General features: G+C 50.8%; 62 protein-coding genes and 2 tRNA genes (2 of these 64 running past the window's edge). 51 read left to right on the forward strand and 13 right to left on the reverse strand.

Annotation, left to right across the window (positions count from 1 at the left end; all coding sequences use genetic code 11):
- Positions 1-614, forward strand: partial view of a L,D-transpeptidase gene (locus tag AC0LWF_RS02340; RefSeq protein WP_474649956.1) — the end only. Its footprint begins 856 nt before the window's first position; 614 of the gene's 1470 nt are visible here — the last part of the coding sequence; its start codon lies off the left edge, out of view; it ends in the stop codon at positions 612-614.
- Positions 615-625: 11 nt separating this feature from the next.
- On the opposite strand, the gene AC0LWF_RS02345 is transcribed toward AC0LWF_RS02340, so the two are convergent.
- Positions 626-766 (reverse strand): hypothetical protein, encoded by a 141-nt coding sequence (locus AC0LWF_RS02345; RefSeq protein ID WP_474649957.1) that lies wholly within the window; start codon positions 764-766, stop codon positions 626-628.
- 194 nt (positions 767-960) lie between these two features.
- Here AC0LWF_RS02345 and AC0LWF_RS02350 point away from each other — a divergent pair, with 194 nt between their 5' ends.
- The 5 genes from AC0LWF_RS02350 to AC0LWF_RS02370 all read left to right on the forward strand — a co-directional run bounded on the left by AC0LWF_RS02350 (position 961) and on the right by AC0LWF_RS02370 (position 5059).
- On the forward strand, positions 961-2061 hold the full coding sequence (locus AC0LWF_RS02350) for a quinone-dependent dihydroorotate dehydrogenase (protein WP_474649958.1): 1101 nt from the start codon (positions 961-963) through the stop codon (positions 2059-2061).
- Between the two features lie 16 nt (positions 2062-2077).
- Positions 2078-2881, forward strand: a complete 804-nt coding sequence (gene yjbM, locus AC0LWF_RS02355; RefSeq protein WP_474649959.1) for a GTP diphosphokinase — start codon at positions 2078-2080, stop codon at positions 2879-2881.
- Positions 2882-3322, forward strand: coding sequence for a DUF309 domain-containing protein (locus AC0LWF_RS02360; protein WP_474649960.1), 441 nt, complete (start codon positions 2882-2884; stop codon positions 3320-3322). It begins immediately after the preceding gene.
- Between the two features lie 129 nt (positions 3323-3451).
- Complete coding sequence (locus AC0LWF_RS02365; protein ID WP_474649961.1) at positions 3452-4195, forward strand: pseudouridine synthase; 744 nt, start codon at positions 3452-3454, stop codon at positions 4193-4195.
- Positions 4196-4255: 60 nt separating this feature from the next.
- Positions 4256-5059 carry a Cof-type HAD-IIB family hydrolase gene (locus AC0LWF_RS02370; RefSeq protein ID WP_474649962.1) on the forward strand — a complete coding sequence of 268 codons (804 nt, stop codon included), beginning with the start codon at positions 4256-4258 and terminating at the stop codon, positions 5057-5059.
- 70 nt (positions 5060-5129) lie between these two features.
- Here the strand turns inward: AC0LWF_RS02370 and AC0LWF_RS02375 are convergent, their stop codons facing one another.
- Positions 5130-5222 (reverse strand): dihydroorotate dehydrogenase, encoded by a 93-nt coding sequence (locus AC0LWF_RS02375; RefSeq protein WP_090572937.1) that lies wholly within the window; start codon positions 5220-5222, stop codon positions 5130-5132.
- Between the two features lie 334 nt (positions 5223-5556).
- On the opposite strand from AC0LWF_RS02375, the gene AC0LWF_RS02380 reads away from it, so the two are divergent.
- The 19 genes from AC0LWF_RS02380 to fdhA all read left to right on the forward strand — a co-directional run bounded on the left by AC0LWF_RS02380 (position 5557) and on the right by fdhA (position 22079).
- Positions 5557-6081 carry a GNAT family N-acetyltransferase gene (locus AC0LWF_RS02380; protein WP_474649963.1) on the forward strand — a complete coding sequence of 175 codons (525 nt, stop codon included), beginning with the start codon at positions 5557-5559 and terminating at the stop codon, positions 6079-6081.
- 22 nt (positions 6082-6103) lie between these two features.
- Positions 6104-6559, forward strand: a complete 456-nt coding sequence (locus AC0LWF_RS02385; RefSeq protein ID WP_474649964.1) for an SRPBCC family protein — start codon at positions 6104-6106, stop codon at positions 6557-6559.
- A gap of 18 nt (positions 6560-6577) precedes the next feature.
- Entirely contained in the window at positions 6578-6751 is a 174-nt protein-coding gene (locus AC0LWF_RS02390) for a hypothetical protein (protein WP_474649965.1), read from the forward strand.
- Between the two features lie 298 nt (positions 6752-7049).
- Complete coding sequence (locus AC0LWF_RS02395) at positions 7050-7613, forward strand: pyridoxamine 5'-phosphate oxidase family protein (protein ID WP_474649966.1); 564 nt, start codon at positions 7050-7052, stop codon at positions 7611-7613.
- Between the two features lie 43 nt (positions 7614-7656).
- Positions 7657-8223 (forward strand): nucleotidyltransferase family protein, encoded by a 567-nt coding sequence (locus AC0LWF_RS02400; protein WP_474649967.1) that lies wholly within the window; start codon positions 7657-7659, stop codon positions 8221-8223.
- Between the two features lie 103 nt (positions 8224-8326).
- Entirely contained in the window at positions 8327-8929 is a 603-nt protein-coding gene (locus tag AC0LWF_RS02405; RefSeq protein ID WP_474649968.1) for a LysE family translocator, read from the forward strand.
- Between the two features lie 21 nt (positions 8930-8950).
- Entirely contained in the window at positions 8951-9532 is a 582-nt protein-coding gene (locus tag AC0LWF_RS02410) for a GNAT family N-acetyltransferase (protein WP_474649969.1), read from the forward strand.
- A 110-nt stretch (positions 9533-9642) separates the two neighbouring features.
- Positions 9643-10134 carry a GNAT family N-acetyltransferase gene (locus AC0LWF_RS02415; RefSeq protein WP_474649970.1) on the forward strand — a complete coding sequence of 164 codons (492 nt, stop codon included), beginning with the start codon at positions 9643-9645 and terminating at the stop codon, positions 10132-10134.
- A gap of 18 nt (positions 10135-10152) precedes the next feature.
- Complete coding sequence (locus AC0LWF_RS02420) at positions 10153-10629, forward strand: TcaA NTF2-like domain-containing protein (protein ID WP_474649971.1); 477 nt, start codon at positions 10153-10155, stop codon at positions 10627-10629.
- Positions 10630-10673: 44 nt separating this feature from the next.
- Positions 10674-11171, forward strand: a complete 498-nt coding sequence (locus AC0LWF_RS02425; protein WP_474649972.1) for a GNAT family N-acetyltransferase — start codon at positions 10674-10676, stop codon at positions 11169-11171.
- 38 nt (positions 11172-11209) lie between these two features.
- On the forward strand, positions 11210-11590 hold the full coding sequence (locus tag AC0LWF_RS02430; protein WP_474649973.1) for a hypothetical protein: 381 nt from the start codon (positions 11210-11212) through the stop codon (positions 11588-11590).
- Positions 11591-11736: 146 nt separating this feature from the next.
- Positions 11737-12150 (forward strand): VanZ family protein, encoded by a 414-nt coding sequence (locus tag AC0LWF_RS02435; RefSeq protein WP_474649974.1) that lies wholly within the window; start codon positions 11737-11739, stop codon positions 12148-12150.
- A 32-nt stretch (positions 12151-12182) separates the two neighbouring features.
- Positions 12183-12947: a phosphoribosylformimino-5-aminoimidazole carboxamide ribotide isomerase gene (gene hisA, locus AC0LWF_RS02440; protein ID WP_474649975.1), complete on the forward strand. Its 765-nt coding sequence runs from the start codon at positions 12183-12185 to the stop codon at positions 12945-12947.
- 270 nt (positions 12948-13217) lie between these two features.
- Positions 13218-13655 (forward strand): hypothetical protein, encoded by a 438-nt coding sequence (locus tag AC0LWF_RS02445; protein ID WP_474649976.1) that lies wholly within the window; start codon positions 13218-13220, stop codon positions 13653-13655.
- Between the two features lie 34 nt (positions 13656-13689).
- Positions 13690-14115 (forward strand): chemotaxis protein CheW, encoded by a 426-nt coding sequence (locus tag AC0LWF_RS02450; RefSeq protein WP_474649977.1) that lies wholly within the window; start codon positions 13690-13692, stop codon positions 14113-14115.
- On the forward strand, positions 14115-16709 hold the full coding sequence (locus AC0LWF_RS02455; RefSeq protein WP_474649978.1) for a chemotaxis protein CheW: 2595 nt from the start codon (positions 14115-14117) through the stop codon (positions 16707-16709). Before AC0LWF_RS02450 ends, AC0LWF_RS02455 begins: the two co-directional genes overlap by 1 nt.
- Positions 16702-18891, forward strand: a complete 2190-nt coding sequence (locus AC0LWF_RS02460; RefSeq protein WP_474649979.1) for an EAL domain-containing protein — start codon at positions 16702-16704, stop codon at positions 18889-18891. The genes AC0LWF_RS02455 and AC0LWF_RS02460 overlap by 8 nt, the downstream gene beginning before the upstream one ends.
- Positions 18892-19003: 112 nt before the next feature.
- Entirely contained in the window at positions 19004-20695 is a 1692-nt protein-coding gene (locus tag AC0LWF_RS02465; protein WP_474649980.1) for a methyl-accepting chemotaxis protein, read from the forward strand.
- 166 nt (positions 20696-20861) lie between these two features.
- Complete coding sequence (gene fdhA, locus AC0LWF_RS02470; protein WP_474649981.1) at positions 20862-22079, forward strand: formaldehyde dehydrogenase, glutathione-independent; 1218 nt, start codon at positions 20862-20864, stop codon at positions 22077-22079.
- A 60-nt stretch (positions 22080-22139) separates the two neighbouring features.
- Here fdhA and AC0LWF_RS02475 read toward each other — a convergent pair whose 3' ends face one another.
- Positions 22140-22697, reverse strand: a complete 558-nt coding sequence (locus tag AC0LWF_RS02475; RefSeq protein ID WP_474649982.1) for a GNAT family N-acetyltransferase — start codon at positions 22695-22697, stop codon at positions 22140-22142.
- A 179-nt stretch (positions 22698-22876) separates the two neighbouring features.
- On the opposite strand from AC0LWF_RS02475, the gene AC0LWF_RS02480 reads away from it, so the two are divergent.
- The 6 genes from AC0LWF_RS02480 to queC all read left to right on the forward strand — a co-directional run bounded on the left by AC0LWF_RS02480 (position 22877) and on the right by queC (position 27141).
- On the forward strand, positions 22877-23329 hold the full coding sequence (locus tag AC0LWF_RS02480) for a GyrI-like domain-containing protein (RefSeq protein ID WP_474649983.1): 453 nt from the start codon (positions 22877-22879) through the stop codon (positions 23327-23329).
- 52 nt (positions 23330-23381) lie between these two features.
- Entirely contained in the window at positions 23382-24329 is a 948-nt protein-coding gene (locus AC0LWF_RS02485) for a DMT family transporter (RefSeq protein WP_474649984.1), read from the forward strand.
- Positions 24330-24398: 69 nt separating this feature from the next.
- On the forward strand, positions 24399-25208 hold the full coding sequence (locus AC0LWF_RS02490) for a PhzF family phenazine biosynthesis protein (RefSeq protein WP_474649985.1): 810 nt from the start codon (positions 24399-24401) through the stop codon (positions 25206-25208).
- A gap of 56 nt (positions 25209-25264) precedes the next feature.
- Positions 25265-25747 carry a 6-carboxytetrahydropterin synthase QueD gene (gene queD / locus AC0LWF_RS02495; RefSeq protein WP_090572959.1) on the forward strand — a complete coding sequence of 161 codons (483 nt, stop codon included), beginning with the start codon at positions 25265-25267 and terminating at the stop codon, positions 25745-25747.
- Positions 25731-26447, forward strand: coding sequence for a 7-carboxy-7-deazaguanine synthase QueE (locus AC0LWF_RS02500; protein WP_474649986.1), 717 nt, complete (start codon positions 25731-25733; stop codon positions 26445-26447). The genes queD and AC0LWF_RS02500 overlap by 17 nt, the downstream gene beginning before the upstream one ends.
- Positions 26448-26451: 4 nt before the next feature.
- On the forward strand, positions 26452-27141 hold the full coding sequence (gene queC, locus AC0LWF_RS02505) for a 7-cyano-7-deazaguanine synthase QueC (protein WP_474649987.1): 690 nt from the start codon (positions 26452-26454) through the stop codon (positions 27139-27141).
- Between the two features lie 391 nt (positions 27142-27532).
- On the opposite strand, the gene AC0LWF_RS02510 is transcribed toward queC, so the two are convergent.
- Positions 27533-28732 (reverse strand): GGDEF domain-containing protein, encoded by a 1200-nt coding sequence (locus AC0LWF_RS02510; protein ID WP_474649988.1) that lies wholly within the window; start codon positions 28730-28732, stop codon positions 27533-27535.
- A gap of 156 nt (positions 28733-28888) precedes the next feature.
- Here AC0LWF_RS02510 and AC0LWF_RS02515 point away from each other — a divergent pair, with 156 nt between their 5' ends.
- From AC0LWF_RS02515 to AC0LWF_RS02525, 3 genes are read left to right on the forward strand one after another with little or no spacing between them, the layout of a single operon-like run.
- Positions 28889-30031 carry a glycosyltransferase family 4 protein gene (locus tag AC0LWF_RS02515; RefSeq protein WP_474649989.1) on the forward strand — a complete coding sequence of 381 codons (1143 nt, stop codon included), beginning with the start codon at positions 28889-28891 and terminating at the stop codon, positions 30029-30031.
- Positions 30032-30046: 15 nt separating this feature from the next.
- Positions 30047-31399: a metallophosphoesterase family protein gene (locus AC0LWF_RS02520; protein WP_474649990.1), complete on the forward strand. Its 1353-nt coding sequence runs from the start codon at positions 30047-30049 to the stop codon at positions 31397-31399.
- Positions 31396-34713: an AAA family ATPase gene (locus tag AC0LWF_RS02525; RefSeq protein ID WP_474649991.1), complete on the forward strand. Its 3318-nt coding sequence runs from the start codon at positions 31396-31398 to the stop codon at positions 34711-34713. The genes AC0LWF_RS02520 and AC0LWF_RS02525 overlap by 4 nt, the downstream gene beginning before the upstream one ends.
- A gap of 111 nt (positions 34714-34824) precedes the next feature.
- Here AC0LWF_RS02525 and AC0LWF_RS02530 read toward each other — a convergent pair whose 3' ends face one another.
- Positions 34825-35865, reverse strand: coding sequence for a YkvI family membrane protein (locus AC0LWF_RS02530; protein ID WP_474650451.1), 1041 nt, complete (start codon positions 35863-35865; stop codon positions 34825-34827).
- 108 nt (positions 35866-35973) lie between these two features.
- Between AC0LWF_RS02530 and AC0LWF_RS02535 the strand changes: the two genes are divergently transcribed.
- Positions 35974-37260, forward strand: a complete 1287-nt coding sequence (locus tag AC0LWF_RS02535) for an ArsB/NhaD family transporter (protein WP_474649992.1) — start codon at positions 35974-35976, stop codon at positions 37258-37260.
- Here AC0LWF_RS02535 and AC0LWF_RS02540 read toward each other — a convergent pair.
- Positions 37246-37914, reverse strand: coding sequence for a hypothetical protein (locus AC0LWF_RS02540; protein ID WP_474649993.1), 669 nt, complete (start codon positions 37912-37914; stop codon positions 37246-37248). The genes AC0LWF_RS02535 and AC0LWF_RS02540 overlap by 15 nt on opposite strands.
- A gap of 257 nt (positions 37915-38171) precedes the next feature.
- Between AC0LWF_RS02540 and AC0LWF_RS02545 the strand changes: the two genes are divergently transcribed.
- The 4 genes from AC0LWF_RS02545 (at position 38172) to AC0LWF_RS02560 (ending at position 39760) form a co-directional block, all read left to right on the forward strand.
- A complete protein-coding gene (locus AC0LWF_RS02545; RefSeq protein ID WP_474649994.1) occupies positions 38172-38741 on the forward strand; it encodes a xanthine phosphoribosyltransferase in 570 nt (189 codons plus the stop codon).
- Between the two features lie 77 nt (positions 38742-38818).
- Complete coding sequence (locus tag AC0LWF_RS02550; RefSeq protein WP_474649995.1) at positions 38819-39139, forward strand: hypothetical protein; 321 nt, start codon at positions 38819-38821, stop codon at positions 39137-39139.
- A 95-nt stretch (positions 39140-39234) separates the two neighbouring features.
- Positions 39235-39444 (forward strand): hypothetical protein, encoded by a 210-nt coding sequence (locus AC0LWF_RS02555; RefSeq protein ID WP_474649996.1) that lies wholly within the window; start codon positions 39235-39237, stop codon positions 39442-39444.
- A 229-nt stretch (positions 39445-39673) separates the two neighbouring features.
- A tRNA-Leu gene (locus AC0LWF_RS02560) sits at positions 39674-39760 on the forward strand.
- Between the two features lie 386 nt (positions 39761-40146).
- Here the strand turns inward: AC0LWF_RS02560 and AC0LWF_RS02565 are convergent.
- Both AC0LWF_RS02565 and AC0LWF_RS02570 read right to left on the reverse strand, forming a co-directional pair.
- Positions 40147-40470 carry a hypothetical protein gene (locus AC0LWF_RS02565; RefSeq protein WP_474649997.1) on the reverse strand — a complete coding sequence of 108 codons (324 nt, stop codon included), beginning with the start codon at positions 40468-40470 and terminating at the stop codon, positions 40147-40149.
- A gap of 90 nt (positions 40471-40560) precedes the next feature.
- Positions 40561-40956: a winged helix-turn-helix transcriptional regulator gene (locus AC0LWF_RS02570; RefSeq protein WP_474649998.1), complete on the reverse strand. Its 396-nt coding sequence runs from the start codon at positions 40954-40956 to the stop codon at positions 40561-40563.
- A 159-nt stretch (positions 40957-41115) separates the two neighbouring features.
- Between AC0LWF_RS02570 and AC0LWF_RS02575 the strand changes: the two genes are divergently transcribed.
- From AC0LWF_RS02575 to AC0LWF_RS02600, 6 genes are all read left to right on the forward strand, one after another.
- Positions 41116-41469, forward strand: coding sequence for a DoxX family protein (locus tag AC0LWF_RS02575; RefSeq protein ID WP_474649999.1), 354 nt, complete (start codon positions 41116-41118; stop codon positions 41467-41469).
- Positions 41470-41481: 12 nt separating this feature from the next.
- Positions 41482-42249, forward strand: a complete 768-nt coding sequence (locus AC0LWF_RS02580; RefSeq protein WP_474650000.1) for a DODA-type extradiol aromatic ring-opening family dioxygenase — start codon at positions 41482-41484, stop codon at positions 42247-42249.
- A gap of 108 nt (positions 42250-42357) precedes the next feature.
- Positions 42358-42441, forward strand: a tRNA-Leu gene (locus AC0LWF_RS02585).
- A 145-nt stretch (positions 42442-42586) separates the two neighbouring features.
- Positions 42587-43507, forward strand: coding sequence for a glycoside hydrolase family 43 protein (locus tag AC0LWF_RS02590; RefSeq protein WP_474650452.1), 921 nt, complete (start codon positions 42587-42589; stop codon positions 43505-43507).
- A gap of 91 nt (positions 43508-43598) precedes the next feature.
- Positions 43599-44012, forward strand: a complete 414-nt coding sequence (locus AC0LWF_RS02595; RefSeq protein ID WP_474650001.1) for an exosporium protein C — start codon at positions 43599-43601, stop codon at positions 44010-44012.
- A gap of 153 nt (positions 44013-44165) precedes the next feature.
- Complete coding sequence (locus AC0LWF_RS02600; RefSeq protein WP_474650002.1) at positions 44166-44984, forward strand: divergent polysaccharide deacetylase family protein; 819 nt, start codon at positions 44166-44168, stop codon at positions 44982-44984.
- Here the strand turns inward: AC0LWF_RS02600 and AC0LWF_RS02605 are convergent.
- Positions 44952-45707 (reverse strand): N-acetylmuramoyl-L-alanine amidase family protein, encoded by a 756-nt coding sequence (locus AC0LWF_RS02605; protein WP_474650003.1) that lies wholly within the window; start codon positions 45705-45707, stop codon positions 44952-44954. The two genes, AC0LWF_RS02600 and AC0LWF_RS02605, sit on opposite strands and share 33 nt — an antisense overlap.
- A 138-nt stretch (positions 45708-45845) precedes the next feature.
- Between AC0LWF_RS02605 and AC0LWF_RS02610 the strand changes: the two genes are divergently transcribed.
- The gene (locus AC0LWF_RS02610) at positions 45846-46109 is read left to right on the forward strand and encodes a YqzE family protein (RefSeq protein WP_474650004.1); all 264 of its coding nucleotides are present in this window, start codon (positions 45846-45848) and stop codon (positions 46107-46109) included.
- On the opposite strand, the gene AC0LWF_RS02615 is transcribed toward AC0LWF_RS02610, so the two are convergent.
- The 4 genes from AC0LWF_RS02615 to AC0LWF_RS02630 form a co-directional block, all read right to left on the reverse strand.
- Positions 46089-47009 (reverse strand): hypothetical protein, encoded by a 921-nt coding sequence (locus tag AC0LWF_RS02615; protein WP_474650005.1) that lies wholly within the window; start codon positions 47007-47009, stop codon positions 46089-46091. The genes AC0LWF_RS02610 and AC0LWF_RS02615 overlap by 21 nt on opposite strands.
- A 191-nt stretch (positions 47010-47200) precedes the next feature.
- Complete coding sequence (locus AC0LWF_RS02620; RefSeq protein WP_474650006.1) at positions 47201-48205, reverse strand: YqhG family protein; 1005 nt, start codon at positions 48203-48205, stop codon at positions 47201-47203.
- Complete coding sequence (locus tag AC0LWF_RS02625; RefSeq protein ID WP_474650007.1) at positions 48202-50001, reverse strand: DEAD/DEAH box helicase; 1800 nt, start codon at positions 49999-50001, stop codon at positions 48202-48204. Before AC0LWF_RS02625 ends, AC0LWF_RS02620 begins: the two co-directional genes overlap by 4 nt.
- Positions 50002-50156: 155 nt before the next feature.
- On the reverse strand, positions 50157-50933 hold the full coding sequence (locus AC0LWF_RS02630) for a hypothetical protein (RefSeq protein ID WP_474650008.1): 777 nt from the start codon (positions 50931-50933) through the stop codon (positions 50157-50159).
- 138 nt (positions 50934-51071) lie between these two features.
- Between AC0LWF_RS02630 and AC0LWF_RS02635 the strand changes: the two genes are divergently transcribed.
- The 5 genes from AC0LWF_RS02635 to AC0LWF_RS02655 form a co-directional block, all read left to right on the forward strand.
- Positions 51072-51824: a GNAT family N-acetyltransferase gene (locus AC0LWF_RS02635; protein ID WP_474650453.1), complete on the forward strand. Its 753-nt coding sequence runs from the start codon at positions 51072-51074 to the stop codon at positions 51822-51824.
- A 35-nt stretch (positions 51825-51859) separates the two neighbouring features.
- Positions 51860-52276 (forward strand): DUF1284 domain-containing protein, encoded by a 417-nt coding sequence (locus AC0LWF_RS02640; RefSeq protein ID WP_474650009.1) that lies wholly within the window; start codon positions 51860-51862, stop codon positions 52274-52276.
- Positions 52277-52491: 215 nt separating this feature from the next.
- Complete coding sequence (locus AC0LWF_RS02645; RefSeq protein WP_474650010.1) at positions 52492-53385, forward strand: cation diffusion facilitator family transporter; 894 nt, start codon at positions 52492-52494, stop codon at positions 53383-53385.
- A gap of 162 nt (positions 53386-53547) precedes the next feature.
- Complete coding sequence (locus tag AC0LWF_RS02650) at positions 53548-54684, forward strand: stalk domain-containing protein (RefSeq protein ID WP_474650011.1); 1137 nt, start codon at positions 53548-53550, stop codon at positions 54682-54684.
- A gap of 163 nt (positions 54685-54847) precedes the next feature.
- On the forward strand, positions 54848-56057 hold the 5' portion of the coding sequence (locus AC0LWF_RS02655) for a hypothetical protein (protein ID WP_474650012.1). Its footprint extends 470 nt past the window's final position; only the first 1210 of its 1680 coding nucleotides appear in the window; its start codon is at positions 54848-54850; the stop codon falls past the right edge of the window.

The raw sequence follows: 56057 nt of genomic DNA on the forward strand, positions 1-56057 counted from the left end.
CGAAGCTGCTTAGAGAGCTGAAAGCTGGGGCGAGTTCGGATGCGGCAGGAGGCAATAAAGAAGATATGCCGTCATCTGGAAGAGGTGCTGCAGCGGGAAGTGAGAGTGACTCATCCGGTGCTGGAACGAAGAGCGAAGAAACCTCGCGAGAAGCGGATACGAAGCTGCCGACAGAGCCTCTCTCGATTATCATTGATAAAGAGAATCACCAGCTCGCCGTAATCAGCGGAGATGTCATCGTGCGCAGCTATACCGTAGGATTAGGTGGCGAGAAGACGCCAACAGGAAGCTTTTCGATTAGTGAGAAGGTCCGTCACCCGAACGGGAGGGATGATAGCGAATTCGGCAGCAGAGGAATGACATTGTCGAAGACGTTGTACGCCATTCACGGAACGAATGATCCAGATAGTATCGGGAAGGATGAGTCGCACGGCTGTGTGCGGATGAATCAGAAGGATCTCGATGAACTGTACGATCTGGTGCCGCTGGGCACGAAGGTGACAATAAAAAGCGGCGTTCTCCCCGCCGGAGCACCAGCGGCTTCCGAGCGTTTCCGCTTGAAGCCGGTGCAGGACGAGACGAACACCGCTGTCGTTTATAAGTGGCTAAGTTAGAAGCGCAGTTGTTACTTATCAATCACAATTAGTACGGCCATAATGATAACGATGACGACAAAAATAGATCCGATCCATATGAGCGCCTTCTTGTTGATTTGTTCCTTCTGCTGCTTCTTCATAATCGGTGGCTTCTTCTTCGCTTGACTCATGTGGATCAACCTTTCTCTCACAATGAATGGGTTTGTACCTATATTGTAATCGTTTTCTTATGCGGGCACAACTGGACAGCCTTGCGAAAATGTTAAGCCCGCCCCCGATGAAAGCAAGGGCAGGCTCTTTCTTTTTCCTCCCTAACACGTTAAACTGTTCGATAGAGCTAACACGAAGAACGGAGTGAACGTAAGTGTTGTATACGAAATTGGCAAAGCCTTATTTCTTCCGAATGGATGCTGAGAAGGCCCACCACATGGTAATTGATGGTTTACATACGGCAAGCGGGGTCCCAGGCATCCCCGCGCTCATGCGCGCGATGTATGGTGTTGAGGAAGCGAAGGAACTGGCCATTGACCTGTTTGGCCTCCATTTTGCCCATCCGATCGGACTGGCGGCAGGCCTGGATAAAAACGCGAAAGCGGTAGACATGTTTGCGAATATCGGCTTTGGATTCGCCGAAGTTGGAACGGTAACACCGAAGGGACAAGCAGGCAATGATTTGCCTCGCCTATTCAGGCTTCCTTCTGATGAAGCGCTCATTAACCGCATGGGCTTCAATAATGATGGAGCCGACGCGATGGCAGAGCGGCTTGCCAAGGATACGAAGCGCCGTATTCCAATCGCGGTTAACATCGGCAAGAACAAAACGACTCCGAATGAGCTTGCGCATGAAGACTATCGCGCTTGTTTGCAGAAACTGTATACCTATGGCGATTTCTTCGTCGTCAACATTAGCTCACCGAATACGCCGGATCTTCGAGCGCTCCAGCATGGCGATGAGCTGCGGCTGCTGCTCCAAACGGTCATGGATGAAATGAACGTCCAGGCGAAGCGGGCAGGCTCAGCACGAAAGCCGGTACTGGTTAAGATCGCACCGGACATGTCGAATGAACAGCTTGCGTATACTGTCGATACGATTGTAGCAAGCGGAGTGAACGGCATTATTGCTACGAATACGACGATCAGCCGAGACGGGCTGCAGCATCCGAACGCGAAGGAAACCGGCGGTCTGAGCGGCAAGCCGGTGAAGGAACGTTCGACACAAGTTATCCGCGAGGTGTACCGCCAAACAGGCGGCAAATTGCCCATTATTGGTTCAGGCGGCATCTTTACGGCTGCTGATGCATACGATAAAATTCGCGCAGGCGCAAGTCTTGTAGAAATCTACACAGCACTCATCTACAAAGGGCCGGAGCTGCTGCGCGAAATTGCGGGTGGCCTGAAAGACGCACTCCGCAAAGATGGATTTAAATCAATTTCAGAAGCAATAGGAGCAGATCATCGGTCTTAAGATAGGAGGCGGCCGGATGGACGGAAGAGACTGGGGACTATTTTTACAGCCATATGAGCAAGCAGTAGAAGAATTGAAGGTCAAGCTGAAGACGTTGCGCACAGAACTGAAGAATCGAGAAGCATATTCGCCGATGGAGTTCGTAACCGGACGGGTAAAGCGTATTTCTTCTATATTGGAGAAAGCGAAGCGTTTGTCCGTACCGATGGAGAAGATTGATACGGGAATTGAGGACATTGCGGGCATCCGCATAATGTGTCAATTCGTCGATGACATTCACCGCGTCGCAGGGTTCATTCGTATGCGTAAAGATTTGAAGCTCGTATATGAAAAGGACTATATTACGAATTTCAAAGAAAGCGGCTATCGCAGCTACCATATGATTGTCGAATATCCGGTTCAGACGGCGATTGGACAAAAGCATGTGCTGGCAGAAATTCAAATTCGCACGCTTGCGATGAATTTCTGGGCGACAATCGAACATTCGCTGAACTACAAATATAAAGAAAGCTTGCCCGACGTCGTGCGCGCCCGATTGAAGAAGGCAGCAGAAGCAGCATCCGTGCTTGATGCGGAGATGTCGAGCATTCGCAACGAAATATTGGATGCGCAGCGGGAATTTGAAGAGAAATCGAATATGTTCTCAAGCGTATTGAGTGATATTCAAGAGCTGTATTTCTTCCATCGCGTACGCGAGGCGGTACAGTTCCAGCTGCGATTCAACGAGCTCTGGGAGAAAGAAGATACATTCGGTATCCGCATGCTGTCAGATGAAATCAGATCGTCCCTTTACAGAGCGAAGAAGGGCGGAACGACATAAATGGCAGTGCATGGAGAGCGTTCATATGATGAGCGGTTTGTCCATTTTGTCGTGCTGTTTAACGTGGATCTCATTTACTTTGAATGCCATGAGGTGATGGAGGAGCTGTGGCTTGAAGAAGGCCGCAATCTCCTTTATCAAGGGCTGCTGCAGGCTGCAGTTGGCCTTCATCATTGGCGCAATGACAATTTCTCGGGAGCCGTTAAGCTATTTAACCAAGCGCTGCAGAAGCTGGAGCATTATCCTAATGTCCAGATGGGCCTTGATCTACGGCAGCTACGCATGGATGTGGCGAGAAGTCTGACGGTGCTAGGCAGCGGTACGGATGCTCGTCCAGCCTTCGTTCCATTCGAGGTTATCGTAGTGGATGATCGGCTGCGTCTGCTGGCGAAAGCGCTTGCGGAAATTCCGCTGGAATTGCGTCTTCATGAACAAGATTAGTTCCCTTGTCCCGAATCCGGGGCAGGGGATTTTTTGTTCCCATGAGACGTTAGCTTTGGTTGGTCAATAGAACGGACTTATTATACAATAGGATGAAGTGCGTAAAGACGTCTGGAGGAAATGAATGACATGGCAAAACGGATGCGACTGGATAAGTTGCTGTCAAATATGGGCTTTGGAACGCGCAGCGAGATTCGCAAGGTCGTTAAGCAAGGACGGGTTACCGTCGATGGCGTGGTTGTAAAAGATTTCGGGTTGTTGCTGGATCCGGAAGCTCAAACGGTTATGTTCGATGAAGAAACGGTTATATACAAGGATACGATCTATGTCATGCTGAATAAGCCGCAGGGAGTCATATCCGCGACAGAGGACAAGCGTGATCGGACAGTGCTTGATCTGCTCGACCCGGAGGATCAGGTGCTGCAGCCATTCCCTGTCGGCAGGCTCGACAAGGATACCGAAGGTCTGCTGCTTCTTACGAATGACGGGAAGCTTGCCCATGAGCTGCTGTCGCCGAAGAAGCATGTGCCGAAGACGTATGAAGCGCTTGTGCACGGTGATGTGGATGCGAGTGATATGGATGCTTTTGCACAAGGTGTTACGCTAGAGGATGGTTACGAGACGATGCCGGCGAAGCTGATCATTGGCGAGAAAGAGAGCCGTGAGGATGGCGTCTACAGCAGCATCACGTTAACGATTCATGAAGGCAAATTCCATCAAGTGAAGCGGATGTTCGAGGCCGTCGGCAAGAAGGTCGTTTATTTGCGCCGGATTTCGATGGGGCCGCTTCTCCTTGACGAGACGCTGCCGCTTGGCGCGTATCGTCCGCTTACCGAGGCGGAGCTGGAATCGCTTCTTAATGCACACCGTTAGTGCAGTTAAGATAAGACATAGAGATATAGACAGAGACAGAGATAGGATGGTGGGAGAGAAATGAGCAAACCGAACTATGATTTAATTGCGTTAGATATTGATGGGACGCTGTTAACCGACGACCATGTGCTGACGGAAGGTGTACGTGAAGCTGTGCGAGAAGCGGCTAATCGTGGCGCGGAGATCGTGCTATGCACGGGGCGAGGCCCGGGCTCTGCGCTTCCGGTGCTGGATGCGCTCGGATTGTCCGGCACGATGATTACACATAATGGTGCTGCGACGATCGACGCCGCTCGCCGCGAGGTTCTGCACCAATATAGCATTGACGCGCATGAAATAGCGCGATTCCGCGATTACTGCAAGAATAGCGAATTGCACTATGATTTTAATACAGCCTTTCAGATGCTGATCGACGGCATTACGCCGGAAGCGGAAGAGATGTACAAGATGTTTGAGGCGAAGCCAGTCATGCGCAGCGCGAATGAGCCGTTGCCGAATGATCTCGTAAAGTTCACCCTATTCGGAGACAAGGCTGACCTTGATCGCGTTGAAGCGGAATGGAACGGCTGGACTCACGGCTTGTCGCATATCCGCAGCGGTGAATTTTTTATTGATGTGATGCATAAGGAAGCAAGTAAGGGAACAGCGCTGCGCCAGCTAGCGCTCGCAAGAGGCATTGACCCGAGTCGCGTCATGGCGATCGGCAATTATTTTAACGATTTGGGGATGCTTGAATTCGCAGGCCTCGGCATCGCAGTAGCGAATTCGCCCGATGGCGTCAAGGAAGCAGCAGATCAGGTGACACTCTCCAACGAAGAAGATGGCGTCGCTCATGCCCTCTATACGTATGCATGGCAGCGCTAGGAAACCGAAAAACCGTCGAGGGGTCAAGCCTCTCGACGGTTTTTACAATATCGGGATCAGAGGATGTTGTTTACAAGAACAATCCGCGGGTTACGATGACCAGCAGGATAAACAACACCAAGATCACGCCAGCAGAAGTGAAACCACCGTGCATACCGGACATGCAACTTCCTCCCTTGAAAGGTATTTCCGGTGCCCTGGCTGCGATTAACCATTATGTTCGGCACCCGGTATACAACATAGTATGAAAAACAGGGCTAAACGATTGGACAGATGCCCCGTTTCATATACAATTAGGCAATTGAATCAGGGAGGATGTCCCGAATATGAGATGAACGCCGGGGAGTGATTTGCCACGGAGTTTCCGCCTATAGACGATTGCCTTATTGTTTACTGAGCTGTGCTGGAGGTACTGGATACAAAAGGGAAAAGCGCGTTTGATGTCGAATTGGTAGAGAAATAGAGGGAATGGAAACAGGACTAGGGGGAGGTCTTGCATGAGGCAAGTATTAATAAGAACGGAAACAGATGTGGATTATGCAATTGTTCGTGAAGTGAATTATTGCGCGTTCGGCAATCGAGATGATGAAGCGGATTTGGTCGAGCGCATCCGAGCCTCCGCGGAGTTCGTTCCCGAGCTGTCGCTTGTGGCGGAGCACAGCGGCAGTATTGTAGGTCATGTACTAATCAGTAAAGCCGCTATAGAAAACGGAAGTGCGAGCCATGATGTGCTCGTACTTGCTCCTATCGCCGTGCTTCCAGCTTTCCAGAAGCAGGGTGTAGGTGGAGTGCTCATTCAAGAAGGACTGAAGAGGAGCAGAGCACTAGGTTATCCAGCCGTTCTGCTTATTGGACATCCGACCTATTATCCCAAATTCGGCTTTATACCTGCGAGCAGCTTCAGCATAGAGCTTAAACAATTTCCCGTGCCCGATGAAGTGTTCATGGCGTTCGAGCTTCATGATGACGGGCTTAACGGTATTGTTGGCGAGCTAAAATATCCGGCGGCCTTCTTAGGCTAACGGTAGTACGAGGAGTAATGCGATGGTTACGGTCGAGACTGTAGTGAGGATTAACGCGCCACTCGAGCAGTGCTTTGAGTTGGCACGAAATATAGATGTGCATACCCGCACGGTTTGGCCGCACACGAAGGAACTTGCCGTTGCCGGCGTTACAACCGGACCTATCGGGCTTGGCGAGACGGTGACGTTCGAAGCAACGCATTTGGGCGTGAGGCAGCGGTTGACGTCACGAATTACGGCTTATCGTGCTCCCTATTATTTTGTGGATGAAATGCAGCGGGGCGCCTTCAAACACTTGCGGCATGAGCATCATTTTGAACGCGTGGATGGGATGACGCTCATGCGAGACCGTTTAACATTCGCTGCACCGCTAGGCGTCATTGGCTGGCTTGTCGAACGAGCCGTCTTGCGTAGGTATATGAGGAGCTTCCTTATTTATCGCAATGAACAGTTGAAGGTGCTGGCAGAAAGAAACTAGCCGAGGAGATGATAGGCAGTGAACATGGAGCTTCTGTCTAGTCATGTTGCTAACAAAGGTGTCCTTATTCATTACTTGGATTCGATACAAGCTGCCGATCCCAGTCTGACTCCGCTGCTCATCTGTCCGGGGTTGTCGGAGACGGCCGAAGAATATGCGGACTTGCTAGAGTATCTGCTTCGAGCAGATTGATCTTGCTGCGCCGATAGATGCCGTGCAGAATGCGTTGATTCTGAGAGGCGCGCTAGAAGACTCGCTGCTAAGTGACACGGACACTGAGAAGTATACTTCAATGTTCGCGCGTTGCCGAGTAGAAGCGCTTGAGCAGTCTGAGCATGATTTGATGGGAAATGAGCGAGAGAGTTGCTTCCGGTTGATTCGCAGCTTCTTTGACGAGACGCGTTAGCCCGTGACATGCAGCTTAGGCAGAGCGGAGAGGATAATCCATCCAGCGAAGTCTGAGCTTACTTTAATCAATGAGGTGATTCAGATGGGAACTGCTTATACGACGATACTGCCAGAGCATGAACAATTTATCCGTGAGCAAAAACTATTCTTTGTCGGCACTGCAGCTCAGGAAGGGCATGTGAACTTGTCTCCGAAAGGACATGATGCATTCCGGATATTATCGCCGAACCAAGTCGCTTATTTAGATTTAACCGGAAGCGGCAACGAGACGAGCGCTCATTTGTCGGCAGTGAATCGCATTACATTCATGTTCGTTGCTTTCGAAGGGAAGCCGCTCATTCTTAGACTGTACGGCACTGGCAGAGTCATTCTTCCAAGTTCACCTGATTGGGAAGAGGTTGCAGCGCATTTCAACCTCTACCCCGGTTACCGTCAAATTATTGTGTCCGATGTTAAAATTGTGAAAACCTCTTGCGGATTCAGCGTACCCTACTATTCGTATGAAGGAGAACGCGACCTGCTGCTGAAATGGGCAACAAACCAAGGCGAGGACAATTTAGTCGAATATCGCAAAAGGAAAAATTCCGAGAGCATGGACGGCTTCGTCACGCCGATAGGCAGAGAGTTTGAAGAGCGGGACAGCTAGGCTTAGGCAAACTACCTTGCGTAAAGGAGGCAAAGTAACGAGCATGCAAGCCGAAGAACAAATTTTGGAGCAAAGGCTGATCAAGCTTCTCTTGGAGCATGAATCACTCATGGATGAACTGCGTCTCGTGAGAAGCTTACAGCTGCCGCAGTGCTACATCGCCGCAGGTTATATTCGCAATTATGTCTGGGATCGGATATGTGGCTATAGAGGTCGCTCTCTTCATGATGACATCGACTTGGTGTACTATGACAGCGACCATCTCTCGCCTGTGCGGGATCATGAGCTTGAACAATACCTCATCGCCGCTACAGGCAACTCTAAGTGGTCGGTTAAAAATCAAGCGAGAATGCATACTCGGAATGGAATTCCAATTCCGTATCTGTCCACCTCGGATGCGTTAAGCCGGTGGCCGGAGATGGTCACAGCGATCGGAGTCCGATTGAGCGAAGAGGACCAACTGGAGTTTTGCTGCCCGCACGGACTTGTCGATCTGTTTCAGATGCGCGTGCAGCGCAGCCCGTACTTCTCGGATCACGGATACTATCTGGAGCGAATTGCGAAGAAAGCTTGGAAGCAGCATTGGCCGAATTTGACCATTATCACTTGAAATTTGATGGTGGGCGAGACGCGGCTAAATCGGTTACACTAGGATAGTGCAACAAAGCCTAACGAATTAGGGCAACTAGAGAGTAGAAGGGTATGTCATTGTCATGTTGGTTTGGAAAGGTATTGTTATTGGTTTATCGATTGCGGCCCCAGTAGGTCCGATTGGTCTATTATGCATGAAGAGAACGATTAACCAAGGGCGGCTGTTCGGTTTCTTCGCCGGGCTAGGCGCTGCGACTGCGGATGGGCTATACGGCTTGATTGCCGCTTTCGGATTTGATTTCATTACGAGCGGATTGCTCGCGCAGCAGTTCTGGATTAGCCTCATCGGTGGCCTTTTTCTTTGCTACTTAGGCATTCAGTCTATTCGTTCCAATGCCGCTCCGAGCGTGGAAGCGGTAAAGAGCCGTAACATTGCTGCGGCTTACTTGACAACATTTCTGCTGACGATAACGAACCCGATGACAATTTTGTCTTTCCTTGGCATTTTTGCGGGACTTCAAATAACCGGCGCAACAACGGGAGATTCACTGCTGCTCGTGCTTGGCGTATTCACAGGGTCGATGCTGTGGTGGCTGTTCCTTAGTGTTGTTATCGGCGCGTTCCGCAAGACGTTAAGCGGCGGAGCGATGAGGTGGATCAACCGGCTATCCGGGCTCGTGCTGCTCATATTCGGGATTGCCTCATTATGGCATGTGATTAAGTAATAGCAAGAGGGATGAGAGATAATGACTGGACGTATCGAACATACGCCTGCACTCCGCACGAAGCGGCTTGTGCTGCGCACGATTGATGAGACGTTTGCGGAGCAAGCGCTGGATTTCGTACTGCGAAATAGGGATGCGCTCACCGAATGGGAGCCTGCAAGACTGGAAGAGTATTACACATTAGACGTGCAGAAGCAGTTCATACTGGATGATTTGCGGAGTGTGCGCAATGGACAAAGCGCGAAATTCTGGTTCAGTGAAGCAGATCAGCCGGGCGCTCCACTGCTCGGCACGGTTACGTTGAATAATATTGTGAGAGGCGCATTTCAGTCCTGCCACCTCGGATATCGGACAGATGCTGCTGTACGCAGCAAAGGTTACATGACCGAAGCACTCGCACAAGTCATCAGTTATGCTTGGAGCGAGTTGAATTTGCACCGGATCGAAGCGAATATTATGCCCCGTAACGCAGCTTCGCTGAAGGTTGTAGAGAAGCTGGGCTTTAAGCAAGAGGGCATAGCCCGTGACTATTTGCGCATTAATGGCAAATGGGAGGATCACATCCATATGGTGCTGCTCAATCCGGCGTGGGAAGAACGGTGAGCCTAGTCTTCAGCTTTATTGGATGGGGATATTTCAGAAGATCATAGGATCGTGGTAAACTATAGTTTATATTCATTTTTGCTTTATACGGAAGGTGAGTGCACCTAGACATGCTGACTATGATTCGGTCTTGCAAGCCTGAACATATCGAGCACGAGCTTGATATTTTTAATACGAACCCACATTTCAATTTGATTTCCAAAAATAAAGCGACACTAACTGCCGAAGACATTGCTGCCGAGCTGAAGGACGCCGAACAAGCCGGGGCTGAACGATATTTGCTTCAAGATCATGATCAATTTGTAGGTATTCTTGAGCTTCTCATGCACAATCCCAAAGACAGCTGCAGCTGGATTGGACTGCTCATCATTCACGGTCGCTGCCACGAGCAAGGTTACGGCAGTGCAGCGCTTGAACTGTTTGACAGCGCCATGCGCGAACGCGGCGTACAGTCGCACCGGCTTGGCGTGCTTGTGAACAATCCGAATGCGCATCGCTTCTGGAAGCGGCATGGCTGTGTTGAAGTCCGTCCAGCTGAGCTGCCGGATGGAAAAGCAATTATGATCTATGAACGTGCTGTCAGCAGCGAGATCAATAATTAAAGAATGGAGAAAACGACCATGTACAGAAGGGCTACGCTCGGCGCGCTGCTGAGTATGATGCTGCTGGTAAGTGCCTGTACAGCGAAGGATGAACCGAGATCAGAAGGGACTGCGCTCGGGGAACAGATGGATTACTCGAAGTCAGGCGCCAACCGGACGATGAATGCATATGAAGAGTCGATGGTGGAGGCGGTCAATAAGAACCGTTTCTCACTTGTGGAAGGGCTGCTTGATCCGGATGGACCGCTCTATAGGCAGCAGGAAAGCTTGGTTCGCAGGCTCAGCTCGAAGAACATCAAGGAGAAGCTGATCCGCTATCAGATTATGAATATTCAGAAGATGAACGGGAACTACAAGTTCTATATTATTGAGAAAATCGGCGTCTACTACCCGGATGGACGTGTTGATATGAATGAATACGAGTGGATTTATACCGTGACAGAAAATTCGAGTACAGGCCAGACAAAAGTGTATAGCATCGAACGATGGGTATAGCAATAGATAACGACAACTAGATACGAAGATGAGGTGCAAGATTGATGTCAGAAATTACGTTTGAGAGTTATTCAGATACTTATTTGGAAGCGGTTCGTAATACTTACAATTACTATATCGAGCATACAACGGTTACATATGACTTGTACCCGTACACAACAGATCAGATGAAGCAGCTTATCGAACCGCTCTCGGATTTGTACCGCTCGTATGTTGTTCTCGTTGATGGACAATATGCGGGTTATGTACTTCTAACTCAGCATAAGAAGCGTCCAGCGTTTGACGTAACGGCTGAAGTGAGCATCTACCTGGATCAGGCGTTTATCGGTCAAGGGATCGGCCGCAAAGCAGCGGAATTCATTGAGCAGGTGGCGCGAGAGTTGAATTTCCACTCCTTGCTTGCTGCAATCTGTACGGAGAACACAGGCAGCGTAGCCTTGTTCGAGAAACTCGGCTACAAGCAAGCGGCGCACTATCAAGAAATCGCACGCAAGTTTGACCGCTGGCTGGACTCCGTTTCTTTACAGAAAATTTTAGCCTAATCTGAGTTTCTACCACCAGTTGAAGGCGGGATGGACGGATGCACTGGCAAACGAAGCTGAGAATTGTAGTTGCAGTTGTTATTGTTGCTGTTCTGTTCTCAAGCGGCATCCACAGGAGCAATAAGCTGCAGCAGCGGCTGGATTCCCAGGACATGCAGCTGACCGCAGAGCTGGAGAGAAGCAAGCGTCTGCAAACACAGCTTGACGCGCTGAACGGCCAACTCATTGTTGAGCGGAAGAATGTAAGCGAATTAACGACGAAGCTAACTACGGCGACGGACAAGCTAAAGCAGAACGAGACAGCATCTTCTTCGCAGACTGCAAGCGCAGAGGAGCAAACAGGTCCAATTATCCGCATAGACTCGCGAATCCCGGCTGACGCTGTTTCGTTTCTAAGAAGCCAGGAAAGACGAATGTGACGATTGGTGTGTACGGGATTAGAGGGGATCGCACAGATGCTTATGCCCTCAGCAATATTAACGGGGCAGGGTGGAAGATTACCGGCGTCGATTAAGCAGTAGGCATTCGGAAGAGCCTTCGCTCGCAAGGGGAACCGTGCATATTCATGAAGAAACTATACGCGCTTATTATGTTTGGTTATACGCTATTGCTCTTTTACTGGATGTTTATCGGCTTTGGCCGGTCAGCGGTTCATTCGGCGGAATATCGCTACAACGTCATCCCGTTTCAAACGGTACGCTTATACTTTGAACATGCAGACAGCTTCAATGCGAAATATTGGATCGTCAATATAGTAGGCAATGTGGCGGTGTTCATGCCGTTCGGCCTCATGCTGCCGTACTTGCTGGGAATGAAGCTTATCCGATTTTCGCTGCTTTTTATTACGTCGCTCTTCGTGCTTGAGCTGCTGCAGCTGCTGCTTCATCGCGGCAGCTTTGATATTGACGATGTCATTCTCAATACGATCGGCGCGTGGCTCGGATACTTGCTATATCGGATAAGTGTGAAGCGGACCTAGATGCTAGAGCTAACGAGAGAAGAGGGAACTTAATGAAATTCAGACCTTGTATCGACCTACATAAAGGGAAAGTGAAACAAATTGTCGGTGAGACATTAAGCCAGAACGAGGATCAGCAAGTCGTCGAAAACTTCGTGTCGGAGCATGATTCAGCGTATTATGCCGACATGTTCAAGCGTGATCAGCTCACTGGCGGCCATGTCATCATGCTCGGTGGCGGCAATGAGGCTGCGGCACTCTCCGCGCTTCGAGCGTATCCAGGCGGACTCCAGATCGGCGGGGGCATTCGCGCCGAGAATGCCGCGCAGTATCTCGAAGCAGGCGCTTCGCATGTTATCGTCACCTCCTATATTTTCCGCGACGGAGAGCTTGATATGGACAACCTGCAGCGCATCGTCTCTGAGGTCGGCAAGGAGAAGCTGGTCATTGATCTGAGCTGCAAGAAGCGGGATGACAAGTGGTTCGTCGTCACGAACCAATGGACAACGTTCAGCACCTTTGAAGTGAAAGCATCACATCTTAATGAGCTGGCGCAATATTGCAATGAATATCTCGTCCATGCTGTTGATGTTGAGGGCAAGCGGAGCGGAATTCTAACAGATCTGGTCGAGCAGCTGGCTCAATGGGTGACGATTCCGACGACTTATGCGGGCGGTGCCCGTTCATTCGACGATCTCGAATTGTTCCGCAAGCTCGCCGCTGGCAAGCTCGACATTACGATCGGCAGCGCGCTTGATATTTTTGGCGGCTCGATGTCTTATGAGGATGTTGTAGCTTTCTGTAAACCGCGTGCGTAATCGCATACCATAATGAGACACTTTGCAAGGATTGAAAGTGGATCGTCCTTTACGAAAACAGCCCGAAATTGCTGCAAATAGCAGCCAGGGGCTGTTTTTGTGCATATTTGTGATATCGCTAACACTTTCCAAATAAAATCGTTCCAAAATCACACAATCCAAACGATCATTAAGAACTTACCAAATACTTAGCCCTTATAATCAGTGTAGCGGTATTACGAAGGAGGAACGCAACTTGGGACAGACAATGATGCGAATAGGTGATCATACATGATGAAACTGCTCGAATTTTATAAAGAATTGTTCGAGGACTCAACGAGCCGATTTGAGCCTGTATGGCAAGCGGATCTTGCTTATGCGCATGGTTTTCGTTGGACAAAAGACAACTATCCAATACAGGAACAGTTTCGTATAACCGATATGGGTGATGAGCCTCCTGTCATGATGTTCTCAGTTGTTCTTCCAGACATGTATTCGGAAACGAACGTTTTTGACGAAGTGTACCGGTATCCATCGCACAACGATATGTCGATTGTGCTAATGAATCAGCAGATTTGGGTAAACGCTTCGCTCTGCACGAGTAAGCTGGAGCAATCGGTGCTTGGATTCATTCATCAGGCTCGTAGCGAGATTATGAATATATTTGATTGTGTCATTTTGAAGACAGATGTTGTTCATACAAAAGAAACGGAACGACATATCCGATAATAATGATAGAGAGATGAACAAGGAGGTCCGAGCGGTGGCCAATTACATCGTAGTAGGGTTGAATGAGGAGAAATTTGCGCTCCCAATCACAGACATTCAAGAGATTATCAAAGACATGCCAATCACCGAAATTCCAGCCGCGAGGGCACATGTGAAAGGCGTTATTAATTTGCGTGGTACTATCGTTCCGGTCATCGGGCTTCGCTCGAAGTTCCGAATGATGGAGAGTCATTCGACGACTTCCTCCCGTATTGTCATCGTCCAGACGCCGGAGGGCGAACCGGTAGGACTCTATGTGGACCGTGTTGAGCAAGTGGCGTTTTTCTCGGAAATTTTACCGACTCCAGATGGTATTGGCGGCGCGCAAGCAGGCAACTTGTCAGGTATCGGGAAGATTAATGACCAGCTTGTCAGCATTCTGCACTTGCCGTCAATTCTAAATACTGGAGGAGGTCTATAATGAACGAATCATTCGCACTTACATATTTAAGCGTTTTTCTAGATGAGCTAGAAGAGCAGCTGCAAGTTCTGGATGAGTCGATTCTAGAGCTCGAGAACGGTGGCAATTCGCCGGAAACGATACAGACGATCTTCCGCGCTGCACATACGCTCAAAGGCTCTTCCGCGGCAATGGGCTTCCAATCGATGAAGGAAGTAACGCATAAGGTTGAGAGCGTATTCGAGCTGCTTCGTCAGAACCGGCTGCAAACGAGCAAGTCCCTCATCAATGTGCTGTTCAAATGTATTGATTATTTGAAGGCGAAGAAGGAAACGCTGCGCAAAGGCGATTTCAACGATGAGCCGATTGAAACGCTCGTTGAGCTGCTGAACGGCATTTTGACCGACCAGCCTGCAGAGGAAACGTTAACGGCGAATGCTGCTGCAAGCGAGGCTGCGAAGGCGACGTCAACGCAGGAGACAGCGATGTATGACGGCTGGAGCGAAGCTGTGCTTGCTGCTAAGGCGCAGAAGCTGACTGAAGGACTTCATTCCTACGAGATTAGCGTAACGCTCGCTGCAGATGTCGAGATGCCTACGGTAAAAGCAATGGTCATTCTACGCAATCTGGGGGAGCTCGGAGAAGTCGTCGGCACATCGCCGGAAATCGGCTTGTGGGAGCAGGAACAGCTGCTTACAGCTGGTCCGATCCATTTCTTGCTTGCAACGAAGCATACAGAAGCGCAAATCGTTCGCAAAGTGGAGGAAGCTTCGCAGATTGAGAGCTTTACCGTGAAGCAGCTTCAAGTTTCAGGCGGCATCCAGATTGGGACCAAAGCGTCCGTCGTATCTGTGAATAAACAAACGACGGCTTCAGCTCCAACTGCTGTCAGTGTGTCGCAAGTAAGCACAGAGCAAGGGGCATTAGGACAATCAGACGCCAAAGTGCAAATTCAGCAAACCGTTCGGGTTGATGTGAACCGCTTGGAGCATCTGCTGAACCTGGTCGGCGAATTGATTATTGATAATACACGGATTCGCGAAGTGCGCAGACGGTTCGAGGATCGGTTCAAGCAAGAGCCGGAAACGCTGCTGCTCGGCGAAATTACGGACCACTTGGGCCGTGTCGTTGCAGAGCTGCAAGAAGGCACGATGAAGACGCGGATGATGCCAATCGAGCAGTTGTTTAATCGTTTCCCGCGAATGGTTCGCGATGTAGCGGAGCAAGCCGGCAAAGAAGTGACCTTCCAAGTGGAAGGTAAAGAAACGGAGCTGGACCGCACATTGATCGAAGAGATCAGCGATCCGCTGATCCATATTATTCGCAATGCGATCGACCACGGCTTGGAGCCGCCGGATGAGCGCGAGAAGCTGGGCAAGAACCGCAAGGGTAATTTGCTCCTTCGTGCAAGCCATCAAGAGAACGCAATCGTGATTACGCTTGCCGATGACGGTCGCGGTATCGACTTGCAACGGATCAAGCAGAAGGCCGTTCAGAAAGGCTTTATCGGTGCGGAAGAGGCAGAAACGTTAACGGATAAAGAAATCATAAGTCTTATTTTCCATTCAGGCATGTCCACTGCGGAGAAAGTAACGGAGCTTTCCGGCCGCGGAGTAGGGATGGACATCGTTCGCTCCCATATCGAGAAGCTGAACGGCATCATTAACATCGAGACGACAGCTGGCGAAGGCACCGTATTCACGATCAAGCTTCCGCTTACACTCGCGATTTCTCGTTCGCTCCTTGTGCAGCTTGGCAAGCATACGATTGCAATCCCGCTCACGAATGTTATTGAGACTTTCCGGTTGACGCCTGAAGATGTTCAAATCGTGAACAGTGAAGAGGTATGTGTCGTTCGAGGAGAAATATTGCCGCTCGTACGGATGCACAGAAGACTTGGCACGGCAGAGAACGATACCGATTCCAAAGGTTACGCAGTTATGATCGGACTTGCAGAGAGACGCGTATGCCTCTACGTCGACAAGCTGGTGGCGAACCAAGAGATCGTAATGAAGTCGCTTGGCAATTACTTGGGTCAAGTCGCTTATGTATCCGGCGCTACCATTATGGGAGACGGCCGTATCGCTCTCATTCTGGACGTGAATGCGGTCATTCGCGACTCCGGTGCAACCATTAGCAAGACGAACGCGAATGAGCAGAAGGTAACTGGACGCAAAGTGAAGCTTGTGACGTTCGATCTGGAAGATGAGCATTATGCACTCGACATTAATCAAGCGAAAGAAATCATCAAGGTTCCTTCTATACTGCGGATGGCGAACGCGCCGGCGGAAGTGCTAGGACTTATGAATTTGCGCGGTGAGCTGATGCCGGTTGTCGATATCAAGTCATGTCTTGGCATGCGCCATACCGAGCCGGATCATCATTCACGCGTAATCATTCTGAACGAAGACGGCCGCGATATCGGTATTCTCGTTGATCGCGTACGCGAAGTCATTCATGTGACGCATAGCCAGATCGAATCGGCGCCGAAGGATGTTACGATGATCTCCGATCAATACATCGGCGGTATTTGTAAGACAGACGAGCAGCTCGTAATTGTACTTAAGCTTGACAAAATGCTCCGATCAAGGGGTTGGGACACGATTCATGCGTAAACTTCTGGGCTTGGCCGATCCGCCTGCTCCATACGGTGTGCTCGTCGTCGATGATTCTGCCGTCATGCGGCAGATGATTAGCAGGTTGATCGAAAAAGACCCTAAACTATGGGTGATGGGAACAGCATCCAACGGTCAGGAGGCGCTTGAGAAATTAAAGGTCATGCGCCCTGACCTCGTTACAATGGACATTGAGATGCCGGTGCTGGATGGCTTATCAGCACTCAGCCGGTTGATGGTTGATAGTCCGTTGCCGGTCATTATGCTAAGCAGCTATACGGATGAAGGTGCTTCCCCAGCCATTGCGGCGCTTACGAATGGCGCGGCAGACTTTTTCCACAAAGACAGCTTGTTCCAATTTCCAGCTAATGCACAAATGGAAGAAGAGTTTTTACTGCGCTGTCATGCAGCAATCGAGTCCAAGCCATTCTGGAAAACACTGGAACAAGAGGATCTCGCCAATCACGAGATGAAGGTGTTTTTGGAGTTCATGACGGGGTGTCTTGCATCGGAACATACGATTCACGATGAGCTGAATCAGGCGCTGCAGCAGCTAAACGGCTTTTATTGTTCGTTGATTAAGCAAGCTAACGAGTTCATTCTTACGGAATGCAAAGGCGAGCTGTTAACCCGATTTGGACAATTGAGCCAGAGCCTCATAGGCCAATCGCTTGAACATATTGTACCGGCCGAAATGATGGCGCAGCATACGGAGCATTTGACTAGAGTGTGGAATGGTGAAGATTGCGTCAGCTACGATACAGAATGGCGAAAGTATCATTTTACGACAGTTGCTCGTCCAGTCCGTGTTAACGGCATCGTAAAAGAAATTATTGCCGTCACCTTAGAAGTTACAGAGCGGAAGCGGATGGAAGAGAAAATTAAGTTTCTGCTGAACCACGACCAGCTGACGGGACTGCCGAATCAGAATCAGCTCTTGACGGAGATGGATCGCGCGAAAGCGAAATATGGACGGTTTGCTGTTCTATTCTTCAATTTCGATCATTTCAAACAGATCAACGACTCCATGGGTCATGAGAAAGGCGATTCGCTGCTTCAGCTTATGGCTAGGCGATTGAAGCGATTTGCAACTGAAGATACAACGATTATCCGTGCGGGTAGCGATGAATTCATTTGTGTGATGGGCGGAGCGACCTTCGATAAGATTGAACGGTATGCCGAGCGACTGCTGGAATCGATTCGTCTGCCTATTATACTGGATGGATTAGAGATTCACATGACATCAAGTCTCGGCATTAGCCAATACCCAGACAATCATACGAATATCGAACACATCATTCGCTATGCCCATATGGCGATGAATATTGCGAAGACAGAGGGCGGCAACCGGATTCAGTTCTATGAGGCGCGTTTCCAAGAAGAGATTCACCGCAAAATGGAGATTGAGCGCAGACTCCGCAAAGCGATTGACCGTGAAGAATTTTATTTGAACTATCAGCCAGTCTTTAACGGAATTGATCGGACTTTAAAAGGCGTGGAATGTTTAATCCGTTGGCAAAGTCCAGAGCTTGGACGCGTGTCGCCTGCGGATTTTATACCGATTGCCGAGGAAACTGGCTTGATCCATGCCATTGGCGAATGGGTCATGCTCGAAGCATGCCGTACGAACAAGCGCTGGCAGGATGAAGGGCTAATGAGAATTCCGGTCGCTGTCAACCTTTCGACACAGCAGTTCAATGATGGGAAGATTATCGAGCGGATCGAGAACATTCTTCAGGAGACCGGACTTGATCCGAAGTATCTCGTCGTAGAGATTACCGAGAGCATGACGATGAACAAGCATCACGCGCTAATGATGCTGAAGAATTTGAAGCGCATTGGCGTATCTATCGCGATTGACGATTTCGGTACAGGCTACAGCTCATTAAGTTATTTGAGCGAGCTGCCGATTGACAAGCTGAAGGTTGACCAGTCGTTTGTGAAGAAGATGGACACGCACGGCGTGAACGCTTCAATCGTCCATACGATCATCACGATGGCAGAAAATTTAAAGCTTGAAGTAATTGCAGAAGGCGTAGAAACAGAAGAGGAATTCGGTTTGCTGCTGCGTTATGGTTGCAACACGATGCAGGGCTACCTGCTCGGTCGTCCGATGGAAGCGGATCAAATTGCCGAACAGCTCAAATTGAGCAAGCCAATTAAAAAGATGAGGATCCAGTAACGTTCTTAGCTGGATCCTCTTCTTCACTTTTAGAAGCGATTGTCAGAATATAACGACATTTCCAAAATAGCTCAAGAGCTGATGAGGACTATTCGAGAGGGGATCCGCAGTCATGAATATTCGAACGAAGCTTTTCAGTTGTTTTGCCTTTATTATTCTGTTAATGGGTTTACTTGGCTATGTTGCTTACGATCATACGAATAAGACCAGATCAGCCTACACGGAAATGCTGCAGGACAATGCCGTTCAACTGCAATTGCGAGAATTTCAGTTCAAGGTTGCCGGCATTTCTAATGATGAGCGGGGTTATCTGCTGACGAAGGAGCAAACCTATCTCGACGAGATTGCAGCGAAGGACAAGGAGGCTAGAGCTATCCTCAATTCCATGCTGATTAATCCGACGCTGACGCCTGAGAATCGGAAGCAAGTCGAACAGTTGAAAACAGACTATGATCCATTTATAGGCGACAGCGAGAGAGCTAGAGCATTCATGGATGAAGGGAAGTCTGAGGAGGCTTACGCACTCCACTTCGGCGATGAGCGTTCGGCCCGCAAAACCATGGATAAGCTAAACACTGAAATGCTCACTAGCATCACCCAGGAGCTTGAAGGCGATAAGAAGCAGCGGGAAGAGGAATCAGATAAGCAGAACATGATTATGGCGCTTCTCGTAAGTACTGCGCTGCTTCTCGCAGCTATTCTCGGAATGCTGCTCACCCGTTCGATTGTGAAGCCGCTCAAAGTCATTAACCGCCAGCTCCACGAAATTGCTGAAGGGAGAGGGGATCTGAGCAAGGAACTGACGATTCGGTCGAAAGGGGAGCTTGCAGAGCTGGCTGGTGCTTTCAACAAGATGTTGGCAAATCTCCGGACGATTCTATCTAAGGCGCTAAACACGGCGAATCTCGTTGCAAACTCGTCGGAGCAGCTGAGTGCGAGCGCGGAGCAGACAACACGCGCAACGGAGCATATTGTGGAGGCAACGCAGTTCATCGCAGTTCGCGCTGATCAGGAGCAGGAGCAGCTGGGCGATGCGATTCGCGCGATTACGCAGATGTCAGAGGACATCAGTGCCGTGTCAGCCGGCAACGAAGAGGTCGCGAAGCTTGCTTCATCCGCTTCTGATGCATCGAAGCAAGGAGCGTCATCCGTGAATGAAGTGCTTCATGAGATGGAGACGATACATGAAACAGTGCAGCATGCGACAGAAGTCATGCAGCTGCTTGAACACCAGTCCCAGCAAATTGGCGGGATAACGGGGATGATTACCGAGGTGGCAAACCGCACCAACCTGCTCGCGCTTAATGCGTCCATTGAAGCATCACGGGCGGGAGAGCACGGTAGAGGCTTTGCTGTAGTCGCCTTAGAAATTCGGAAGCTGGCAGAGCAGTCCAAACTGTCTGCGCAGCAAATAAGCGAGCTTATTGAAGATGTGCGTCTTCGTGTGAGCCAGGCAGCTACCGGAATGAAGACAGTGTCGGCGCAAGCGGCAAGCGGGCTGGTGCGAACGAATCAAGTAAACCAGATGTTCCAATCGATTGAAGCAAGTATCGAAGCGGTATCCACGCAAGTGAGCGACATCTCGCAGACGACGTTGGCGCTCTCCGATTCGGGACGACAGGTGGTCGAGATGGCACAGAGCGTTGCGGAAGCGAGCAATCAAGTCGCCGCATCATGCCAGAACAACTCGGCAGCGACGGAAGAGCAGCTTGCGACGATGGAGGAGATTACGTCGTCAACGCTGGAGCTTCGGAAGCTCGCGGAAGATTTGAATGATGTGCTGCACGGCTTTAAGCTTAACTAATTAAGCCCAATAGAGTTCTCAGGAGAAGCTGCCTCGCTCGCAGCTTCTTTTTTGCACGGAGGTATTATTTTAGAAAAACAGGATAGCTTTTCAATCTGCAAGCGATTACAATGAGGGAGTGTGAACAAGCAGGAAACAATTTTCTTGAAAGAGGAGAGGCTGACTAATGGCAGGGAATCGTGCGGTAGTCTATGTAGAACCCGGTAAAGTTGAGGTGCGGGATATTTCGTATCCTGATTTGATTTTGCGTGACGGGCCTGGCGTTAACCCACTTAATGTTGGCAGAAAATGTGAACACGGCGTCATTATTAAAGTCATAACTACTAACATTTGCGGCAGCGACCAACATATGGTGCGTGGGCGGACGACAGCTCCTAGCGGTCTCGTGCTCGGACACGAAATTACGGGTGAAGTCATTGAGGTTGGGCGTGACGTTGAATTTATTAAGAAAGGCGATCTCGTCTCCGTTCCGTTCAATATCGCTTGCGGACGCTGTCGGAACTGTCGCGAGCGGAACACAAATGTGTGTACGAACGTGAATCCGGACCGTCCGGGCTCAGCTTACGGCTATGTTGATATGGGCGGCTGGGTTGGCGGTCAATCCGAATATGTAATGGTTCCTTACGCAGACTTCCAACTATTGAAGTTCCCGGATAAAGAACGAGCGATGGAGAAAATTCTCGACCTCACGATGCTATCTGATATTTTCCCAACTGGCTATCATGGTGCCGTGAGTGCGGGCGTGAAGCCAGGCTCTACGGTCTACGTGGCAGGAGCAGGCCCAGTCGGTCTTGCAGCGGCACATTCCGCTCAGCTGCTTGGAGCAGCAGTCGTAATCGTCGGAGACCTGAACAGCGAGCGTCTTGCGCAAGCGAGAAGCTTCGGCTGCGAAACGGTCAACCTTCGCGAGCATCCAAACCTCGGCGAACAGATCGACCAAATTCTCGGCGTTCCCGAAGTGGATTGCGCCATTGACTGCGTAGGCTTCGAAGCGCATGGTCATGGACATGCTCATGGCGAAGCGCCGGCAACGGTATTGAACTCCATCATGCAAGTCACGCGTGCCGGCGGACGTCTCGGTATCCCTGGTCTCTACGTAACAGGCGACCCAGGTGCGGTTGACGATGATGCGAAGGTTGGTACGCTGAAGATTCGCTTCGGCCTCGGCTGGGCGAAATCCCATACTTTCGTAACGGGTCAGACGCCGGTTATGCAATACAACCGCGAGCTGATGACAGCGATACTAAGCGGCAAGGCGCAAATTGCGAAAGCCGTTAACGCAACGCTTATTTCGATTGACCAAGCTCCTAGCGCGTATATGGAATTCGACCGCGGCGCATCGAAGAAGTTCGTCATCGACCCGCATGGCTCGGTAAGACGCTAATTGAACGAAGAAGGTGACACAGCAGAAGCAATGCTTCATGTGTCACCTTTTTTTTCTCCATCATTGGGACTGCCATTCCCTCTTCAGAATGGAGTACATTTTAAGGTCGATCAAGTTACCTTTAACGAGCATTTGCTCTCGCAGAAGACCTTCATACTGCATGCCCGCCTTTTGCATGACTCGTTCAGAAGCAGTATTTTCCGCAAAACATCTTGCTTCGATTCGGTTCAAATGCAGCTCTTCAAAGCCAAACTGTATAATCAGTGCTACTGCTTCCGACACGTAGCCACGATTCCAGCAGCTCCGTGACAGCACATACCCAATCTCTGCGCGACGATGGTTCTCGTTAATGTACACCCATCCGCATGCTCCGACTAGCTTGTTCGTTGCTTTATCAATGATGCCCCAATCGCTAGGCTGGTTATTGTCGTATTTCTGCGTAACAAAATTTACGAAGGAATGTGATTGATCAATTGTTTGATGTTGTTCCCAAGACGTAAACCTCGACACTTCAAGATCGCGCGCATACTCGAAAATATCATCTGCGTCGTCAGGCGTAATTCTTCTCAGTTGTAGACGATTGCTTTCTAATTGCTTGTTGAAATCGGATGTTTCCATAGGAACGCTCCTTTTATAATTTCACTGATTCTTGTAAATTCGGATTTTATGCGTAATCTCCTTTACTTTATATAAATTTTATTGGCAACAAATAGATACCAAACAAGCTCTCGATCATGGTAAACTTATTACGGGTTAACCTATAGCTTCTACTCAAACTTTGCAGGAGGTTATTCGCGATGGATAATTGCACATTAGTTACGAAACCTGCCTTGAACGTGGTTGGAATTAGCTATTGCGGTCCTTACTCGTCTTTCCCTGATGAAGCTATTCTTCTGCAAAGCGCATTCCTTCAAAGGAAGCATGAGATTGAAGGAGAAGTAAAGACGAATGTGCTTTACAGCCCGTATTTCGGCAACGAAGTATTTGCTACATATTGGGCTTGCTTTGAGGTGCCCCATCTGGAGCAGGTGCCGCCAGGCATGGTGCAATTTACAGTTCCGCAGCGCACCTATGCGATGGCCGCTTGCACAAATAAACGAATCGGTGAAGGCTATGAGCAGCTCTCGGCATGGATCAACGAGCAGAAGCTGACGAGACGGGAAAATGCGGTTTCCCTTGAAATTTTTTATATTGACGAGCATTTGGAAGAGGAGCAGGTTGAACTGCTCATCCCCATTGAAGAGCAATAAAAGTTTCACATGAAGTGGCTGCCTGCACCGAAGAAGGAGAACGAATATAGTTATGAACGCAGCCAAATTTTTCACCAATCCATTAGGTATTATTGGAGCTTCTATCAGCGCGACTTTGCTCTGGGGGAGCTCTTATCCGTTTATTAAGCTAAGCTACGAGAGGCTTGGCATTGGTTCTGGAGATACGCTGGAGCAGCTGCTCTTCGCAGGCTACCGGTTCACGCTGGCCGGCGTGCTTATTCTGCTGTATATGCTAATTAGGCGTGAACGACTCAGCTATCAGCGAGGCAGCGGAGGCATGGTAAGCACGATAGCGCTGCTGCAAACGGTATTGCAATATACATTCTTCTACGCAGGCCTATCGATGAGCGCAGGTGTCGTAGGCGCAGTTATTGCGGGGACGATCTCGTTCTTCCAAATCGTAATTGCGCATTTCCTCTACAAGAATGACCGGATTAACGGGGCTAAAGGACTTGGGCTCATCGTCGGCTTTGTCGGCTTACTCGTGCTCGGGCTATCCAAGCATGACGGCAATTCTGGCCTCCATTTCTCAGTTGGCGAGCTGCTGCTGATGGCGGCGACGCTCTTCAACGCATGCGGTAATTTACTCTCTCGCAAGGCGTCAGCTTCGTACAGCATTTCGTATATTAACGGCTACCAAATGCTGCTCGGAGGCTTTATGTTGTGCGTCATCGCAGCTTGGAGTACGGGCCTTGCGCCGTTTCATTTTGACGGAATTGCTCTGCTAATGCTTCTGCATCTTGCCCTTGTTTCGGCACTGGCGTTTACGCTTTGGAACAATGTGATGAAGTACAACCAAGTCGGCAGCGTATCGATGTACTTGTTCCTCATTCCGGTATTCGGAGTGCTGCAATCCGCTCTCTTCCTGAATGAGCCGCTCTCCGGCGCTGTTATTGGCGCGCTTGCGCTTGTCAGCAGCGGAATCATTATCGTGAACCGCAAGAAGAAACAGAAGATGCTCACGCCGTCCGAGGCGTAATAACGATGAATGCCGAACCGGATTAGCTCCGGGATCGGCATTTGTTACATAGAGGAGGAAGATAATGGGATGAATCGTCCAATTTCAATTCCGATTGCGCTAATTGATGCTTTTACAAGCACGCCGTTTAAAGGTAACCCGGCCGCAATCTGCCTGCTGCCAAAGGAGCGGGATACAGCATGGATGCAAAGCGTTGCAGCGGAGATGAACCAGTCGGAGACGGCTTTCCTCGTTCGCCGCGAGGATGACAGCTATTCGCTTCGCTGGTTTACGCCAACGGTTGAGGTCGACCTGTGCGGACATGCGACGCTAGCGAGCGCGCATTACTTATGGGAGAACGGGCATTTGCCAAGCAGCAGCCAGGCTAGATTCCATACGCTTAGCGGCTTGCTGACAGCTGATCACTCGGTGGAAGGGATTATGCTTAACTTCCCGGCAGAGCCGGCAGCACCTGTGACAGCGCCGGAAGAGTTGATTCAGGGGCTTGGCCTCATTCCGAGATATGTAGGGAAGAACCGTATCGACTATCTCGTTGAGGTCGATAGCGAAGAGACGGTGCGGACGCTGAAGCCAGACTTCGCAATGCTCGCGCGCGTCGAGGCTCGCGGCGTTATCGTGACGAGCAAAGCTAGCAGCGGCAGCGAATATGACTTCGTATCGCGAGCGTTCTATCCGGCGACAGGATGCGATGAAGACCCGGTAACGGGCTCCGCTCATTGCGCACTCGCGCCGTATTGGCAGCGTAGGCTGCGCAAGGATGATTTCCTTGCGTATCAAGCTTCTGCAAGAGGCGGAGAGCTGCAGCTTGCGATTGTAGGGAGCCGAATTCTGATTTCCGGGAAAGCCGTGACCATTTTGAACGGACATCTTTCCGTGTAATACAAGTTGTGCTATAATTGCATATTGCAATTGCATAAGAGGAGAAGGTGTGAAACGTGACTTACGAGATTCCGAAGCACATTGAGCAGTTCGGGACCGATATTGAGGAGCAGCAGCTTCGTTATCATAATAGGCGCGTGCTCGTTTCGAAGGAATTTACTTTTGACAGTGCGCATCATTTGCATTTATACGAAGGCAAGTGTAAGAGCTTGCACGGCCATACTTATAAACTTCAAACGATTATGTCCGGGAAAACGGATAAACGCGGGTTGACGATTGATTTTGCCGATATGAAACGAATTGCCAAAGAGCGTGTCATCGACAAGCTGGACCACCGTTACTTGAACGAGGTACTGCCACCGATGAATACAACGGCTGAGAATATGGTCGTCTGGATTTATGAACAAATTCACGAAGCGCTTGTTGAGGAAGGTCACTACCCGGCTATCCGGATCGAAGAGATTCGCCTATGGGAAACGCCAACCAGCTTCGCCGCTGTCACTCGTGAATTGATGGAGGCAGATGAGCATGCAGAATAACGCTGCAGAGCAAGAGAAGCGTTCCATTCGTCTGCCCATGGTTGAGATTTTTGAAACGGTCGAAGGCGAAGGCACACGTGCCGGGTTCCCGACCGTTTTTGTACGTCTGTTCGGCTGCAACCTCCGCTGTGTCTGGTGCGATACGAAATATAGCTATCCACCGGCTGAAGCGGAATTTACGATGACCATTGAGGATATTGTTGCCGAAGTTACGCAGAAGTATAAAGCGGAGCATATTTGCATGACAGGCGGCGAGCCGCTGCTGTATGGCAGCCGTTCCGGTGCACTGCTTCAGGCGCTATGCGATATTGATCGCATGAAGGACGTGCATGTAGAGACGAACGGGGCGATTGATCTGGCACCGTTCCTCCGCGACATCGCATCGCCTAAAGCGAGGTACATTATGGATTACAAGCTGCCGGACTCCGGCGAGAATGAAGCGATGATTCATGAGAACTTCGCCCTGCTGCGCGAGCAGGATGAAGTGAAATTCGTAATCGCAACCGACCGCGATTTCGATGCCGCCGTGGAGACACTTGCGAAATATCCGACAAAAGCACTCGCGATGTTTAGCCCAGTATGGGAGTCGATGCCGCCGGCGCGTCTTGTTGAGAAGATGCTCGCAAGCGGGCTTACTGGCGTAAAGCTGAATATGCAGCTACACAAAATCATTTGGGATCCAGCTAAGAGAGGTGTGTAAGTAAATGAAAAGAGCAGTCGTTATTCTGAGCGGCGGTTTGGATAGTACAACTTGCATGGGATATGCGAAGGAAGCGGGCTATGAGCTATACCCGATAACCTTCAACTATGGCCAGCGCCATAAAATCGAATTGAACAACGCGCGTGCAGTTGCGGAGCACTACGGCGTGAGCGACCGGTTCAGACTGGTCGAGCTCGGCTTCCTGCGTGATTTCGGCGGCAGCGCGCTGACCGATGACAGAATTGACGTGCCAAAGGTTGGCACAGATCCTGTACCGGACGAAGTTGGGGAAATTCCAGTTACGTATGTGCCTGGACGGAACCTGTTGTTCCTGTCCATTGCAACATCGTTCGCGGAGACTGTAGGCGCTGAAGCCATCTATATCGGCGTGAATGCGCTGGACTACAGCGGTTATCCGGACTGCCGCCCAGAGTTTATTGCGAAGGTAGAAGAAGTTATCGCCATCGCGACGAAGATTGGTGTAGAAGGCAGACCGATCTCGATCGAGACGCCGCTCATCCAATTGACTAAAGCTGATATCGTCAAAGAAGGTACGCGGATGGGCGTTCCTTACCATCTGACAACATCGTGCTACAATGGCGAGCCAGAAGCTTGCGGCGAATGCGACAGCTGCAGACTGCGTTTGAAAGGCTTTGCTGAAGCGGGTATGAAAGATCCGATTCCTTATAAATAATAAGTTGTGAAGAACCAAACCGCCCTTTTACGAGGGCGGTTTGGTTTTTAGTTTGTGTGGTTTATCGTGCGTTGGTGACGGGGGTTTGGCGAGATCGTTCTCAAGAGGCTAGAGATAGCTGAGTGTAACAAATACGACCACTCGGCATCAGAATCGCGCCAAAAGTTTGCTGAGAGTTCCAAAATGGAACTTTCAGCGCTGCAACCCAGGTGAGACTGAGGTTAGAGATAGCGCCGAGCGGGTTCGCTTTGTTATGAGAGCACGTATGGCTCTCTCAGTAGTTTTTAGGAATTCTTGGAGTACCATTGGAGTACCATGAAGTAAGAAAAAGCCGCCCCGCCAGCCACGAACTGTGGCTAACGAGACGGCTATTGCGGTTGAGTAATAACGGTTACGCTTGCTTGCTGCGCTTCGAGCCTTCGCCTTCTGAACGGGGGCGTCTCTGGGCGGATGGATGCAGCGTTACCTTGTTCTTGCCGGTCGTTTTGGACTGGTACATCGCTTCATCCGCTTGCTTGACGACTTCGGCAATCGTTGTACCTTCGCGGGAGACGCTGACGCCAACGCTGATCGTTACAATCGTTTCTTTCTGGACGCGGCTCCGGATCGCTTCCGCCACTTCCTCCGGCTTGACGCCAGGTGCTGCGACGAGCCCTAATAACTCTTCGCCTCCGTAACGTCCTGCTGTGCCGATGCCGGCTGTTTCTTCTTTAATGATATCGGCGACCTGTTTCAGTACGCCGTCCGCTTTATGATGGCCTTGCGTATCGTTCAGCTTCTTGAAATTGTCGATATCGCAAAAGATAATGGCGATCCGATTCATCTCGCGCAGCAGCTGCTCCGCCTTCTTGTTGAAGTGCCGCCTGTTGTACAGGCTGGTCAGACCGTCGGTAATCGACGACTGGAACGTCATCATTAGCCGTTCAAGCACCCATTCGAACAAGAGCAGAAACAAGAGCGTATAATAGACGATAGGCAGCAAATGCATGAAGATGACCAGGATCGGCTTGTCTCCGTGGAACACATAGCTGTCGGCCATAGCTGAGAGCTGATAAACGAAATAAACGATCAGGCTGGCAGAATAATTGAACCGTTGGTCGATACCGCGCAGGTTGAGCAGAATAGCAAAGTTTAGAATGAGTCCATAGAAATCAAGCGCAAGCAGATCAACACCGCCAGCGGCGATTGGATTGCTCAGCATCTCAGGTTTATACGCGATTTGAGCTGCGGTAACGAGACCTAAGCCGATCATCATCAAGAAGAAGGGCATGCCCTTCAATCTTGCGGCAGGGCCGGTATATAATTTCATGAAAACAAAGTTTATAATGATAAAAGAGAGTAAGCTGACAAACGAGTATCCAATATGTAAGTATGGCGAAGCTGACCAGTCGGGAACAGATAGGCTGATGAGCGCGCCGTTCTGGATAATGACAAGCGGAAGTACGAGTATGAGCAGAAGATGCGTCTGGTTTCGTCTATAGCTCTTGTACAGCTTTACCGCCATGAAGAGCATGAGCACGAGAATCGTCATCACGCAAGCGGATGTGAAGGTTTGACCGGCTTGTCCGGCGAGCCAATTAACAAATGTCATGTTTGAACCACCTAATTATGAGAGTAGACGCACGGTGCAGGATACAGTCGGTTAAGGCCGGCACATCAGCTTTACAGAAACGTATGTTCTAGTATATCATGTTTTTGGCAGGTCGAGAAGTATAATGCAGGTTTGTTTGAGGAGGTTCGCGGGCACATGAATATTTTGCAGGCATTGTTTTTCCCACCGGAGCAACCGGGCGGCGTGTCCTCAATGGTCCCATATATTCAAGAACGTTTCAATAAGCTCGGCTGGGATATGGAGCTGTTCTCGCTGCCGAAACGAGTACGTGGCAAAGGTCAGGAACGTGTCACATTCGATACTTTCGATATAAGCATTTATGAGGGTAACCCTATTATTGATAAATATTTGCAAACCTACCGTGACTACGTTTGGTGGACGAAGCTGCGGCTGAACAAGACATACGATCTCATCCACGCGCATCATCCGATTCCGGCGCTTGTTATGAAGCAGCTGTTCCCTGATACGCCGCTTGTCATGACGATTCACTCGAGTTATGAGCGAGAGCTTATTCTGAATGGCAAAATCATCGAAGGCGGCATGGAGCATAAGTTCCTCACGTCGATCTACCGCGAGATTGAATCGAAGGCTGAGCGGATTTTGACGGCTTCGGATTCGTTCCGCAATTACATGCGTCCATATGTCAATGATGCCGACCGGATCGTTGTCATCCCGAACGGCTTCGATGAGAAGCGATTTAAGCCGATTTCCCACGAAAATGCGGTCGTGCAGCTCATTACCGTCTGCCGGCTCGTTCCGGCGAAAGGGCTTGATATACTGCTTCACGCCTGCGCTCAGCTGAAGGAACGCGGCCAGCCGTTTGTCCTTCATATTATCGGTGACGGGCCAATAAGGCCGGAACTGGAGCAGCTGGCGCAGCAGCTGAATTTGTATGACGATATTATTTTTTACGGCTATATGCTGCATCCGGAAGAGTTCATGCCGTTCTTCGACGTCTTCGTGCTCCCTTCGCGGGCAGAGGCGTTCGGATCGGTGTTCGCGGAGGCAGCGCTCTGCTGGCTAGCGCTCGTCGGCACGAATGTCGGCGGTATTGCCGAACAGATCGATGACGGCATTAACGGCTTGCTAGTCGAACCGGAGAATCCGACCGCGCTGGCGAATGCGCTGGAGAAAGTGGTATCGGATCCGGATTTCCGCTATAACATGGCAAGAGCGGCTTGGAACAAAGCCAAAAAGGCTTATTCGCTGCAGCGCGTAATCGCTCAGTTGAAGCAAGTATACACCGAGATCAATCCAGTTAAGGAAGAGTTGGAATAGAGGGGAACAGGTGACATGGGAGTAACATTTCGATTCATGCACGCAGCTGATTTGCATGTAGACAGTCCGTTTCGCGGATTGACGGATGCTCCGGCTCATGTGCGAGAAGCGCTCCAGATGTCCACCTTTCAGGCCGTTCGAAATTTAGTGGATACGGCGCTGTCAGAAGCGGTAGATTTCGTCGTCATTGCGGGCGATCTCTACGATTCTGCGGACCGCTCGCTGCGTGCGCAATTGTATTTGCAGCGGGAATGGCAGAGGCTGCACGCCAACGGTGTGCAGCTTTTTGTCATTCATGGCAACCATGATCCGTTGTCCGGACAAAGAGCGAAGCTAGAATGGCCAGAGTCCGTTTATTTCTTCGGTACGGAGAAGGTGGAGAAAGCAGCCGCTTACACGAAGTCAGGGGAGCTTGCCGCGCATGTACATGGCATCTCGTATGGGACAAGATCGGTCACCGATAATTTGGCTGCAACGTATCGCGCAGATCATGGGAGCGGCGTCTATCAGATCGCTATGCTGCATGGCAATGTAGATGGGCAGCAGGGGCATGATCCCTATGCGCCGTGCAGCTTGTCAGAGCTGGCTGGTTCGGGGTTTCATTATTGGGCGCTCGGACATATCCATCGGCGAGAGGTGCTGCATACTTTTCCGCATGTCGTCTATTCGGGAAACACACAAGGCAGACACTCCAAGGAAACCGGTGCAAAAGGGGCCTATATCGTCGATGTGTCCGCGTCATTTGATACGGAGCTTAAGTTCGTGCCTCTCGATACGGTAAGGTGGGAAAATGCTGTCATTGCAATTGATGGCATTGAATCGGAGCAAGCTTTGCTAGGCGTGTTGGAACAAGCGGTCACCTCCATTGCAGCTGATTGCGAGAGACGGTGCTGTATGCTGAGATTGAGCCTGCAGGGCAGAGGGCCGCTGCATCACCAATTATCAGAGGCTGCATTTATACAAGAGCTGCTTCATGGCATTCGAGTGCGGATCTCTGATTTGCTTGAAGTACATGACGATGCTGCCGAGCCGTGGTGCTGGGTGTATCAGATCGATGCGGAGTCCGGCGCTGAGCTTGATTATGAGATGATTGCAAAAGAGGATAGCTTCACCGGCGAGCTAATCCGAAGCAGCTTGTTCATAGAGGCAGATGAAGCTGCGCTCGAAGAACTGGCGAGTGAAGCGCTGCAGCCTCTGCATGCGAATGCAAGGCTGCGAAAGCTCGTTCGGCAAATGCAGGGGGAGCGGGCTCTTCAATGGCTCGCTAACGCAAGAGAGCTGGCTGCGGGACTGTTGATGGAGGATTCGCCATTAAAAACATCCGAAAAACAAGCAGAATCGGGGCTAGAGGGAGGCGATAAGGCATGAAGCTGCGGGGCTTGCATATTGATGGCTTCGGCAAGCTTAGCGATCGAGCGTATCGCTTCGATGCGCCTGTTACGATCGTCTATGGCCCGAATGAAGCGGGAAAGAGCACAATGATGAGCTTTATTCGCTCGATGCTGTTCGGCTTTGCGAGCAAAGGCAATCCGGCAGAGCGGCTGGAGCCAGTGAACGGTGGTCGCCATGGCGGGAGATTGTTTTTTGAAAATACCGCCGGGGTCCGTTATGTGCTGGAGCGCTTTGGAGAGGCATCCAGCAAAATCAATGTCCGAATCGAGCAAAATGAAGAAGTACATAGCGCTTACAGTGGGGCAACACTTTCAGCTGAAGTGCTTACACAGCAGCAGTGGGAGAGAATGTTTCTTGGCGGTGTCAACGAGCGTTTGTTTCGCGAGCTGTACGCCATTACGCTATCAGAGCTGCAAGCAATCGGGATGCTCGAAGGGGACGAGCTTGGTAAACAATTGTATCACGCCGGATGGAATGGCGGTGGCGCCATTGCAAAGACGGAGAAGCTGCTAACCGCGCAGCAAGACAGTCTGTATCGGCCTCGAGGCAGCACGCAGCAGATGAATAAGCTCGTGAGATCGCTGGAAGAGACGGAAGCGCAGCTGAGACAGCTGGAGGATGGAATCGCTGCGTACAATGCGCTATCCGAGGAATTAGCTGGCGCGGAAGCGGAGCTTGATCAGATCGATTGTCAGCTGCCAATGCTGCGCGAGCGCGAGCAACTGCTTGCGAGAGCGTGCGAGCTGTGGGAGATTTGGGTGGAGCGGCTGGCGCTGCTTCATGAGCAGGCGGCAATTGGGACTTCGATGCCTAGGCTCGCCGCGGATACGCGTTCTCGCTGGGAACTTATTGCGGCAGAGCTTTATCGCTTGAAGCAGGAGCTGGAGCAATCGAATACGATTGCGGAGCGGCTGCGTCGGGAATTTAGCACTCTGACTGTCGATGAAGAGCTGTTGGCAAGAAAGACTGAGATTGAGTCGCTTATGTTGTCGGTGGAATCCATGAACGCAGCTCGTCAATCGCTCGTTGAGCTGAGCGCAGAAGCGAGGGAAGATATTGAAGCTGTGCACCGGTTAATCGGCCAAATCTCGCCGGAATGGAACGAAGCCTCGCTGCGCTCGTTTCAGTCCGGTGTAGCGGAGCGGGAAGCGGTTCGGGTATTTCGAGCTGCGCTTCAGGAGCGAGACAAAGCACTCCGCCTAGCTGAAGCGGAGCTTCGTGCAGCTGCTGTGCAGCTGAAGGAAGCGGATTCGCAGCTTGTGGAGCTGGATGCGATTGGTGGACAAGCTACAGAGCAGGAGATAGAGCTGCTTCCTCAGACATTGGAGGCGCTGCGAAGCGCATCCAGACAATTCGAGGAAGCTTGGCATGTGCTTGAGCTTGCGCAGGTTCGCGCGCAAGCGGGTTCTGTTGCGGTGTCGCGGGGGCGTGTGCCTGACGCCGCGTATTGGGTTGCCAGCGGGGTAATGGCCGCTGGTGCTGTTTTGTTAGCCGCGGCAGGCCAGCCTGCCGCGGCAGCAGCCGCCGGTGCTCTGGCGGCTGCGCTGGCGGCACCGCCGCTGCTGCGCCTTGCGCAGCGGCAGCCGCAAGCCGCTGCCGCAGGCGCGCGCGCCATGGCTGCGCCGCCGGGCCGCGGCGGCCGCGCGCGGCGCGGGCGTGCGCCAGCGCTAGCGGCGGCAGCGGCTGCGGCGCATGCGCAGCCGCTTGCAGCCGCGCAGCGGCGCGTCGCGGCCGCGCTGCAGCAGCTCGCGCGCGAAGCCGAGCCGCTGCTGCACGGCCTGCTCGCGGCGAGCGCAGCGCCGCCGCAGGCGCTTGCTGCGGCGCACAGCGAAGCCGCAGCAGCGGCGCAGGGGTCGCCGCTTCGCGGCTGCTCCGGCGCCGCCGGGGGCGCAGCGCCGCTGCTCTCGCGCCTGCGCGCAGCGATCGACGCGCGGCAGGACGAGCTCCGCGCGAGCGCCAGCGCCGCGGAGCGCGCTCGCGAGCTCGCGCGCCGGCAAGCTCGGCTGCGCGCGCAGCAAGAAGCTGCAACAGCCGCGGCAGAGCACGCGGCCGAAGCGGCGGAAGCAATCGCGGCCAAGTGGCGCGATTGGCTAACGGCAAGGTCGCTTCAGGCGGAGCTATCGCCTGAAGCTGCCCTTGAAACATACGATCTCGCTGAGCAGGCCCAGCTTCGATTACAAGCCTATGACCGCGCCGCGAGCAAGGCGGCGCGAATCGAACAGCAGCTTGCTGATTTCGAGCAAGCCGTCTTCGGACTGTCCGAAGCGTTCCCGGCAATCTGTTATCGGGCGCACGGCGATGCTGCAGCGGCACTTCGACTGCTGCAGGCAGAGCTGGACAAGCAAAGCTTGCTTGAGCGGCAGAAGAGAGAGCTTAAACGTCAGCTAGCTGATCAAGAACTATTGCTTGAACAACAGAGCAAGCATGCCGAGGAACAAGGCAATAAACAGCAGCAGTGGTTCCAAGCTGCACATGCGGCTGATGAGCTCGAATGGCTCGATGCGCTGGAGCGCTCTGAGCGGCTTGCAGCGATTGAGAATGCACGATTCAAGCTGGATGCCCAGTTGACTGCGGGTTTAACAAATGCGCAGCGTGAGCAGCTTGAGAGCTGGTATACGATCTATGATGGAACGCAGCTTGAACGCATGAAGACTGAGGCTGAAGAGGAGTTGTCGCAACACGAGGCGCGAAACGTAGAGCTGCTGGAGCATGTTGGACGCAAGCGGCAGCGTATGGAGCAGCTTCTTCAAAACAGCGACAGGCAGCGATTGACGATGGAGCGCGAGCAGGCGACTGCAACGCTAGAGCAGCTTATTGACCGCTACGCTGTCTTGTCCTTCAGCATGGCGATGATTCGCCGTACGAAACGAGTGATGGAGGAGCAGCGGCAGCCGGCGGTTCTACGCGAAGCGTCGAGACTGATGAGCATCATGTCTGACGGCAAATACAAACGGATTTGGATGCATGAAGAGAAACAGGCTATCTCCCTGGAGACGGAAGGCAGCCGAATGATTGAAAGTATGTATTTGAGCCGAGGGACTGCTGAACAGCTGTATCTCGCCATGCGGCTCGCTCTTGCCGAAGAGGCCTCTTCATCCTCAAGCGCATTGCCGCTCATTCTCGATGATCCGCTTGTCAATTTCGATTACGGACGGCTGATCGGATCGGCAGCTGTTCTGAGGGAGCTGGCCGAGCGAAGACAGATCATTCTTTTCACCTGCCACGATCATATGCGGGACGCATTGCTAAGCGTTATCCCAGATGCAGCCATCATTGAACTTATAACATAGCCGCCTAGGCTTCACAATCACATTTAAGAGTTCTCCCGCCGTCTAGGCTTCCGGATCTCATTCACGATTTCACCTGCCTCCTAGACCGCTTATCTCTTTGTCGCTCCCACCCTACTCCCCAGCCGGAGGTCGCTGCCGGATGAGCAGCACCAGCCATCCGAGGCTGATTAGTCCGAACAACGGGTAGAGCGTCGAGAGCAGCGGACCGAAACCGATCTGGCTGGCAACGTAGCAGCAAGCGAGGGTTATAATCGTGAGCAGCGTCCGAGAGATTTTTAGCCGCTCCTGAAGCTGCAAGGTCAAGCCATAGATGTCCGCGATGAGCGTCGTGAAGATTTCTGCGAAGATCAGGAAGATATAGATCCACTGAATGCCATGCCCGAGCTCGCGCGCGATGCCGCCCATCGGGATGGCGTATTGCTGGATGCCAGGCATATAGACGGACAAGGCGATATGGCCAGCGATCAGCATGAAGCCGATGCCGATGCCGCCGACCCAGGAGCCGTATACAATCGTTTTACGGTCACGCATTTCCGCCCCGAGCGGAACAAGCACGGCTTGTGCCATAGAGAGATTGAACGCAGCATACAAGAACGGTGAAGCCCAGATCGAGAGCAGCGAATGATCGCTGCTTAGAAGCAGCCATCTGTCCGAGCCCGGCGTTTGCACCGTATCAATAATAATGAGCACGGTGAACAGAAGCATAATAGGTACGACGATGGCATTGACAGCCAGAATGGCATTCATTCCTTTGCGAAGCAGCAGGAAGCAGCCGAAGATTGTAATTAAAAGTCCTGACTGATAGGAGATATTCCAGTTTTCCGAGAATATTGAGCCTGCGCCTGCGAGCATGACGGCACATACGCCGAACAGCATAAGCAGCATGAAATGGCTGACCCATCGTCCGTAACGCTCGCCGAACAGCACTTTATTGACATCTTCATACGATTTGGCGCGGATATCGCTGCCAATAAGCATCATTTTGGCGCCAAGCCATACAAACATAAGGGTCGCCATTATAATGGTTATTGCACCAGGTAAACCGAACCGTGTGAAAAACTGCAATATTTCTTGGCCAGTTGCAAACCCTGCGCCAACAATTGTACCCATATACGTAAAAGCAATTTGTAGTACCTTGCTCGTCCGCTTCATCATCTAAGCCACAACCTCCTATTTCCCAAACGATACCTAATAACAAGGTATGTCCAAAGAGGGACGGGCATGACTATTATGACAGGTTAGCGAGTTGATCCTACTTTCATGAACATTGCAATTGCAGTTAGTGTCTTCTCTGCCTCACTTGCACTTATTGTTTGGCGACCTCGAGGCATTCATGAAGCTATTATTGCGCTAATCGGCGCGCTCCTATTATTCGCAGCAAGACTGCTTGCGCCTTCGGACGCGGCATATATATGGAGCTTTGTCTGGGACGCGACATTCTCGCTCATTGGCATTATGCTATTTACTTCGCTGCTGGATGCGAACGGCTTCTTCCGGTGGGCAGCGCTTCATATCGTACGAAGGTTTCACCATCATCAGTTAACGCTGCTTGTGCTGCTGTGCTTACTCGCTGCTGGCATTACGATCTTCTTCAACAATGATGGCACGATTCTCATCATGATCCCGATCGTGCTTGAAGTCACATCGCTGCTCGCATTATCGCGCAAGTCGAGGATCGCTTTTTTGTTAGGCGTCGGGTTTATAGCGGATACAGCAAGCGCGCCGCTTATGATGAGCAATTTGACGAACATTTTAACAGCCGATTTCTTCGAAATATCGTTTGGCGAGTATGCGAGAACGATGCTGCTGCCTGGCTTAAGCGCCATTGTCGGAACTGTAGTTGTAACGGTTGCCTATTTTGGGCGGAGTATTCGGAGAGAAGAACATAGGTCAGATGCGCCCCAATCGTTTCCCGTGCCGGCATCCGTTATTGGAAGTAGATCGCTGTTCATCTTATCGTGGGTGATTATGGCTGCAATGCTGGTGGGGTACTTTCTCGCGGAGCGGATACATTTGCCGGTGGCAGCAATCGCGCTCGGTGGAGCGGCGATTCAATGGGCGGCAAGCTTGCTTGCCCGGCAAGGGGATTTCCAGCGTACGGTAAGACAAACGCCGTGGCTAATAATCGTCTTCGCGCTGTCGATGAATCTGATTGTGTACAGCTTATATTTGCATGGCGCAATATCATGGTTTCCTGAGCTGCTTGAGCCTTTGGTGAAGCATGGTGAGTTCGTCGGAATCGTCAGTTCGGGGATTGTCTTCTCATTGCTGAGCGCGGCGGTTAACAATTTGCCTGCTGTCCTCGTGTCCTCGCTCTCGATCGAACATATGGCAGGACCGCATTACTTGCCGTTTGCAAGCCTCCTTGGAACTTCAGTAGGCGCGAAGCTGACCCCGATCGGGTCGCTCGCCACGCTGCTCTGGATGCAACTGCTCCGTAGAGGCGGCATCGAAATCTCCTGGCGGGAGTACGGCAAGTTAGGCTTGCTGCTGACGATGCCCATTCTGTTCGTTGCGCTTGTCACGCTTTGGCTAGTTTGGATTTGAGAACAGCTTAATGGAGAGAACCGTATTATTGGCAGGGTCAAGATCGAACTTCAGCAACGCACCGGTTCCTTTGTATGCAAGAACGCTCGCGGTTTGAATATCTGGTTTGCCGAGCGATTTAACTACAGCATTCTGGCTGTCGCCAACGATCAGCCCATTCAATCCTGTAGGTGTGCTCTTGTCAAATACGTCGACGAACTTGACCTTCTTATCGGCACCGTAGCCGACGGAGAAAGCGGCATATTCGGACACAGTGACGGACTCTTTATCATCATCTATCTTATAGTTGTCCGAAGGCTTGCCGAGCTTGCTGTCCCAAGTCGCTTTGGGGTCGCCGATGGCAATGCCGATGAGGTTAGGGGCTTTCGGGTCCCACTTCTTCTCGTTCTTCGCTGAAGGTGACTTAGCTGAAGCCTTCGTAGGGGTCGAGGTGGACTCTGTCGTTGCATCAGCAACTGTTGTCGCATCGTTATTTGAGGGAGTCTCGCCAGAAGTGGCATCAGCTGTAGATAGGTTTGTATCCAGCGCTTTTTGCGGACTGTCTGACTGCTCATTCGTTGAAGCAGAATTGATGCGGCTCACCACTGTATTATCGTTGTTTTCCTGTGAGAAATCGCCGGTGCCGAGCTGACAACCTGCCATGAGAAGTAGCAAGAGGCATGCTGCCCCGGTTAAAGCAGGTTTTTTTATTAAGTGTATCGAAATCATATCCATGTGCATTAGCACCACCTGTATGTTCTGCAGAACACGCTCTATTTGTCAGCGTTTCTCGTATCCAATTAGACGCTCATTTTGGAAGAAAGTTGCAGTGAATTTGTTTTGCATTGCTATTTTTGCACCTGTAAGTTGCACACCTCAGGGTACATATGGTAACTTTAACGGAAAAGATTTTTACGGTGGAGGTTTGGCGAATGGAACTGTTAAAAGAACGCATACTGCGCGAGGCTTCTATTCTAAATCAGGACGTCCTGAAGCTGGATGCATTGCTTAATCATCAGGTCGATCCGCTGTTAACGCAAGAGATGGGCAAGGAGTTCGCGCGCCTCTATGCCGAGACTCCGATTACGAAGGTCATAACGGTGGAATCCTCTGGTATTCCTGTTGCTTACGCGACAGCGCTTGCCCTTGGCGTACCGCTCGTGTTCGCTAGACGGAAGAAGACGCTAATCGCTGACCCGGATGCTTACTGCGAGCGCGTGCCTTCTTTTACGAAAGGAATTGTAACGGATATTATGGTTTCCCGTCAATTCTTAAATGCGGATGATACGGTCCTCTTTATTGATGATATTATTGCGAACGGCGATGCAGCGCGCGGCCTGATCAAGATTATAGAGCGCTCTGGCGCGAAGCTTGCCGGACTTGGTATCGTAGTGGAGAAATCATTCCAGTCAGGAGCGCGTACGATCCGCGAACAAGGAATCCGCGTCGAGTCGCTCGCGAAGATCTCCTCCCTGGACGGCGGTCAAATTCGCTTCGAATAATACCAAGATTCAGTATCTTTCCACGCGCTCTGATTTGACTTATAATGTTCATAAGTAATGGAGGGAGGCGTCAATATATGGGTAAACTTACAGCAGATTACTTAATTAGCAAATTGTCGGACGCGAAAATTCATTTCGAACGTGCACTCGACTGCAAGCATACTGAATTTGATGACTTGTACCCTTATATGATTGAGCACCCGCAGTTCTTCTGGTATAAACGTTATGTCGCATGGTCGGAGCTACTGACAATTGTGAAGCTTGCCGAAGAGCTAGAGATTGACTGGAAAGAACAGTTTTCCGAGAAGCAAACGGAGTATATTGCGAGTCGTGTCATGTCGTCCCGTGTGTTGGATGAATGGTATGAGACGAATGACTCCAAGGAGCATGTCGGTTAGCGAGAACGAGAACCGGAAGCCTCAGGGCAGGAGCAATCCTCCGCGCCCCTGAGGTTTTTTTATAACGATGAAGGATAGAGGAGTGGAATGCAATCGTGATTTCCGAAGAACAGCTGGATCAATACCGGATAGAAGGGATCTCACTCCGTGTCGTTCGTGACGGCATGGAGGCCAATGATGTGATGGGCATCGTCGTTGCCTGGGACGCAGATAGCGTCGTCATCCGTAAACGCAATCGTAAAGTGGTGAAGCTTAGCCGTGGCTATATTTATGAGCCGGTTACCGCGCCAAGAACGCAGCTGTAGCCATAGCACGAAGGGACGAAGCCACCCTAACCTTTAAGAGGAGCTCGCAGGCATCATGTTCTGGGAGTATTGCTGTGATACCACGTACCGGCTGCTGGATGCTATTCATCGTGGTTTTGAATCTGGTATTAAGAAATAAATAAAAAAGATAGGTTATCGGTTGACTTGTCATTTAGGATTATGGTATATTAATTTTCGTTGCTTCACTTGGAAGCAATCACTGCAAGATGCGGTCGTGGCGGAATTGGCAGACGCGCTAGATTCAGGTTCTAGTGTCAGCAATGACGTGGAGGTTCGAGTCCTCTCGACCGCACCATATAACAAACACAACTCTTCGAAGCTTTCGAAGAGTTTTTTTATGTTCTCATTATGCAATCCTGTTAGCCTAAAGAGTGCGGTATTCATATGCTGAGAGGACATGTAGCCGTTCTTCGGAATGATAAGGTGGCAAGCCCACTCCGGGCTAACGAATCGTATAGCGCTTAGTTAGTCGATTTCGACAGGTTAATTCGGCTAACGAACTGGGGGCACGTTATTGCCCTGATTTTGCTACCTAAATGGCTCAAAACTGCGGAATAACTTTACCTGAGTTCGTTAGCGACCCAAACTATCCAAAATTGCTCAAATAACGCTATCTGAGCTCGTTAGCGGGGGAGCAGGGCTGTGAAGATTCGTTGCAGTGGCAATGAGGTCCGACTTTCATTAACAATTCTTCGACTTATCCGAGGAGTTTTTCTTATGTCGTCTAAACGAGATTCCGCCAAAACCGCTGATGACCGCAATGTAGAATCCGGCATCATACCACCATCCGATGTTGTGGGCTTCATATACTCGGATGTGGTGTTTGAATATGCCGATAATGAGGGAGATAGGTGCAATCCAGCCGTGCCATATGCCCCAGAAGAATCCTGCGGGACGATCGGCGTTGTTGACGCCGTCGCCTGGCACACAGCCTGTTAATGTTAATACAGTTACAGTCAGCAGCATCAGGATGAATAGCGCTCTTACTCTTATTTTCATTTTCATATTCAGCACCTGCCTTTCTTTGTATGAATCTATTCATAAAAGGACGACCCCATGCACCTCGGTGCAGCTGATCGTCCCTTTTTCTTATCGCTATTTAGCTTCAACCTCAACAATGTCGTTGTTCGCGCTTTTGTTCACGACTTCTTGGTCAGGCTGCGCCTCTCCGTGTAATTTGTGGAGGTGTTGAATATGTGCCTTGCCCCAATCATTCATGGCCATAAGAACCGGCATTAAGCCCTTGCTGTGCTCGGTCATAGAGTATTCGACCTTCGGCGGAATTTGCATATAGATTTTCCGGTGTACGATATCGTGGTATTCGAGTTCCCGCAGCTGCGTCGTCAGCATCTTCTTCGTAATTTCCGGCAAAGCTCGCTGCAGCTCGCTGAATCGCATCGTTCCGTTCAAGAAAAGATGATACATGATCGAAGGCTTCCATTTGCCGCCCAAAATTTCCAGTACCTTTGTGAACTCACAGTTCTCAGACATTAGCTTAGGATTCTCCTTAGGTATCTTTTTGTATACTATGTCACATTAATGTGCCTACTTCTCAATATTGTCCCTAGAGGCTATTATACATCCATAACATACACGCATTCAAATTGAAGGCAATGTTGTTAAAAATAACCGATAAGGGGAGAATGAAACGTGAATATTGCACTTTGGGTTATGCAAGGGATATTGGCACTGGCGTTCCTTATGGGCGGCATGATGAAAGCATTCCAGTATGAGAAGGTGAAGGTAAACATGCCTTGGGCACAAGATTATTCCAAGGGAATGGTCAATTTCATCGGTTGGTCAGAGTTGCTGGGAGCCATCGGTTTGATCGTACCATTCGCGACGGATGTAGCGCCAGTTCTCACTTCCATCGCAGCGATTGCACTCGCCGTAATCATGGTGCTGGCAATTGGCGTACATGCGAAGCGTAAAGAAAATCAAGCGATCGGAATGAACGTAATCTTCGTCGTGCTGCTTGTCATTGTTGCTGTTGGTCGCTGGTAGGAGGGGACTGCTATGATTTCACCTGTATTTCTGGCGCATGGATCGCCAATGACGATATTCGAGCAATCGGAATTTACTGCTTTTCTTAACCGTTATGGTAAAGAGAATCGTCCCAAAGCGATTGTAATCTTCTCCGCGCACTTCGAGAGCGAGATTACGACCATTGCCGCTACAGACGATGTTCATGAGATGGTATATGACTATTATGGGTTCCCGCCATCTTACTATCAGGTGCAATACCCGGCTAGAGGCTCGTCGATTGTCGCGAATATCGTAGAGGAACGGCTTCGCCGTCACAATATCCCCGTGCAGAAGAAGTATCGCGGGCTCGATCACGGCGTCTTTCCGATCATGATGCATGCCTATCCGGAAGCGGATATTCCCATTGTGCCTGTATCGGTTAACCCATTCTTGTCTCCGAGGGAGCATATCGCAATCGGCGAAGCTCTGCAGGGGCTTGAGAAGGATGGCATTCTTGTCATTGGAAGCGGGTTTCTGACGCATAATTTCAACGAGATTGATCGTGCAGGAGATGCTGCACCGCGGCAGTGGACTGTGGAATTTAGAGATTGGATTCGCGAGAAAGTACTGGCACGCGATATCGAATCGCTCAGCAAGTACGACACGCTGGCTCCGCATGCAAGACGCGGCGTTCCGCGAGCAGAGCATTTTGTGCCGCTGCTCATTGCGCTCGGGGCGAATACGCCGGGCAATGATATTCGTGTTCTGTACGATACGATTGAGCACGGATCGCTAAGCACGCTCAGCGTTCAGTTCTAGTTAGGGCGATCTGAATTTTTTCGGGAGTAGTGTTGACTTCACGTTAGTGACCGTGGTATATTAATTCTCGCCGCTTCTGAAGAAATGAAGAAGCTGCATATGAGATTTGCGGTCGTGGCGGAATTGGCAGACGCGCTAGATTCAGGTTCTAGTGTCAGCAATGACGTGGAGGTTCGAGTCCTCTCGACCGCATTACATGTAACACTAAAGCCCTTCAGATGATTCTGAAGGGCTTTTTTTTGTTTATACGAATTGATGATACTTCCTTTTTTTTGATATAATTGCCTCTACACCATAATCTGGTTCAACCAAAGGGAGAGTTACAGTGACTGAGAACATGTTGAAGTGCACGTCAGGCAATCCGATATTTGCAGGCTGGTATGCAGACCCTGAAGCTAGAATTTTTGATAACAAGTATTGGATTTATCCGACTTATTCCGCCCCTTATGAGGAGCAGACTCATTTCGATGCGTTCTATTCCTCGGATCTGATTGAATGGACGAAGGTTGATCGCATTCTCGAAATGAGCAGCATTTCGTGGGCGTGGAGAGCGTTATGGGCACCATCTCCGATTGAGCGCGGCGGCAAATATTATTATTATTTTGCGGCGAATGATATTCAGAGCGATGATGAGATCGGTGGCATTGGCGTAGCGGTAGCTGACCGGCCCGAAGGCCCTTATCGCGATGCGATTGGGAAGCCGCTTATTGATAAGTTCCACCACGGCGCTCAGCCCATCGATCCGCATGTCTTTATCGACGATGATGGAAGCGCATACTTATACTACGGCGGCTGGGGACATTGCAATGTCGTGAAGCTGAATGAAGATATGATCAGCATTGATAACTTTGAGGATGGCGATACGTTCAAGTCCGTAACTCCGGAGCATTTCGTTGAGGGGCCATGCATGATTAAGCGCGATGGCTTCTATTACTTCATGTGGGCGGAAGGCGGCTGGGGCGTGCCGGATTATTCGGTCGCGTACGCAAAAGCAACGTCGCCGCTTGGGCCGTTCGAGCGTGTAGGGAAGATTTTGCAGCAGAATCCGGAGGTTGCAACAAGCGCGGGGCATCATGGCATGATTCAAGTGCCTGGCACAGATGAGTGGATTATCGTCTACCATCGCCGCCCGCTTACGGAGACAGACCGGAATCACCGAGTCGTCTGCCTGGACCGCATGGAGTTTGAGGAGGATGGAAGCATTCGCCCTGTACAGCTGACGTTCGAAGGCGTTAGCGCGCGACCAATCGGAGATTAGCAGGCAGGCAGCGAATACAGCTCATCCACACCAAATGATTGCTATTTTCATAGATTAGCATTATCTGGCGATGGAAGGAGTTGTTGAACGAATGACACAAGTAATCTATTATAACGTGAGTGTACCTGCAGTTGTTACTGACCAGGTGCATATCGAAATTCCGCTTATGCCTGAGAAAGTAATTCTGGCTGAGCTAGGCATCTTTGTTGCTCCGCATTTCCCGAATAACCGTGTTGAGCTGAATGCCACAGTTGGTGTTGCAGGCGAAGGAGACAGCGTGACGCAATTGTTATTCCGCGTGTTTCGTGGCACTCAAGAGATCTTCTATGCCCTGCAAGGGGTGGAACCAGGCTATGAGAGAAACATGATTGTCAGTTTCCAAGTGATCGACATTAATGTATCTGCTGGCGCACACGGTTATTCCTTGTATGTGGAAAGATTGACTGAATCCGGTGCTGCAGTTATTGGTCCGATTAACCTCAGCGCAACTGTCTATGCAGTCTAACTCGAAATACAAAGCAACTGAAGAAGATGGGGATCAGCGATGATCCTCATCTTTTTCTTTTGCCCGCCACTCGCAACAAATACATAAATTTACCTATTCACACAAACAATGAAGGAGAGCGAGTATTGATACAACGAGAGGAACGTGTGCAAAATGACCCAGATGAAGCGGGCGAAATGGACAGGCTTATGCGGCATAATTGCTGCGAGCATGCTGCTTCTGCCGATTGGCGGCATTGCTAAGGCAAGTATACAGAGTGAATTGAAAGGCAACCGCCAGGTAGCCATTGTCATTGATGATTTCGGCAACAACATGACGGGAACGCCAGAGATGATGGAGCTCCCGGTTCATTTTACAGTGGCAGTGATGCCGTTCCTGCCGACGACGAAGCAGGATGCAGAGCTTGCGCATAAGCTCGGTCACGACGTGATCGTCCATATGCCGATGGAGCCGGTGCGCGGCAAGCCGGAGTGGCTTGGTCCTGGCGCGATTACAACCGCAATGAGCGACGAGGAGATTCGCAAACGCGTCGAAGAAGCGATTAGCGCCGTGCCGCATGCCGTCGGGATGAACAACCATATGGGCTCCAAAGTAACGGCAGATGAGCGGGTCATGCGCGTCGTGCTGTCCGTCGTGAAAGCGCATGGCATGTTCTTCCTCGACAGCCGAACAACCTTTAAGACGGTGCTGCCGAAGCTGACAGCAGAGCTTGGCGTACCTCTATTATCGAATCAAGTCTTCCTTGATGATGTATACACGGCCAGTCATATTTCGAAGCAGGTCGGCATTCTGCGGAAATATTTGGAGAATCATGACAGCTGTGTCACGATCGGCCATGTCGGCCCTCCGGGCAAGCTGACAGCTTCGGCGCTTAAAGCGAGCATTCCAGGGATGAAGCCGAATACAACGTTCGTCACTTTATCACAGATGATCGTTCCGTCAGCGGAGAAGGATATAATTCCGCACCCCTGAGTTGATCGCTTCTGCAAGCTGAACCTGCTTGCGAGGATCGATCAGCATTTCACGGTCGCCTTCGTGACTGAGAAATCCCAATTCTACGATGACGGCGGGCTGCTTAACGACGTTCAGCAGATAGAAAGGTTTGCCAACGCGCGGAAGTGCCCCCGTATTCTGTTTGCGGTTCAGCGCATCCTGGATGCAGAATGCAAGCAGCGCGCTCTCGCCCTCATTCTGATGGAGAACGAGCGGTCCGTGCTCCGTCTTGTCAGGCGCCCAATTGACATGAATGCTGACGAGGATACGCGTCTGGATTTCTTTGGTCAATTGGCTCCGCTGCGACAGGTCGCGTCTATGCCTTGAGCCGGCGGGGTTCCATCTATTGTCGTCGCTTAGCGCGTAGTCGGCATCACGGTTGAGAATAGCTTTAATGCCGCTTGCGCTTAGAAGCAAATAGAGCTTCTTCGCAATCGCGAGGTTGATGTCTTTCTCCAGCACATGTTCGTGATGAGCGCCGCCGTCAATGCCGCCATGTCCGACGTCGATCAGCACTTCCGCGCTTGGCAATGCCCGCTGGTAATCAGGCGGCAGCACTTGAGTGCTGGTATACTTTGCCGGTGCATCCAGCGGATAAGCGTCGGCGGCACATAATGCCGGCTGGGAGGAGCTAAGGGCGAGAACCGTGCAAATCGGTAAAATGAGTCGCATCAACTTTCGGTGAATGAGATCTACTGACATTGTTTATGCCATACCTCCAGTTCCAGAAGACTTTAGGTTAGCGTGGCACAGTCCGAGGAAACTCATTCATGTTTGAAAGAAATGATTAGCGGAGACACTGTAGATAAGCAATTCACAAGGGAAAAGGAGTGAAACGTTATGGCTGTTGAAAAACCGGAAGATTACATTAAGTTCCTTACAGGCAAAGCGATTAACTTCATTGATACGCCAATGGATACGCGCAGAGAGAATCGCCAAAAAGCCAAAGCAGCAAAAGAGCCTTGGCTGACACGCTGGTTCGGTATTGGCGGATTAGGGGTCATGCAGTTCATTAAGTCATCGTCTCGAGATCAGAGCAGCGAAGAACGTCCTGAAATACCTGATTTACCTGATTTACCTGATTTACCGGTAAAAATGACCTAAATCGTTCATCGTCGCCATCGGGATGTAGCGCGACCCTTCATAATCCACTTCAACGAAGATGGACGAGCTGTTCCACCTGTGATAGCCGATAGCGGGGAATACGAAGAGCACCGTCTGGCGATACAGCTCCGCGGTATAGCGGATTTGGCTCATTTGATCTAAATATTCCGGGAGATGCAGCCGAACTTGATCGTACGATAGAGGAGCTTTGGTCAACCAGGGCATACGTTCATACGGATCGAAGCATTCATTGACTCGCACCCCGGATACGGCGGTGAGCGTCTGTGCTTGCTTCTGCAGCTTCGCGGACTCAGCTGCTGACTGTTCGTCCCACATTTTATTGTTAATAGGCAATGCTTCCGCTGTCCATGCGTCCAAATAATAGGTTCCGCCAGTTGCTGTTGTCCATTTCCAAACAGCGAGCACCGGAGAGAGGTAAAGCCGTTCCAGATGGAGCGGCTTTTTTGTGGCTTCAGCGAATGATGTAATCAGTCCTTGACGGATCATGGAGCGATATAGGGTGTTCGGATCAAAGGCGGGATGATTGCCAGCTCCGTATTCCCCAAGCGCAAATCCGCCGTTCGCAGTTGCATTGACGATCATATAGCCAACAGGTTGATGATTGACTTGAAAGGTAACCAGCCATCCGTGCGTGCCAGGGCCAATTGGGACGATAACAGGAGTTGCATTCTTCCACGCTCCGAACCCTTGCTGCTTGGATAATGTGTCTGACCATGCTTTCACTTGCTGCTCTAGCTTCGACTTCACTTGGGCAGGTGCATGAATGACGCGAGCGGTGGCCGCGGCGGCTGAGGCTGATGCAGAAACCTCATTATTCATCAAGAAGATAGCGGAGACAAGTATGGCCAAAATGAGGATAAGGCGCCGTAAGCTGTGCAATATGCATCACCTGCTGCTTCCTTGAGATTTGACTTGCCTTCGTGCATTCGATCCTGACACCGTCATTGTAACGAAATGGGGCGAAAAAGGGTGTAGGAACCTGTCAAGCGGCATGGACAAGCATCGTTCTATTTTTGCCGGATGGTTGGGTCATACCGCTGTTCTTGTCGCATCATGCTGACCTGTACGATTCAGCCTATTCCTTGCAAGTAGAAAATGCCGCAATTGATGGCGGAAGCCGTCACGCGCGGCTCGTACTGCCAGCGGATCTCATCCCGTCGGCGCTCGAATTGCTCCGTAATTTGCGGTTTATTCTCTTCCTCGGCAGATTCCAGAAGCGGCTCGTAGTAGTGGTTGATCGTTTCGAGCTCTTCGTTTAACCGCTTGGCAGCAGCAGTTGCCCATGAATAATCGTAATTCCGCAGCTTTCGCTCGAGCGTCTGCTCCGCAATGGCGGCTGCTTTGACAAGTGTGAACGCGTTTTTGGCTGTATGCACATTCGGCGGCAGCTTAGGCGTCATGCGGTATTGCAGCAGCCGGTCATGGAACTGCTCGATGCATTGCCCTGTAGCTAGAGAGATGCCGAAGGAGTGGATTTCTTCGCGTTTCATATCGCAAGCGAATTCGACCTTCATATTGACACCTAACCACGCGCTGTATGCGGTGGAATCGAGTGGGTGGTTGCTGCGCTTATCCGGCTCCTGGAAAAGACACAGGTAGCTGCCGCCTTGGCGGGAAGAATCGAAGAGCTGATTAAGCCGTCTTGAGCCAAAATAAAGATCCTCTCGCGGGACGCGAATGTTCGTGTTCAATGTGCCGTGAATGTAGCCGAAGGAGCGGCCGAGAACGGCCTCGGTGGAGTTCGGCGCCGGCGCTGTCTGCGCGGCTCCGACTGCTCCATCAGCTCCGCTTGCCCCGGTGCTGCTGGGAGAATGTTGCTGGCTTTGCGAAGCTTGTGTCAGCGCAGCCATTTGATTGTCGTACTTCTGCTTATCAGTTACGAGCAGCAGCGACATCGTCTCAGGCTCTGCGCCAGTGCGATCGACGAAGCTCCAATAATAGGGGCGGTTCGTCAGGTCACGATCAGCCTTCGGCGACAGCTTGACCTGAAAGTGGGCAGGCGATTTCTCCACGATATGGCAGCCGGTAGCATCCAAGTACCTCTGCACGAATTTTTGAATTTGACGTTCGTTCATGGTCTCACCTCGATTGTTTGGCCAACGGCATTCATAACGGAGTTGATTGCGCTCATCTCATCATCTTCTAGCTCCACTTCATCGCGGATGCGGCTGAGCGAGTTTCCGAGATCGTCAATTTGCTTGCGCAGCAAATCGCCATTGCCGCCGGTCTCCAGCATAAGCCGGGCAAGCCGCTGCTCCAGCGATTCGGTCTTCTCGAAACGTTCGAGAATATGATCCAGCTCGCCGATGACTAGCTCGAACAGATTGATTTTCTCATGAAGCAGATTGACGATATGTTCTTCGATTGTACCCACCGTGCACAGATTATATATCCGCACATCGCTGGTCTGGCCGAGTCGATGGACCCGTCCAATTCGCTGCTCCACCCGCATCGGATTCCACGGCAAGTCGAAGTTGATCATATGGTGGCAGAATTGCAGATTAATGCCTTCGCCGCCCGCCTCGGTTGCGATAAGAACTTGAGCGCGGCCGCGGAATAAGTCCATCATCCAATCCTTCTTGCCTCGGTTCATCCCGCCACGGTACGGAACCGCAACCATATTGTTGGCGCGGAAATACTGAAGCAGGTATTCCTGCGTCGCCCGGTATTCTGTGAAAATAATTACTTTGTCATTCATCTCGCGGACAAGCTCCATCGCTTTCTCCGCTTTCGTATTGGAGGTGATGGTGCGAATGACTTCGACGAGCTCCCAGATCTTCGCGCGATGCGGAGAGTCCTCCGGCGTCTTCTTGAACATATTGACGAGCGTGACGAATACGGCGTCGCGGCTGCTGCACACCTCGCGCTGCAGTGTGACGAGTGAAAGTAGGCTCGACAAATCTCCGTCTGATTCACTTGCGCGATCCCGGACGAATTTCGTCACGCCATCATAGAGCGCTTGCTCCTCGGCCGAGAGGTTCAGCGGAATATTCTTCACGATCCGTTTCGTGAAGTGAATATCGCCATCGCCGCGACGGTTGCGGATCATGACGGTAGACAGCGCCTCGTGCAGCTGCTCCTCGTTCTTCGGCAGCCGCTTATCGAGGACGAAGTTCGCGGCGAATTCATTCTGTCCGCCTAGCTGACCCGGCTTGAGCAGCGTAATCAAGTTATACAGCTCGTCTAGATCGTTCTGCACGGGCGTTGCCGTCAGCAGAAGGCAATATTTCTTGCGGAGCTGGTTAACGAACTGGTAGTTGGTTGTTTTCTTGTTCTTCAGCTTATGAGCCTCATCAATGATGAGCACGTCATAGTCCTGTGCAAGCAGCCGTTCACGGTGCGGTTCACGCTTCGCAGTGTCCATCGAAGCGACGACGACATCGTTGTTCCAGGAATGCTCTTTCTTCTGCGCGACAGCCGAGATGCCGAATTTGCTGTTCAGCTCGCGTACCCATTGCAGCACGAGAGAGGCGGGAACGAGAATAAGTGCCTTCTTCACTAAACCTCGCACGATATATTCTTTCAGTACGAGACCGGCTTCGATCGTCTTGCCAAGGCCAACCTCATCGGCAAGAATGGCTCGTCCGCTCATCTCATGCAGCACCTTGCGCGCTGTCGAGATTTGATGCGCCATCGGCTCGAAGGAAGGGAGGCTGCGCAAGCATTGCAAATCATCGAAACTTTCAATGAGCCTCGACTGTTCAGCTTCAATCGCCAGCTGATACATCGTCCAATCGTCCCACGGGCCGTTGCGGTCAACACGATCCTGCAGATTGTGAAGCCAGGTGCGGTCAAATTGTAAATCAACGCTCGAATGCAGCTTGCGTTTGACGGCCGGAGCCTCTTTTATGGGGTCGTTAGTCGGTTGCATGTGCTTATCGGACTCCTTTCAGTGACCAGGCTAAGCTTAAGAAAGCTTCACCTATCTAGTAGTATGGCCTTTAAGTATGCTTTTCATAAGGAAGGAGAATGGCGGGGGATGAGCAAAAGAAAAAGACCCTCAAATGGAGGGTCTCTCGTGAACATTTATAGCTTCTGAAGCTTCGAAGGATTGTTGATCTTATAGCGGACAGGATGCTTGGTCAGCTTCTTCTCCACGATTTTGCACTCGAACGTAATGGTATGTCCGATTTCGAGCTCCAGCTTCTTCAGCGTCGCGCTGTAGCTGGACCATGCATCTCCGAGCTCAATGGCAGGCTCCGTAATAGAAGCCGCTTCATATATGATGACTTCATCCTCCGTTTCAGTGAAATTGTTTGGCACGGTCGTGAATTCCTTCACCGTAGCAGTCATTTTCACCTTCTCTTCGGGCAGCTGCAGCTTAGGCGCTTTCTCCTTCTTCGCTGCTGCTTTCTTCTTCGGCTCTGCCGGAGCAGGAGCTTCGGTTGCGGCTTCAGCTTCTGCAGCCGCCGCAGCCGCATGAACAGCGGCAGTCTCAGCCGATTCCACAGCCGCTTCAGTCGAAGCAGATGCCGTTTCGCTGACTGGAACTTCTTGTTCGCCGGCAGTCTCATCTGCAGCAGCGACTTGTCTCGCGCCGAAGCTTGCGGTCTGCATTTCTTTCAAATAGGAAGGGTGAATGCAGTGCTGTTGTTTATTATCAAATTCAAGTACTGCCGTCATACTGTCGACGTAGCCGACAATGGAGCAGGTCGTGTTAAGGCCGCCGCCCTTATATGCGAAAAGTTTCGTCTTCGTAGCTTTCTCGGATAATAAGCCCCATTCTTTACATTGCTGGATTTGCTCATCTTCGCTAGCGAAGGGAGTGTAAGTGATGGGCGCGATCATGAACGTATGTACCATAAATTCTCCGCCTTTCGATATTGATACAACAACTTAGTTTACCATGTTTTGCGCGCTGGATATACGTTTTCTCTATTGAATAAATAGTTGTTAATATGTATATTTATACAATATCTATGGAGGTGAACGTTATTGAACATGAACATGGTAGAGTTGATTGAGGAACTAACGATGAATGCGTGGCCGTCCCTGCAAACCGTAGCTTATGAAGGTTGGCTGCTAAGGTTTGCTACAGGATATACCAAGCGCGCGAATTCGGTTCATGCGATGTATGGCGCGAGCAAGGACGTGGCTACACTTGCAGCGCGTATCGAAGCATGCGAGGCATTTTACAAGAGAGAAGGGCTGCCTGCAATCTTTAAGCTGACTCCGTTATGTCCGGACCTGCTTGACGCTGAGCTTCAGAAACGAAATTATGCCATAGCTGACCCTTCGCGTGTTATGCTATTGGAAAGTCTGGAGCATTTGCCAGCGCCGCACTTAACTCGTATTGTCGTCGAAACTGCGCTAAGCGATGATTGGCTGGATCGGCTGTGCGCGTTCAATGAGATGACAGAAGCGAATAAGTTCAATTGCGTGAATATAATCAAACAGTCGAAGGTGAAGCAGTCTTTCTTCACGCTCTACGACGGCGACTGTCCGGTTGCTTGTGGGCTGGGCGCATTGGAGCGGGGCTGGCTCGGACTCTATGATATCGTGACGAACCGCTCGGACAGAAACCGAGGCTATGGCGAGCAGCTCATTCTCCATATGCTTGCATGGGCGAGAGAGAACGGAGCTTCGAGGAGCTATCTGCTCGTCGTAGGGAACAACGCGCCAGCAAACCGTTTGTACGAGAAATTAAATTACAAAGAGAGCTATCGTTATTGGTACCGCGTACAACAAACATAGGCAGTAACATTACGATTATTAAAGGGGGATGCGGCATGGAGATCCGGCTTCGCGGACATCATCTGCTCTGTCTGCTCGGCTTCCGAGGAATGGGCTATTCTGCTGAATTCTCAGCGAATATGCGCGTTGTATATAACGAGCTGCGCGACAAGCCTAAGACGCTTATTACTATTATCGGCGGACCTGATGACTTGTGCGCATGCTTCCCGAAGAATGCCGAGCAGCACTGCGAGAATCGTTCCGTGTACGAACACGACAAACGCATACTCGATAAGCTCAGCTTCGACGCTGGGATGACACTGCCATGGGAGGTTGTTATCCACCGCGTTCGAGCAAGCATGCAGCCGGAGGACATCAATACCCTCTGCTATACGTGCGAATGGCGCTCTTATGGTGTCTGCGAGTCGGGCGTTCGGACAATTAAACAAGGGGATTGGATGCCGCCGTTGTAAACGACTTATCCGTTGGTCCGCATCGGGATCAACTTATTATGCGTTAGTAGTCTTAATATAAAATTAGGCGGCAGGTTCATCCGCGCAAGGCGGAAGAACCTGTTTTTTTATCGGCATCTCGGGTAAGCTTATATGGATTTGATTTTGACTGGTACAAAGTGTAAGATCACCTGTATTATGAGCAATGGCAACAGGAAGAAACGGGGAGAGACTTCATGGGTAGTAAAGCATCTATGATCGCAATGTGGATCTCTCTGCTGAGTAATGTGCTGCTGACAGGATTGAAACTCATCGTGGGGGTCATGTTTAACAGTCAGGTTCTCATCGCGGATGGCATCCACAGCGCTGGCGACATTATTGCCACGGCAACCGCCTACAGCTCGATGCGCGTGTCGGGCAAGCCGCCGGATGAAGATCATCCGTACGGTCACGGGAAAGCGGAAGTGCTCGGCGCCGGTGTCGTTGCGTTCATCTTGATTGCAGCGTCACTCTATATGGGCTATCATGCCGTCCTTGCATTCTTCGGGCCGCCATCGGAAGCGCATCTCATCGCACTTGGAGCAGCCATTATCTCCTTGATCGCGAAGCAAATTCTATATGTCTACACGCTTCGGTTGAGCAAGAAGACGAATAGCAAAGCGATGCTGGCGACCGCTTATGACCATTTGGCGGATGTCTATGCATCCTTAGCGGCGACGATTGGTATCGGGCTTGGCTGGCTCGGCGAGCGAATGGATATTGATTGGCTCAGCTACGGAGACCCGGCTGCAGGCGTCGTCGTGTCGTTGCTTGTTCTGAAGCTCGGCGTCGATATGGCGCGCGAGACGATGGATGTGCTGATGGACAAGAGCCTTAGTCCTGACAAAATCGAAGACATAACGGAGCATTTGCGCGAAGTGATCGAGGTTAAGCGAATTGATCGGCTGCGTGCACGGGAGCATGGGCATTATGTGCTCGTCGATGCGCGTGTCGCTGTTCTTGGAACGCTGACGATCCAGGAAGGGCATGATATTATTCGCAAAATCAAACAAAAGCTGATGGATGCCCATCCCGAAGTAGACGAGGTGCTCGTGCATTTGAATCCGTGGTACGAGGACGATCAGCAATGATGCGGGAAGCCGGTTTGGATCATTATCCAAACCGGTTTTTTGTCGAATGTTGCATTTTTATATGTCAGTTGCAACCTTTTCCAAACAGCCGCCGTCAGTAAGCGTGAAAGACAGTTTAACCCACTAAACTTCCTACCAAGGTAGCGAGAGGAGAAAATGATGATGAACAAGAAGAAAGTACTAATAGTTGCTACACTAGCAGGGCTTATGGCTACGACTGCTGCGGTTGAGGCGTCCGGCTTTTTGCAAAAGGTACAAGGCTTCCTGAGAAGCGATGTAACGGTAACGGTTGACGGCGAGAGCTCCGATATGAAGCCTGTGTTTATCGACGGTAAAGCCTATCTTCCTGCTAAGAGCGAGGCAGCTGCGCTTGGCTATGATGTATTCTATAACGCGAAAGAAAAGCGTCTGGAACTGAAGTCCAAAGAAGTTGTTGAACAACCGGGGGAACAGGATTTGATTCGGATGCAGGGCATTATTGAAGACGTAACGACTGGTACGGACGGCTCGACTCGCATTACGGTGCTTGGCAGAGGCGGAAGCAACTGGATGGTTCTAACCATTGATAAGGATACCGTACTTACAGACAGCAATGGCAAGGCGTTTGATGCGAAGGCGCTGAAGCCTGGTCAAGATATTCAAGAAGCGCAATATGGCCCAATCGTAGCGATGAGCTACCCTGGCCAATCCCATGCAGCGAAAGTCATTGTTGGCACTGACCATCTTGTGAAGGATGCCGTTATCCAATCGGTGAAGAAGACCGATGACGGCTGGCAAGTGACGATTAATAATAGCGTGAACAGTGAATCGGCATCGGCAGTTGTTCTGAACTCGGGTAAAGAAACGCAAGTTGTCGATCAAGAGCGTCAGCCGCTTGAATTCTCCAAGCTGACGGCAGGCATGAAGGTTCGCGCTTATTACGGCCCAATCATGACGAAGAGCCTTCCTCCGATCAGCCCATTGTTCTACTTAGTTGCAGATACGTCTGCGGCTTCGACGCTCTCCCCTGCGGCAGTAGCAGAGTTCCAAACGCTTAGCTGGAACAAGCTGACTGACGATCAGAAGAGCCATCTGAAATCGAAGAAGGAAGAAGCGGAAGTGACTCTTGTGAGTGCAACCGATTCCGGTATTCTGGCGAGCACAGATGAGCAGAAGAAAGCTCTTGCTGATTTGAAAGCAAAGGGCGGCAACCTCGTCGTTGTTTCGTATAAAACGGATCAAGACGAGCTTCTTGGACCGTTATCTCTTGGCTTCGACAGTGAGTCGAAGGCGTTCATCGGCTACGGAATCCGTAAATAAGGTATATAATTAAGAATGAAGGATTGTCACGCAGCCATCCGTGGTTGCGAAAGGCAATCCTTTTTATTTGTGGGGACTTAAGAAACTATCGATTGCCAATCTTTGATCTTGCCGGATAGAATGAGGGAGATGTCAGTTTATTACTTTTAAGTGAGGCGAATCCATGTCACTGATTCTACAACGCATTTGGAAATACCGGCTCCATTACATAATCGTCCTTCCGGCACTAATGCTGCTGATAATATTCAAAGGCATTCCACTCGTTGAAATGTTTTACAGCGCCTTCGTGGATTACAAGTTCATCCGTGGCTTATGGATTAGCGAATGGGTGGGTCTGGCGAATTTCCGGGCTTTATTCGATAATCCGGCGTTCGGCAACGTTGTGCGAAATACACTAATTATGAAGCTAGGCTATACGATTGCTTGCGGCATAGCGGCTTTAGCAGCTGCGCTTGCGCTCAGCTGTATACGCAGTCCGCGATATCGAAGCGGGTTGGCAGCGCTGTTCCTTGCGCCGTATTTTATCCCGTCGCTCTTATTCGCTTACTTGGTTATGGTCATTCTATCGCCGACACAATCGCCATTTGGCGATATTCATACACTAGTGTTAGCAAGACCGGAGCTGTTTCGCTCTCTGTTTATCACACTGGAAGTGATCAAAACTTGCGGTATCCCGATTATGCTCGCATTGGCAGCAATCGGGGCGGCGCAGTCGGCGATGGAGAAGGGCTTAATCCCGAACCGCTCCAGCTTTAACGGAAGACATGTGATACCCGCAATACAGGCGATTGGCGCATTCATGCTCATGCAGCTGTCGAGCATACTCACGCAAGATACGGAGCTTCTGAGGACGCTTCTGAATCCGCTCGTCTTCGAGAAAAGCGATGCGCTCGGCAGTTATTCGTTCCGGCTTGTATATGAGAATCTCGAAGTGAATCTCGCGGGACCGCTTGGCATGTTCCAGCTGCTGATCCAGCTGGCAGGCACGCTGCTTGCGTATGCGGTGATTCGGCGGACATTCGCCAGGACATTGTTTCCAGCATCAGGCTCAGTGAATTCAAATGCGATTCAGCCCAGTAATCGTTATAACACAGCTGGTATCGTAATCGGCACCTTGCTGGCGATGGCCGCAGCTTTCGTCTTGTACATGTTCTTCGTATACCCTTTCGCCGCCAAACATGCGGAGGGTCCTGGACTCGGGTCGTTGCTCTCGATGGGAAATTACATGCGATACATGGCGATTGACTTAGCAGCTGTGGTCCCGTTTATGCTCATAACGGTGACGCTTGCGTTCCCGCTTACTGTCAAAGATTTGCCGGGTAGAGGATTGTACGAATTCGTACTGTTAATTTTGCTTGTTATGGGGAGTGGAA

The organism is Paenibacillus sp. sgz302114, assembly GCF_056120345.1.

Bases quoted from the DNA above. Each gene is read 5' to 3' on its own strand.
- AC0LWF_RS02510 (WP_474649988.1), bottom strand. From the start codon at position 28,732: ATGACATTTGTTAATTGGCTCGCCGGACAAGCCGGTCAAACCTTCACA.
- AC0LWF_RS02435 (WP_474649974.1), top strand. From the start codon at position 11,737: ATGAAGAAACTATACGCGCTTATTATGTTTGGTTATACGCTATTGCTC.
- AC0LWF_RS02565 (WP_474649997.1), bottom strand. From the start codon at position 40,470: ATGAAAATGAAAATAAGAGTAAGAGCGCTATTCATCCTGATGCTGCTG.
- AC0LWF_RS02385 (WP_474649964.1), top strand. From the start codon at position 6,104: ATGGTTACGGTCGAGACTGTAGTGAGGATTAACGCGCCACTCGAGCAG.
- AC0LWF_RS02515 (WP_474649989.1), top strand. From the start codon at position 28,889: ATGAATATTTTGCAGGCATTGTTTTTCCCACCGGAGCAACCGGGCGGC.
- AC0LWF_RS02580 (WP_474650000.1), top strand. From the start codon at position 41,482: ATGATTTCACCTGTATTTCTGGCGCATGGATCGCCAATGACGATATTC.
- AC0LWF_RS02520 (WP_474649990.1), top strand. From the start codon at position 30,047: ATGGGAGTAACATTTCGATTCATGCACGCAGCTGATTTGCATGTAGAC.
- AC0LWF_RS02445 (WP_474649976.1), top strand. From the start codon at position 13,218: ATGATGAAACTGCTCGAATTTTATAAAGAATTGTTCGAGGACTCAACG.
- AC0LWF_RS02640 (WP_474650009.1), top strand. From the start codon at position 51,860: ATGGAGATCCGGCTTCGCGGACATCATCTGCTCTGTCTGCTCGGCTTC.
- AC0LWF_RS02535 (WP_474649992.1), top strand. From the start codon at position 35,974: ATGAACATTGCAATTGCAGTTAGTGTCTTCTCTGCCTCACTTGCACTT.
- AC0LWF_RS02500 (WP_474649986.1), top strand. From the start codon at position 25,731: ATGAGCATGCAGAATAACGCTGCAGAGCAAGAGAAGCGTTCCATTCGT.
- AC0LWF_RS02525 (WP_474649991.1), top strand. From the start codon at position 31,396: ATGAAGCTGCGGGGCTTGCATATTGATGGCTTCGGCAAGCTTAGCGAT.
- AC0LWF_RS02360 (WP_474649960.1), top strand. From the start codon at position 2,882: ATGGCAGTGCATGGAGAGCGTTCATATGATGAGCGGTTTGTCCATTTT.
- AC0LWF_RS02480 (WP_474649983.1), top strand. From the start codon at position 22,877: ATGGATAATTGCACATTAGTTACGAAACCTGCCTTGAACGTGGTTGGA.
- AC0LWF_RS02485 (WP_474649984.1), top strand. From the start codon at position 23,382: ATGAACGCAGCCAAATTTTTCACCAATCCATTAGGTATTATTGGAGCT.
- AC0LWF_RS02620 (WP_474650006.1), bottom strand. From the start codon at position 48,205: ATGAACGAACGTCAAATTCAAAAATTCGTGCAGAGGTACTTGGATGCT.
- fdhA (WP_474649981.1), top strand. From the start codon at position 20,862: ATGGCAGGGAATCGTGCGGTAGTCTATGTAGAACCCGGTAAAGTTGAG.
- AC0LWF_RS02635 (WP_474650453.1), top strand. From the start codon at position 51,072: ATGAACATGGTAGAGTTGATTGAGGAACTAACGATGAATGCGTGGCCG.
- AC0LWF_RS02650 (WP_474650011.1), top strand. From the start codon at position 53,548: ATGAACAAGAAGAAAGTACTAATAGTTGCTACACTAGCAGGGCTTATG.
- AC0LWF_RS02395 (WP_474649966.1), top strand. From the start codon at position 7,050: ATGGGAACTGCTTATACGACGATACTGCCAGAGCATGAACAATTTATC.
- AC0LWF_RS02345 (WP_474649957.1), bottom strand. From the start codon at position 766: ATGAGTCAAGCGAAGAAGAAGCCACCGATTATGAAGAAGCAGCAGAAG.
- AC0LWF_RS02370 (WP_474649962.1), top strand. From the start codon at position 4,256: ATGAGCAAACCGAACTATGATTTAATTGCGTTAGATATTGATGGGACG.
- AC0LWF_RS02380 (WP_474649963.1), top strand. From the start codon at position 5,557: ATGAGGCAAGTATTAATAAGAACGGAAACAGATGTGGATTATGCAATT.
- AC0LWF_RS02405 (WP_474649968.1), top strand. From the start codon at position 8,327: ATGTTGGTTTGGAAAGGTATTGTTATTGGTTTATCGATTGCGGCCCCA.
- AC0LWF_RS02425 (WP_474649972.1), top strand. From the start codon at position 10,674: ATGTCAGAAATTACGTTTGAGAGTTATTCAGATACTTATTTGGAAGCG.
- AC0LWF_RS02400 (WP_474649967.1), top strand. From the start codon at position 7,657: ATGCAAGCCGAAGAACAAATTTTGGAGCAAAGGCTGATCAAGCTTCTC.
- AC0LWF_RS02460 (WP_474649979.1), top strand. From the start codon at position 16,702: ATGCGTAAACTTCTGGGCTTGGCCGATCCGCCTGCTCCATACGGTGTG.
- AC0LWF_RS02365 (WP_474649961.1), top strand. From the start codon at position 3,452: ATGGCAAAACGGATGCGACTGGATAAGTTGCTGTCAAATATGGGCTTT.
- AC0LWF_RS02410 (WP_474649969.1), top strand. From the start codon at position 8,951: ATGACTGGACGTATCGAACATACGCCTGCACTCCGCACGAAGCGGCTT.
- AC0LWF_RS02625 (WP_474650007.1), bottom strand. From the start codon at position 50,001: ATGCAACCGACTAACGACCCCATAAAAGAGGCTCCGGCCGTCAAACGC.
- AC0LWF_RS02645 (WP_474650010.1), top strand. From the start codon at position 52,492: ATGGGTAGTAAAGCATCTATGATCGCAATGTGGATCTCTCTGCTGAGT.
- AC0LWF_RS02570 (WP_474649998.1), bottom strand. From the start codon at position 40,956: ATGTCTGAGAACTGTGAGTTCACAAAGGTACTGGAAATTTTGGGCGGC.
- AC0LWF_RS02375 (WP_090572937.1), bottom strand. From the start codon at position 5,222: ATGTCCGGTATGCACGGTGGTTTCACTTCTGCTGGCGTGATCTTGGTG.
- AC0LWF_RS02415 (WP_474649970.1), top strand. From the start codon at position 9,643: ATGCTGACTATGATTCGGTCTTGCAAGCCTGAACATATCGAGCACGAG.
- AC0LWF_RS02550 (WP_474649995.1), top strand. From the start codon at position 38,819: ATGGGTAAACTTACAGCAGATTACTTAATTAGCAAATTGTCGGACGCG.
- queC (WP_474649987.1), top strand. From the start codon at position 26,452: ATGAAAAGAGCAGTCGTTATTCTGAGCGGCGGTTTGGATAGTACAACT.
- hisA (WP_474649975.1), top strand. From the start codon at position 12,183: ATGAAATTCAGACCTTGTATCGACCTACATAAAGGGAAAGTGAAACAA.
- AC0LWF_RS02455 (WP_474649978.1), top strand. From the start codon at position 14,115: ATGAACGAATCATTCGCACTTACATATTTAAGCGTTTTTCTAGATGAG.
- AC0LWF_RS02430 (WP_474649973.1), top strand. From the start codon at position 11,210: ATGCACTGGCAAACGAAGCTGAGAATTGTAGTTGCAGTTGTTATTGTT.
- AC0LWF_RS02630 (WP_474650008.1), bottom strand. From the start codon at position 50,933: ATGGTACATACGTTCATGATCGCGCCCATCACTTACACTCCCTTCGCT.
- AC0LWF_RS02465 (WP_474649980.1), top strand. From the start codon at position 19,004: ATGAATATTCGAACGAAGCTTTTCAGTTGTTTTGCCTTTATTATTCTG.
- AC0LWF_RS02605 (WP_474650003.1), bottom strand. From the start codon at position 45,707: ATGTCAGTAGATCTCATTCACCGAAAGTTGATGCGACTCATTTTACCG.
- AC0LWF_RS02530 (WP_474650451.1), bottom strand. From the start codon at position 35,865: ATGAAGCGGACGAGCAAGGTACTACAAATTGCTTTTACGTATATGGGT.
- AC0LWF_RS02595 (WP_474650001.1), top strand. From the start codon at position 43,599: ATGACACAAGTAATCTATTATAACGTGAGTGTACCTGCAGTTGTTACT.
- AC0LWF_RS02590 (WP_474650452.1), top strand. From the start codon at position 42,587: ATGTTGAAGTGCACGTCAGGCAATCCGATATTTGCAGGCTGGTATGCA.
- AC0LWF_RS02610 (WP_474650004.1), top strand. From the start codon at position 45,846: ATGGCTGTTGAAAAACCGGAAGATTACATTAAGTTCCTTACAGGCAAA.
- AC0LWF_RS02545 (WP_474649994.1), top strand. From the start codon at position 38,172: ATGGAACTGTTAAAAGAACGCATACTGCGCGAGGCTTCTATTCTAAAT.
- AC0LWF_RS02490 (WP_474649985.1), top strand. From the start codon at position 24,399: ATGAATCGTCCAATTTCAATTCCGATTGCGCTAATTGATGCTTTTACA.
- AC0LWF_RS02600 (WP_474650002.1), top strand. From the start codon at position 44,166: ATGACCCAGATGAAGCGGGCGAAATGGACAGGCTTATGCGGCATAATT.
- yjbM (WP_474649959.1), top strand. From the start codon at position 2,078: ATGGACGGAAGAGACTGGGGACTATTTTTACAGCCATATGAGCAAGCA.
- AC0LWF_RS02475 (WP_474649982.1), bottom strand. From the start codon at position 22,697: ATGGAAACATCCGATTTCAACAAGCAATTAGAAAGCAATCGTCTACAA.
- AC0LWF_RS02420 (WP_474649971.1), top strand. From the start codon at position 10,153: ATGTACAGAAGGGCTACGCTCGGCGCGCTGCTGAGTATGATGCTGCTG.